This is a genomic window from Janthinobacterium sp. TB1-E2 (assembly GCF_036885605.1).
Taxonomy (GTDB): Bacteria; Pseudomonadota; Gammaproteobacteria; order Burkholderiales; family Burkholderiaceae_D; genus Janthinobacterium; species Janthinobacterium aestuarii.
In genome coordinates this window covers 4,467,358-4,524,231 of record NZ_CP142523.1, presented here as the reverse complement: position 1 = coordinate 4,524,231, position 56,874 = coordinate 4,467,358, and the positions used below count along the sequence as shown (strand labels likewise).

The following is a 56,874-nucleotide window of genomic DNA, read 5'->3' as shown; positions in this document are numbered from 1 at the left end:
GTGGGCACGGAAGATATCAAGGGCAATGAAGTGGTGAAACTCACCTCGAAGCTGCTGCAGGCCGACCATGAGCGTGGCGCGCTGAACTTCTACGGTAACGTGGAAGGCAATGATATCTTCAAGGGCACGACCGATATCGTCGTCTGCGACGGTTTTGTCGGTAATGTGACCCTGAAAGCCATCGAAGGTCTGGCGCGCTTCATGAAAGACGTGCTCACTTCCGAATTCAAGCGTAATCCGATCACCATGCTGGGCGCACTGATCGCCCGCGGGGCCCTGAAAGCCATCGGCAACCGTTTGAATCCTTCACGTTACAACGGCGCTAGCCTGCTGGGCTTGCGTGGCCTCGTCTTCAAGAGCCATGGCAGCGCCGATGCCTATTCGTTCGAATGGGCCTTGCGCCGCGCTTTTGATGCGGCAAAAAATGACGTGCAAGCGCACTTGGCCAGCATGATCGCCGAGCTGATGCCGCGCACGCCAGTTCCGGATGAACCTACATCAACAAGCTCTACCATTTAGTGGACGGGTACTTGCATGACTGTTTTTAGCAAAACTTACAGCAAAATTATCGGTACCGGCAGCTACTTGCCGGAGAGGCGCGTCACCAACCAAGACTTGACCGAACAGCTCGCCGCCAAGGGCATCGAGACGTCGGATGAATGGATCGTCTCGCGCAGCGGCATCTCGGCGCGCCATTACGCGGCGCCAACGCAAAATTCCTCGGACCTGGGCGTGGAAGCGGCCAAGAAGGCCCTGGAAATGGCTGGCCTGAACGGCAACGACCTCGACCTGATCATCGTCGCCAGCTCGACTCCCGATTTCTTCGGCAGCTTCCCCAGCACGGCCTGCATCGTGCAAAACAAACTGGGCATCACGAACAACTGCGCCGCCGTCGACGTGCAAGCCGTCTGCAGCGGTTTCGTGTATGCAGTGGCCACGGCCGACAGCTTCATCCAGTCGGGCATGCACAAGAACGTGCTGGTGATCGGCGCCGAAGTGTTTTCGCGCATCCTCAATTTCGACGACCGCGGCACCTGCGTGCTGTTCGGCGACGGCGCCGGCGCCATCGTCATGACGGCGTCAAAAGAGCCGGGCATCCTGGCCACCAAGCTGCACGCGGACGGCCGCCACTCGAACATTCTCAGCGTGCCGGGCAGCCTGGCTGGCGGCGCGCTCGACGGTAGCGCCTTCCTGTACATGGATGGCCCGGCCGTCTTCAAGCTGGCCGTGTCCGTGCTGGAAAAAGTCGCGCATGAAGCCCTGGAACACGCCAACATGACGTCGGACCAGATCGACTGGCTGATCCCGCACCAGGCGAACATCCGCATCATGAACAGCACGGCCAAGAAACTAGGCTTGCCTCTGGAAAAGATGGTGGTCACCGTCGACCAGCATGGCAACACCTCGGCCGCTTCGATCCCGCTGGCGCTCGATATCGCCGTGCGCGATGGCCGTGTCAAGAAGGGCGACAACGTCATGATGGAAGGCGTGGGCGGCGGCTTTACCTGGGGCGCCGTGCTGGCAAAGATGTGATGGCCGAAGGCTGATTTCGGGGTCCGACCCGTTGGGGGAATGCATTCCAATGGAGTGAATTCCGATCCCGGAGGGTCGTACCCCAGCAGTTGCATTTGGTTCTCTGAGTAAATAGTAAAAAAAAACGGAGTCGACATGACACAATTTGCATTTGTTTTCCCAGGCCAAGGCTCGCAAGCGATTGCGATGCTCGACGGTTTCGCCGGCAACCCCGTGGTTGCGCAAACCGTGGCCGAAGCGTCGGATGCCCTGCAATTCGACCTGGGCAAGCTGATCGCCGAAGGTCCGAAGGAAGAACTGGACCTGACTACCAATACGCAGCCGGTAATGCTGACGGCGGCCGTGGCCTTCTACCGCGCCTGGCTGGCGGCCGGCGGCCCCGTGCCGACGGTCGTGGCCGGTCACAGCCTCGGTGAATACTCGGCGCTGGTCGCCGCCGGCGTCATCTCGTTCAAGGATGCCGTGCCGCTCGTGCGTTTCCGCGCGCAAGCCATGCAGGAAGCCGTGCCGGTGGGGCAGGGCACGATGGCTGTTGTGCTGGGCCTGTCGGATGACGACGTGCGCGCCGCCTGTGCGGAAGCGGCGGCGGAAAACCCGGCCCTGGTGGTCGAGCCCGTCAATTTCAATGCGCCAGCACAAGTCGTCATCGCCGGCCATACGGCGGCAGTCGAGCGCGCCTGCGAACTGGCCAAGGCCAAGGGCGCCAAGCGCGCCATGAAGCTGCCCGTTTCCGCGCCGTTCCACTCGTCGCTGCTGAAACCGGCATCGGACCGCTTGCGCGAGTACATGGCCGGCTTGACGTTCTCGGCGCCGCAGATCGCCCTGATCAACAACGTCGACGTGGCCATCGTCAACGATGTTGCCGGCATCAAGGATGCGCTCGTGCGCCAGGCGGCCAGCCCCGTGCGCTGGGTGGAAACCATGCAAAAAGTGGCGGCCGACGGCATCACGCAAGTGATCGAATGCGGTCCGGGCAAGGTCCTGATGGGCCTGGCCAAGCGCATCGATCCCGTGCTCGTGGGCGACGCCATCGTCGACCAGGCATCGCTGGAACGCATTTTGACCCAGCTCAAATAAACATCAGATCGCGGCAGTTTGCCTGCCGCGCTTGCTTTTAAGGATACTCATGAATTTAGCAAATCAAGTCGTGCTGGTCACGGGCGCCTCGCGCGGCATCGGCCGCGCCATCGCCACCGAACTGGGCAAACAGGGCGCCACCGTCGTCGGCACCGCCACCTCGGAAAGCGGCGCGCAAGCGATCACCGATTACCTGGCCGCCGAGGGCGTGACGGGCAAGGGCCTGGTTCTGAACGTGACCGACGCGGCGCGCTGCGCGGCCGTCGTCGATGAAGTGCAGAAAACCTACGGCAGCCTGTCGATCCTGGTCAACAATGCGGGCATCACGCAAGACCAGCTGGCCATGCGCATGAAGGATGAAGAGTGGGACAGCGTCATTTCCACCAACCTGTCGGCCGTCGGCCGCCTGTCGCGCGCCGTACTGCGTGGCATGATGAAAGCCAAAACTGGGCGTATCATTAATATCACGTCGGTGGTGGCTTCGTCGGGCAATCCGGGGCAAATGAATTACGCGGCGGCCAAGGCCGGCGTGGAAGGCATGAGCCGCGCCCTGGCGCGCGAAATCGGCAGCCGCAACATTACCGTGAATTGCATCGCCCCGGGCTTCATCGATACCGACATGACCAAGGCCCTGAGTGAAGAGCAGCACGCGGCCCTGTTGACGCAAATTCCCCTGTCCCGTCTGGGTAAACCGGAAGACGTGGCAGCAGCGGTAGCCTTTTTGGCCTCGCCGCAAGCGGCATATATCACGGGCACGACCCTGCACGTGAACGGTGGAATGTACATGAATTGATGTGAAAGCTAGACGGGGCGGGCGTTTGTGGCATGATTCAACGGTCGTTTTTGTCTATAATCGCATCTTTTAGCAGCAGCTTCGGTCGAATTAGCAGCAGACACCGAAATTAGTATTCGGACGCGCAAACCTGATAAAATGCGCGCACTTTCCGTAACACACACTTTGGAGCCATAACATGTCGGATATCGAACAACGCGTTAAGAAAATCGTCGCTGAGCAACTGGGCGTTGCAGAAGCAGACATCAAAATCGAATCCTCCTTCGTCGACGATCTCGGCGCCGATTCCCTGGACACCGTGGAACTGGTCATGGCCCTGGAAGACGAATTCGAAATGGAAATCCCTGACGAACAAGCTGAAAAAATCACCACCGTGCAACAGGCGATCGACTACGCCACCGCACACGTCAAGGCCTAAGCCTGTCTGACCGACTTCAGGAGAATCGCTTGAGCCGTTCTAAAAACCGTCGTGTTGTTGTCACCGGCCTGGGCTGCGTTTCACCTGTCGGCAATACTATTGCCGAGGCGTGGGGCGCAATCATTGAAGGTAAATCCGGTATTGCCACGATTACCAAGTTTGATGCACAGCCATTCACCACGCATTTTGCTGGTGAAGTCAAAGGCTTCAATATCGAAGAGTACATCTCCGGTAAGGAAGCCCGCCACATGGATACCTTTATCCATTACGGCATGGCTGCGGGCATCCAGGCGATGCAGGACTCCGGCCTGGAAGTAACCGAAGAAAACGCCGAGCGCATCGGCGTGATCATCGGTTCCGGTATCGGCGGCTTGCCGCTGATCGAGGAAACCAAGTCCGAGTACGAAAAGCGCGGTCCGCGCCGTATCTCGCCATTTTTCGTGCCTGCCTCGATCATTAACATGATCTCTGGCAACCTTTCGATCAAATATGGTCTGAAGGGCCCGAACCTGGCGATCGTTACAGCGTGTACCACCGGTTTGCACAGCATCGGTGCCGCAGCGCGCATGATCGAGTACGGCGATGCCGACGTCATGATCGCCGGCGGTGCTGAATCGACCGTGTCGCCACTGGGCCTGGGCGGTTTCGCTTCGGCGCGTGCCTTGTCGACCCGCAACGACGATCCGGCGACGGCATCGCGTCCGTGGGATACCGACCGCGACGGCTTCGTGCTGGGCGAGGGCGCTGGCGTCATGGTGCTGGAAGAGTACGAGCACGCGGTGGCCCGTGGTGCCAAGATCTATGCCGAAGTGCATGGTTTCGGGATGAGCGCAGATGCTTATCACATGACCTCGCCGCTGGAAGATGGTAGCGGCGGCAGCAAATCGGTGATCGCGGCCCTCAACAACGCTGGCTTGAACGCGGATCAGATTCAGTACCTGAACGCGCACGGCACGTCGACCCCGCAAGGCGACGTGGCGGAAGTGATGGGCATCAAACGCACCTTCGGCGAGCACGCCAAGAATCTGGTTGTCAACTCGACCAAGTCGATGACGGGCCATTTGCTGGGCGGCGCGGGCGGTCTGGAAGCGGTGTTTACGGTCCTGGCATTGCACCATCAGGTGTCGCCACCGACCATCAACATCTTCAACCAGGATCCGGCTTGCGATCTCGATTTCTGTGCCAACACGGCGCGGGATATGAAGATCGATTATGCAGTGAAGAATTCGTTCGGCTTCGGCGGAACGAATGGCACGCTGATTTTCGGTAAAGCGAAATAAGCAGGAACTTTCAAGCGCTCGCTACGGTCAAACTGTAGTGAGCGCTGATTCGGCGCCAACGTTCGTTGGCGCCTGAATTTGCCCGGCATGTTGCCGGCGCGCCTTTTTTTCCCATGAAGTATGTCAATCGCGGTAGTGGCTGTCATTCGCACGCCTGTCTGTTTGCGCCTGTTGCAAGCGGCGCTGGGACTGTGTGCCTTGCTGGCTGCCTGGCCCTTGAGCGGTGCGTGGCGCGTTGCGGCCGTGCCCGGCCCTGGTCCCGGCCAGTTGGTGGGCGCTTATGCGCTGGGCTGGGGCGGTGCACTGCTGAGTGCGGCTGGCGGCGTGTTGTTGCTCGCTTTGCTGCGCAGGCGCAGAAAGCCGCACACGCTTGATATTTCGCCGGTTGGCCAGTTGCGGCTGGCGGTATATCTGGAGCATGGCGGAGCGCCAGGGGTGGATGCCAGCGGCGTGGCGGGGAAGGTCGGCTGGGGGCCGTTGGTGCCGCCAAGGCTGCGCCTGTTACCGGGTTCGACCCTGTGGCCGTCGCTGCTGGTGCTGTGCCTGGCAGATGCTGCCGGGCGGCGTACGGATGTGCTGGTGCAGCGCGGCGGCAGCTGCGCCGCCTTCCGCCCGCTGGCCGTGGCGTGCCGGGCCATCGCGGCGCGGAATGGGGAAGAATAAAAGTGGGGCGAACACTGAACTTCTTGCAGCGGGCCAACTCTATATCCATACAGGCGCCCACGCTGCATGACTACAGGGACATTGGGCGTGAGGACAGAGCGCGAGTATGATCAGTTACTGGTCGAGCGGGTGCAGGCCGGCGACAAACGGGCATTCGATGTGCTGGTATCGAAATACCAGCGCCGCTTGATGCGCCTCGTGTCGCGCCTTGTGCATGACCCGGCGGAGGCCGAAGATGTGGTGCAGGAAACCTTTATCAAGGCATACCGGGCGCTGCGCCATTTTCGCGGTGAGGCCGCCTTTTATACCTGGCTGTACCGCATCGGCATCAATACGGCCAAGAATTATCTTGTCACACAGGGGCGCCGCGCCGCCACGTCCAGCGATACCGACGCCGAGCAGGCGGAGTCCTTCGATGATGGCAATAAATTGCGCGACAACAATACACCCGAATCGGTGCTGGCCAGCAAGCAGATTGCGGCCACCGTCAATGCGGCCATGGATGTACTGCCCATCGAATTGCGCACGGCCATCGTGCTGCGCGAGATCGAGGGCCTGAGCTATGAAGAAATATCGGAGATCATGGCGTGCCCCATCGGCACCGTGCGCAGCCGGATTTTTCGCGCGCGCGAAGTGATTGCGGAGAAATTGAAACCGTTGCTGGACATGCCAATTGACAAGCGCTGGTAATCTGGGAGTATGAGGTTGGCATGGCTGTGTCCGGTTTCCGCACCGATCCCTTTGAAATGGCAGGACCCATCATGGATACGCATACACGATTGCACGAGACTATTTCCGCCCTGGCCGATGGCGAGCTGGCGGCGAGCGAACTCGAACTGGCTTTTGCCGCCCTTGACACGGATGAGGGGCGGCAGATATGGGATGCCTATCGCCATATCGGTGACGTGCTGCGGTCGGAGCAGTGCGGCCATGCACTGAGCGCCCAGTTCGATGCGCGCCTGGCCAGCCGCCTGGCCGCCGAGGCGGCGCCTGAGGGGCCGGCTGCCCATGCCGAGACGCTGCTGCCGCTGTCCGCCGCCATCGTGCCGCCGGGCACTGCCGAGCCGCTGGAGGCGGGGCCGCTGGCGCAGCGCTAAGAACTGTTTGCCATCTTATGCCAGGCTTAACGTTCCTGTCGCCCTCTTGACACTGGCCTTCGGTACGATTGACACTGTGCGCAGGCAATATCTTGCTTTTGCGATATATTGTTGCTGCCATGCGCGCTGCCGGGTGTGTTTACCCCCGGGATTCCGTCGTGACGGCCAATCATGCGCGCAGGCAATCGCTTGATCCGTTTTGATCCGTTTACATATTCGAGAAGATCATTTCCATGAAAAAAAACATGTGTGCTGCCAGCAAGTCGTTTTCAGTGAAGACGCTTTCCGCTTTATTGTTCGGTACGGCTGGCGTTTTTTTTGCCCCGTCCATGCTGGGACTGGCGCCACAGGCGCAGGCCGCCGTGCCGGCCGTGAAACTGCCTGATTTCTCGGACCTGGTCGACGCCGTCGGCCCGGCCGTCGTGAATATCCGCACCACCGAGCGCCTGAAAATGGGCGGCGCCGGCAACCAGGATGAGCAGGAAATGCAGGAATTCCTGCGCCGCTTCTTTGGCGGCGCCATGCCGACGCCGCGCCAGCAGGCACCACGGGGCGGCCGCCGCGCCGTGCCGCAGGAGCAGGAAGTGCAGCGCGGTGTCGGTTCCGGCTTCATCATTTCGGCCGATGGCTATGTGCTGAGCAATGCCCACGTGGTCGATGGCGCCGATGAAGTCTACGTGACTCTCACGGACAAGCGCGAATTCAAGGCCAAGGTAATCGGCGCCGATGGCAGCACCGACGTGGCCCTGCTGAAAATCGAAGGCAGCAACTTGCCGCGCCTGACCATCGGCGACTCCAACAAGATACGCGTGGGCGAGTGGGTCATCGCCATCGGTTCGCCGTTCAACCTGGATAACACGGTGACGGCTGGCATTATTTCCGCGAAGTCACGCGACACGGGCGACTATTTGCCGCTGATCCAGAGCGACGTTGCCGTCAATCCCGGCAACTCGGGTGGTCCGCTGATCAATATGCGCGGCGAAGTGATCGGCATCAATTCGCAGATCGCCACCTTGTCCGGCGCCTACAATGGCATTTCGTTTGCCGTGCCCATCGATGAAGCCATGCGCGTGGGCGAGCAGCTGAAAAAGACGGGCAAGGTGGCGCGTGGTCGCATCGGCGTGCAGATCGGCGCACTCAGCAAGGACGTGGCGGAATCGCTGGGCTTGCCGAATGCGAATGGAGCGCAAGTATCGATGGTGGAACCGGGCGGCCCGGCCGACAAGGCGGGCATCAAGCCGGGCGACATCATCCTGAAATTCAATGGCGCGACCGTCGAGCGTGCTTCCGACCTGTCGCGTCTGGTCGGTGGTTCCGCCGTCAATGGTAAGGCCAACATCACCATCTGGCGCAATGGTGCGCAGCAGACCCTGCCCATTACGGTGATTGAGCTGGAGAGCGGCAAGATGGCGAAGAAGGGCACCAAGGAGCCGGAAGTGCAAACCGCCAACGCGCTGGGCTTGAAAGTCAGCGACGTGCCGGCCGCGAAAAAGCAGGAACTGAAGATCGACGCGGGCGTGCTGGTCGACGAGGCCGATGGCGTGGCGGCCCTGGCCGGGCTGCAGCCTGGCGATGTGATCTTGCAACTGAATAACGTTGCCGTGAAAGACGCCAGGCAGTTCAATGCCCTGGTCGCCAAGCTCGATCCGAAGAAGACGTCGGCCTTGCTGGTGCGCCGTGGCGACGTGGCGCAATTCGTTTCGCTGCGCCCGTCGGCGAAGTAACTATGTGATCATCCCGCATTCCGGCCGCGGCCGGGATGCGGTATCCTGCCCGCCATGCACTTCACCCTCTATTCCCGCAGTTATTGCCACCTTTGCCAGGACATGCTCGACGCCTTGCTCCTGCTGCAGCCGCCCGGAAAACCGTTCACGGTGGACGTGATCGACATCGATGCATCGCCCGACGCCTCGCTGCTGGCCCGTTTCGATGAGCTGGTGCCGGTGCTGTTCGGCGACCTGGCCCAGCCCGAGCTCTGCCATTATTTCCTTGACGAGGCGGCCGTGCGCCGCTGCTTGGTGTAGTTTGATTGTCAATATTAACACTGCATTGCACCATTCTGGTGCTGAAAACAGCCGAAAATGTCGGCTTGCCCCGGTGTCGGCCTCATAAGACGGGCTTTCTACTCTGAAATCCGGTAAAATGGGGAGGTCGAAAAAGCTACTGTCCGAGGCAGCAGCTTCTGTCGCTTCAAAAGCGCTCGCCTGGGCATGCAGATGTCCTGCTCGGAGCGCTTTTTTCATCATGAGTGGGGTGCCCGGTTTTGGCCCGGCTTGGCCCGAGCATGATCCCCATGATTCCTGTTAAAGCAGTGTCGTCAACTTCGCACTTATATTAGTTAATGAACAACATACGCAATTTCTCCATCATCGCCCATATTGACCACGGTAAATCGACCCTGGCTGACCGCATCATTCAATTGTGCGGCGGCTTGTCCGACCGCGAGATGGAGGCGCAGGTGCTCGATTCGATGGATCTGGAGCGCGAGCGCGGCATTACCATCAAGGCGCAAACGGCGGCCCTGCACTACAAGGCGCGCGATGGCCAGATCTATAACCTGAACCTGATCGATACGCCGGGCCACGTCGACTTCAGCTATGAAGTGTCGCGCTCGCTGTCGGCGTGCGAAGGCGCGCTGCTGGTCGTGGATGCGTCGCAAGGCGTGGAAGCGCAAACGGTCGCCAACTGCTACACGGCACTGGACCTGGGCGTGGAAGTGGTACCCGTGCTGAACAAGATCGACTTGCCGAACGCGGATCCGCCGAGCGCGATTGCCGAGATCGAAGACGTGATCGGCATCGATGCGGGCGACGCCGTGCATTGCTCGGCCAAGACGGGCTTTGGCGTGCTGGACGTGCTCGAGCAACTGATCGTCAAGGTGCCGCCACCGAAGGGCGACCCCGATGCGCCGCTGCAGGCGCTGATCGTCGACTCCTGGTATGACGCCTATGTGGGCGTGGTCATGCTGGTGCGCGTCATCAACGGCACCCTGAAACCGAAAGACAAGATTCGCCTGATGGCCACCGATTCGGTGCAGCTGGTGGAAGACATCGGCGTGTTTTCGCCACGTTCGCAATCCTTGCCACAATTGTCGGCAGGCCAGGTGGGCTTCATCATCGCCGGCATCAAGGAATTGAAAGCGGCGAAAGTGGGCGACACAGTCACCCTGGCCAACCGTCCTGCCGCCGCGCCATTGCCTGGCTTCAAGGAAGTGCAGCCGCAAGTGTTCGCCGGCCTGTTCCCCGTGGAAGCGAACCAGTACGACGCGCTGCGCGACTCGCTGGAAAAGCTGAAACTGAACGACGCGGCCCTGATGTACGAGCCGGAAGTGTCGCAGGCGCTGGGCTTCGGCTTCCGCTGCGGCTTCCTGGGCTTGCTGCACATGGAAATCGTGCAGGAGCGCCTCGAGCGCGAATTCGACATGGACCTGATCACCACGGCGCCAACCGTGGTGTACGAAGTGATCCAGCGCGACGGCACCATGATCAACGTCGACAATCCATCGAAGATGCCCGATCCGTCGCGCATCGAGGAAGTGCGCGAGCCTATCGTCACGGTCAATCTGTACATGCCGCAGGAATATGTGGGCTCCGTGATCACCTTGTGTATCGGCAAGCGCGGCATCCAGATGGACATGAGCTACCACGGCCGCCAGGTCAAGCTCGTGTATGAAATGCCGATGGCCGAGATCGTGCTGGACTTCTTCGACCGCCTGAAATCGACGTCGCGCGGCTATGCCTCGATGGATTACGAGTTCAAGGAATACCGCGCGGCCGACGTGGTCAAGGTCGACATGCTGATCAACAGCGAAAAAGTCGATGCGCTGGCCATCATCGTCCACCGTTCGAACAGCCAGTACCGTGGCCGCCAGGTGGCCGCCAAGATGCGCGAACTGATCCCGCGCCAGATGTTCGACGTGGCGATTCAAGCGACCATCGGCGCGAACATCATTTCGCGCGAGAACGTAAAAGCCTTGCGCAAGAACGTCTTGGCCAAGTGCTATGGCGGCGACATCAGCCGCAAGAAGAAATTGCTGGAAAAACAAAAAGCGGGTAAGAAACGCATGAAGCAAGTGGGTTCCGTGGAGATCCCGCAAGAAGCATTCCTGGCAATTTTACAAGTGGATGGTTAATCAATGAACCTGCAAGTGATTTTAGGAAATTTCGCTTTAATCCTGTTCGTGCTGATGGTGTTGACGGGCCTGGTCTGGTGCCTCGATGTGTTTTATCTGTCCAAGCAGCGCCGCAAGGCGGCCGACCGCGCCCTGGCTGAATTCGATGCGCGCCAGTCCAAGCTGGCCGCCGAGGGCATCAAGTCCGATGCGGGCGGCAGCCGCGCGAGCATCGAGGCGGCCCTGTTGCGCCAGCCGACCTGGGTCGAGTATTCGGGCAGCTTCTTCCCCGTCATCGCGCTCGTGTTCTGCCTGCGCTCGTTCTTGTACGAGCCGTTCAAGATCCCGTCGAGCTCGATGGTGCCGACCTTGCTGGTGGGCGATCTGATACTGGTGAACAAGTTCACCTATGGCATTCGTTTGCCGATCGTCAACAAGCGCATCATTGAAGTCAATGATCCGCAGCGCGGCGACGTGATGGTGTTCAAGTATCCGAAAGACATGTCGCAAGACTATATCAAGCGCGTGATCGGTGTGCCCGGTGATAAAATCACCTATGAAAACAAGCGCTTGACGGTCAACGGCAAGGAAGTGGCGTACACGCCGCTGGACGACTATCTGGACGATGAAAGCACGGTCTACCACAAGCAGCTGGAAGAAAACCTGACGGGCGTGAGCCACCGCATCCTCAACGACGAGCCTGCTCCAACGTTGAACTTGCGCGAAGTGAAGGATTTCCCGCATAAGGATGCGTGCAACTACAACGAAGACGGTTTTACGTGTGTAGTGCCACAAGGCAATTACTTCATGATGGGCGACAACCGCGACAATAGCGCGGACAGCCGCTACTGGGGCTTCGTGCCGAACGAGAACATCGTCGGCAAGGCTTTCCTGGTGTGGATGAACTTCAGCAATCCGAAACGAGTGGGCGGCATACACTAGGCCGTCCCTATGGCTGCCGCGCCGATTCCCCGCGCGGCGGCCAGCCGAATTACTCAGATAACACAGAAACAACAATGAATCTTCAGCTATTGCAAACCCGTTTAGGCTATACGTTCCAGGATGCTGGCCTGTTGCAGCAAGCCTTGACGCATCGTAGCCACAGCAGTTTGCATAACGAGCGGCTGGAATTCCTCGGCGACTCCATCCTCAACTGCGTGGTCGCTTCCATCCTGTACGAACGCTTCAAGTCCATCGACGAGGGCGATTTGTCGCGCCTGCGCGCCAACCTGGTGAAACAGCAGTCGCTGTATGAAATCGCGCAAAAGCTGGAATTGTCGCAATTCTTGCGCCTGGGCGAAGGCGAACTGAAATCGGGCGGCTTCCGCCGTCCATCGATCCTTGCCGACACCCTGGAAGCCTTGCTGGGCGCTATCTTCCTCGACACGGGCTTCGATGCGGCCAGCACGGTGATCCGCGCGTTCTACATCCCCATCCTCGACTCGGTCGATCCGCAAACCCTGGGCAAGGATGCCAAGACCCTGCTGCAGGAGTTTTTGCAAAGCAAGAAAATTTCGCTGCCACAGTACAACGTGGTGGCTACCCACGGCGCCGCCCACAGCCAGGAATTCGAGATCGAATGCCTGGTGCCGAAATTGAACATCCAGGTTTACGGCCGTGGCGGAAGCCGCCGCGCCGGTGAGCAAGCCGCCGCCAAACTGGCGCTGGACGTGGCCGAGCAGGCGCTGCTGAAGTCGCCTGCCGCCAGCCGCAAGCCCAAACCGCGCGCCGCCCAGCTCAAGCTGGCCGGCATTGCCACCATCCAGAGCGACGACGCGCAAGCCCCGGCTGCACCGGCGATCGCCGCTCACACTAAACAGAATCGACACTAGCATGACAGCCACCAAAATGCCCGACAACTTCCGCTGCGGCTATATCGCCATCGTGGGCCGCCCGAACGTGGGCAAATCGACCCTGATGAACGTGCTGATCGGCGCGAAGGTCAGCATCACTTCGCGCAAGGCGCAAACTACTCGCCACCGCATCACGGGCATCCAGACGGTGCCGGACGCGCAGTTCATCTACGTCGACACGCCTGGCTTCCAGACGCGCCACTCGAATGCGCTGAACAAGACGCTGAACAAGACCGTCACCAACACCCTGATTTCCTCGGACGTGATTTTGTACGTGATCGAGGCGGGCACGTTTGGCCCGGCCGACCAGCAAGTGATGGACCTGCTGCCGAAGGAAGTGCCGTGCATTCTCGTCATCAATAAATCGGACCGCGTGAAAGACAAGGCCGTGCTGCTGCCGTTCGCGCAAAAGATCGCCGCCATGCGTGACTTCGCCGCCATCGTGCCCGTCTCGGCCAAACTGCACTTCCAGCTGGAAGGCTTGCAGAACGAAATCAAACGCTTCCTGCCGGAAAACCAGCCGATCTTTGGCCCGGATGACATCACGGACCGCAGCGAAAAATTCCTCGCCTCGGAAATCGTGCGCGAAAAACTGTTCCGCTTTGTCGGCGACGAACTGCCGTACACGAGCACCGTCTTGATCGAGAAATTCGAGCAGGAAGGCGATCTGCGCCGCGTGTTCGCCGCCATCCTGGTCGAGCGCGATACGCACAAGTCCATGATCATCGGCAACAAGGGCGCGCGCCTGAAGGAAGTGTCCACCCAGGCCCGACTGGATATGGAAAAGCTGTTCGGCGGCCCCGTGTACCTGGAAATCTGGGTCAAGGTCAAGTCGGGCTGGGCCGACAACGAGGCGGGCTTGCGCGCCTACGGCTACGAGTAATCCGCAACCCGGGGGCGACGCCACACGCATGAGCACCACCACGCCAGCGCTGCACGATCCTGCGCCAGCCTCCCTCGTTGTCCCCGCGCCGGCGGCCATTGCGCCGCCGGCCGCAACTCCCGCATCCGCCGCGCCCCGGCGCAGCCGTCCGCCCGCGCGCGATGGCAAGGTCACGGGCCAGCCCGCTTTCGTGCTGCACAGCTATCCGCATAAAGAAACCAGCCTCATCGTCGACGTGTTTACGCGCGAGTACGGCCGCATCGCGCTCGTCGCCAAGGGCGCCAAGCGGCCCCATTCGCAGTTGCGCGGTGTGCTGCAGACGTTCCAGCCGCTGCAGGCGGGCTGGACGGGCAAGTCCGAACTGCGCATCCTCACGGGCGCCGAGTGGGTGGGTGGCATGCTGCCGCTGGAAAAGACCGCCTTGCTGTGCGGCTTTTATCTGAACGAATTGCTGGTGAAACTGCTGGCGCGCGACGACCCGCATCCCGTCCTGTTCGACCACTACGTTGCCACCTTGAATCAACTGGCGCACAATGAGCCGCCGCCCATCGTGCTGCGCAAGTTCGAGCGTGCCCTGCTCAAGGAAACGGGCGTGGCGGCCGACTTGACGCGCTGCACGGGCACGCGCCAGGCCGTCGATGCGGGGCAGGTGTACGTGGTCGATCCGGAACGGGGACCGCGTCCGGCGCGCGCCGCCGACGCCTGGCCCAAGATCACGGGCAAGACCCTGCTCGACATGGAGCGCGAAGATTATCTTGACGTGGCCACGCAAGCGCAAAGCAAGCTGCTGATGCGTTTTTTGCTGGCCCATCAACTGGGTGGCGCCACCTTGAATACGCGCCAGATACTGATCGATTTAATGCAGCTGTAATAGATTTCAGCACTTTACGGACACCATCATATGAGCTTTTTGCAGCCTTCCGGCCCCGTCATCGACCTGGGCGTCAATATCGACCACGTGGCCACCTTGCGCAATGCGCGCGGCACCGCGTATCCGGACCCGATCCGCGCGGCTCTGCTGGCCGAACAGGCGGGCGCCGACGCCATCACCCTGCATTTGCGCGAAGACCGCCGCCACATCAAGGATGCGGACGTCATCGCCATCGCGCCGCAATTGCTTACGCGCATGAACCTGGAAGCGGCCGTGACGCAGGAGATGATCGACTTCGCCTGCCGCATCCGTCCCGCCGACGTGTGTCTGGTGCCGGAAAAGCGCACGGAAGTGACGACGGAAGGGGGGCTGGACGTGGTGCGCTACTTCAAGGAAGTGCAGGCGGCCGTGCAGCAATTGCAAGGCGAGGGCATTCGCGTGAGCCTGTTCATCGATGCGGACGAGCAGCAGATCGCCGCCGCCGCCGAGCTCGGCGCACCCGTGATCGAGTTGCACACGGGCCGCTACGCGGATACGCAAGGCGCCGAGCAGCTGGTCGAGCTGGAGCGTATCAAGGCGGGCGTGCTGTTCGGCGTGGGCTGCGGCTTGAAGGTCAACGCGGGCCACGGCTTGCATTACACCAATGTGCAGGCGATTGCCGCCATTCCCGATATTGCGGAACTGAACATCGGCCACGCCATCGTCGCGCATGCCGTGTTTGTCGGCTGGGAAAACGCCGTGCGCGAAATGAAGGCCATCATGGTGGCCACGCGCATCGCCAGCAAAGCATAAGCGCGCACAAAGGAGGCAGCATGATCTACGGCATCGGTACCGATATCTGCAAGATCCCCCGCATCGAGGCGGCACTGGCGCGCCACGGCGAGCGTTTCGCGAAAAAGATACTGGGGCCGCAGGAGCTGGAAAAGTTCCGCGCCCGCAGCGCCAAGAACGCCGTGCGCGGCGTGCGCTTCCTCGCCACGCGCTTCGCGGCCAAGGAGGCGTTTTCCAAGGCCATCGGCCTGGGCTTGCGCATGCCGATGACCTGGCCCGCCGCGCAGATGCTGAACCACCCGAGCGGCAAGCCGATGATCGTCTGCAGCGGCGTGCTGGCGGAGTTCATGGAGAAAAACCGCCTGAGCGCGCAAGTGACGATCAGCGATGAAGAAGAGTATGCGGTCGCGTTCGTGATCGTGGAGCAAGCAGATGCCGGGGTCAGACCCGGCGGGTCTGACCCCAAACCGAGCCAGCAATGACCGAAGCAAGCCCAGAATCTACCTTGGCGGAGACGCCGCCCGACCCACGCGCGCAGGTGCTGGCCACCGTCGCCAAGCTGCCGAACCTGCCCGGCGTGTACCGCTATTTCGACGCCGCCGACAAGGTGCTGTACGTCGGCAAGGCGCGCGACCTGAAAAAGCGCGTCTCCAGTTACTTCCAGAAAAACCTGGCCAGCCCCCGCATCGCCATGATGGTTGAGCGCATCGCGCGCCTGGAAACGACCGTCACGCACAGCGAGGCGGAAGCGCTGATCCTGGAAAACAACCTGATCAAGGCGCTGCAGCCGCGCTACAACATCCTGTTCCGCGATGATAAATCGTATCCGTATCTGAAAATCACGAATGGCGATGCGCCGCGCATGGTGTATTACCGGGGCGCGGTGGACAAGAAAAACCAGTATTTCGGGCCGTTTCCCAGTTCCTGGGCCGTCAAGGAATCGATGCAGATCCTGCAAAAGGTGTTTCTCATCCGCACCTGCGAGGACAGTGTCTACGCGAACCGTACGCGGCCCTGCCTGCTGCACCAGATCGGCCGCTGCAGCGCGCCGTGCGTGGACCTGATCAGCAAGGAAGACTACAAGAACGACGTGGAAAACGCGGCGCGCTTCCTGCGCGGACGCCAGAGCGAAGTGCTGGCCGACCTGGAAAAGAAGATGCATGCGTTTGCCGCCGAGCTGAAATTCGAGCAGGCCGTGGTGGTGCGCAACCAGATCGCTTCGCTGTCGCGCGTGCTGCACCAGCAAAGCATGGAAACGACGGGCGACGCCGACGTCGACATTATCGCCGTGCTGGTGCAGGGCGGACGCGCCTGCGTCAACCTGGCCATGGTGCGCGGTGGGCGCCACCTGGGCGACCGCGCGTATTTCCCCAGCCAGCTCAGCGATGCGGCGGCGATTGCCGAGGAAGCCATCGAGGTGGAAGTGCTGGCCGCCTTTCTGGCCCAGCACTACACGGAAAAATTCATTCCCGGCACCCTGATCCTGAATATCGAATTCGACCAGCCGGCCCTGATGGTGGCGCTGATGGAGCAGTGCGGCCACCGCATCAACCTGATTTTCCAGCCGCAGGGACAGCGCCGCCAATGGCTGGAGATGGCGCAGAAGGGCGCCGAGATTTCGCTGGCGCGCTTGTTGTCCGAGCAGGGGTCGCAGCAGTCGCGCACGCGCGCGCTGGCCGAAGCGTTGCGCCTGGAAACGGAAGATCTCGACAGCCTGCGCGTCGAGTGCTTCGACATCAGCCACACGCAGGGCGAGGCGACGCAGGCCTCGTGCGTCGTGTTCCATCACCACGCCATGCAGAACGGCGAGTACCGGCGCTACAACATCAACGACATCACGCCCGGCGACGATTACGCGGCCATGCGCCAGGTCCTCATGCGCCGTTATGAAAAGGTGGCGAATGGCGACGGCGTCATGCCCGACGTGGTCTTGATCGACGGCGGCAAGGGACAGATCGAGATGGCGCGCCAGGTGTTTGCCGAGCTGGGACTCGATATCAGCTTGATTGTCGGCGTGGCCAAGGGGGAGGGGCGCAAGGTGGGCCTGGAAACCCTGCTGTTCGTCGATGGCCGCGCGGCGCAGGAACTGGGCAAGGAATCGGCGGCCCTGATGCTGATCGCGCAAATCCGCGACGAGGCGCACCGCTTTGCCATTACCGGCATGCGCGCCAAGCGGGCGAAGACGCGCCAGACCTCGCGCCTGGAAGAGATCGAAGGCATCGGCGCCAAGCGCCGCCAGAAACTGTTGTCGCGCTTTGGCGGCTTGCGCGGCGTGGTTGATGCCAGCGTCGAGGATCTGATGTCGGTGGAGGGGATTTCGACTCAACTTGCGGAAGAGATATATAAGCAGTTGCATTAATGCTCGAACGGGCGCGCCAGACCTCGCGGCTGGAAGAGATCGAAAGGGGCACAATGCGGCGCCAAGCGCCGCCAGAAACTGCTGTCGCGCTTTGGCGGCTTGCGCGGCGTGGTCGACGCCAGCGTCGAGGACCTGATGTCAGTGGAGGGGATTTCCACGCAACTCGCGGAAGAGATCTACAAGCAATTACATTGATGGATCGATGGCCTGGTCCGGTGTTGCGGCAAGCGGACTAGGCTAATACCCCTGGGCCATGTAGACTAGTGGCGCTTTCTTCATACTTTCTTCATATTCAATTTACCCGTCGGCCGATTGCTCTCTTATGCCTTTTAATATTCCCATCCTTCTGACCTGGCTGCGCGTGGCCCTGATTCCGCTTGTCGTCGGCGTTTTTTACCTGCCGCCGTCGATGCTGCTGCATGGCGACCAGAACCTGGTTGCCACCTTGGTCTTCATCGTTGCGGCCGTGACCGACTGGTTTGACGGCTTCCTCGCGCGCCGCTGGAACCAGACGTCGGCCTTCGGCGCCTTCCTCGACCCGGTCGCAGACAAGCTGATGGTGGCAGGCGCCTTGCTGGTGCTGGTGCAGCTGGACCGTGTCAATGCCGTGCTGGCCTTCATCATCATCGGCCGCGAAATCACGATTTCCGCGTTGCGCGAATGGATGGCGCAGATCGGCGCATCGAAATCGGTGGCCGTCAGCTCGATCGGCAAGATCAAGACGGCCGCGCAAATGACGGCCATTCCCTTGCTGCTGTACCACGAAGTGATCTTTGGCGCGATCGACACCCATGTGTGGGGCGAAAAGCTGCTGTGGATCGCCTGCGTGTTGACCGTGTGGTCGATGTTCTATTACTTGCGCCTGGCATGGCCGCTCATCAAGGAAAAGGCCGGTAGCCTGCATTAAGGCCGCTCCGCCTGGCTACTGCGCAGCGCACTCTTGCGTCTCCGTTGCTCGCTGTACCTTCGTACAGCTCCGCTACTCAACACGATATTGCGCTTGCTCGCTACGCTATTCGGAGGACCTTAAGACGGTATTGGCTACTTTCTGCGGAATATTTTGCAAAAGACCAGATATTGCCCGTTGACAGCCCCTGTAATCCCTCTATAATGCTGGCCTGTTGTTGATGACGCGGGAGTAGCTCAGTTGGTAGAGCGCAACCTTGCCAAGGTTGAGGTCGAGAGTTCGAGACTCTTCTCCCGCTCCAGTTTTCTGGATCGTGTCATAGGTAAAAACAGCGAATGCAGTAAAAAGTAGTACTGGCGATGTAGTAGAGCTTCTGATACAATGTTGTCCACTGCGGGAGTAGCTCAGTTGGTAGAGCGCAACCTTGCCAAGGTTGAGGTCGAGAGTTCGAGACTCTTCTCCCGCTCCAGTGAACACTGGATCAGCAGTAAAGCAGCACTGGTAAACGGTAGTAAAAAGCAGTAAAATAGCGGTTCGTATGCGGGAGTAGCTCAGTTGGTAGAGCGCAACCTTGCCAAGGTTGAGGTCGAGAGTTCGAGACTCTTCTCCCGCTCCAGCGATAGCTGAAGCAGTACAGCAAAATGGCAGTAGCAGAAAATAGAAGCTCCAATGCGGGAGTAGCTCAGTTGGTAGAGCGCAACCTTGCCAAGGTTGAGGTCGAGAGTTCGAGACTCTTCTCCCGCTCCAGAATTCTAAAGGGAAGCTAAGCTGGCTTCCTTTTTTTATCCGCCGCGGTACGCGGCGCGATTAGGCGGTAACCAAGCTCCAATGCGGGAGTAGCTCAGTTGGTAGAGCGCAACCTTGCCAAGGTTGAGGTCGAGAGTTCGAGACTCTTCTCCCGCTCCAGTTTTCAAGGTGGGCCGCAAGGCGCATCCAAGCAGTTCCTCTGGCGAGGTAGCAAAGAGGTTATGCAGCGGCCTGCAAAGCCGTTTAGACGGGTTCGATTCCCGTCCTCGCCTCCAGATAAGTGCATGTGATACATGCGCAAATAAAAAAGCCCACTTCGGTGGGCTTTTTTTCGTTTGTGGCGACGTCGCTGCGTATCTCTGCGCCGGCAGCAGTCGGCGGTAATCAAATAAATGGTTTATATTTATTTGGTTTCCGGGAAATGACTAACCGACAGTAATCTGTGGATCCCAATAAAAATAACCATACAGGCTTTGCGTCTGGCCATCGTCATTCAGGCTATATACGGCAATATAGACGTAGAAATTTTCCGTGCCCGATTTGGATACCTGCGCCGTGAAATTGGAGAAATTGCGCGATTGCTGTACGGCCGGCAAACCATTCGACGAATCCGTATTCGGCACGGCCGCATTTCTTCGTGTAATGGTATTGGAAACAAAGGTATTGAAGACCTTGTCGCCATTCCAGTAATTGATGCCGTAGACAATGACGGCCGAATCGGCATTGTCATAGATGGAAGCGCCGGTGAACGAGACGAAGTCGCCCACATTGGCCTTGAAGCTCAGGTCGGCGGTACCTTGCCCGCTATTGATGCCGCGCAGGTCGGTGGCAATCATGTACTGGCTGGTATGCACCAGGCCGACAGGCTTGGTCTGGTCGGGACTCGTCTGACGTGGATGCTGGGCCATGATCAGATCGGTGTCTATTACAACGAGAATGTTGATTGTAATATTACTGGCATATAATTGCGCGTCGGTCATGATTCCTCCTGAGTTTCCCTACTCGTCTGGCTTTTCGGATACGCCCCGTTTTTTAATGTGGTCAACAGTCTCCACCACTGCTGAGTAGAATAGTGGAGAAAATTGAATAGATACTCTCCAATTGAAACGGCGGAGATTATTTAAAATATTCCCATTAAATTGTTTTTATTTTGAAAATAAAACTATTGGAAACATTATTTGCCTGCCAGTGTCCGCTCCCGCTGCGCGCCGCCGCGCCGTCCATCGGGCCCGGCTGCATCTTGTATAATGTGTGCAGGCTCGGCAGCGCCGCCTGGCGCTGCTGAATCTTCCTCTGTCCGCCAATCCCATGTAGTCACCGACGATTTTCCTCTACGTGCGACCTCGGCATGGCTTCGTTTTGACGACCGCTGGCATGGCTGCGCCCGATGACTGTGCATCGCGCGCGCATTTCTCTGTTCCGACCCTGGATGTGTATCAATGATCAACGCAACTTTTCGGGACGAGTGGTTCTCGAACATACAAAAAAACGTCCTGGCGGGGCTGACCACCTCATTCGCGCTGGTGCCCGAATGCATCGCCTTTGCTCTCGTGGCGCAACTGAATCCCCTGATGGGCCTGTACGGCGCCTTCATCATTTGCGCATTCACGGCCATCTTTGGCGGGCGCCCCGGCATGATTTCGGGCGCCGCCGGTTCCATGGCCGTCGTCATCGTCGCGCTCGTGGCCCAGCATGGCGTGCAATATCTGCTGGCGACCGTGGTGCTGAGCGGCATCATCATGGCGCTGTTCGGCATCTTGCGTCTTGGAAAACTGATCCGTATGGTGCCATATCCGGTGATGCTGGGCTTCGTGAATGGCCTGGCCATCGTCATCGCCATGGCCCAGCTAGAACATTTTCGTCAGGCCACGCCGCAAGGCGAAACCTGGCTGCAAGGCAGCCCTTTGTATGTGATGAGCGCGCTGGTGCTGCTCACCATGGCCATCGTCTACGTGCTGCCGCGCATCACGAAGGCGGTGCCGCCGGCGCTGGTGGCCATCCTGGGCGTGGGCGTGCTCAGCCATTTCTTGCAGCTGCCCACGCGCACCCTGGGCGATCTTGCGCATATCGCCGGCGGCTTGCCGGCATTCCACTGGCCCACGGTGCCGCTGGACATGGCTACCTTGCACATCATCTTTCCGTACGCGGCGCTGATGGCCATGGTGGGCTTGCTGGAGACCTTGCTCACTTTTAATCTTACCGATGAGATGACTGAAACGCGGGGCCAGCCGAACCGCGAATGCATCGCACTCGGTGCGTCGAACGTCGTTTCGGGCCTGTTTGGCGGCATGGGCGGCTGCGCCATGATCGGGCAGACGATGATCAACCTGAGTTCTAGCGGCCGCTCGCGCCTGTCGGGCGTGACGGCCGGCGTGATGATCCTGCTATTCATCCTGTTCCTGTCGCCGCTGATCGAGCGCATCCCGCTGGCCGCTTTGGTCGGCGTGATGTTCGTCGTGGCGCAGCAGACGTTTGCCTGGGGCTCGCTGCGCGTGCTGGGCAAGGTGCCGTTGCAGGATGCGCTGGTGATCGTCGCCGTGACGGTGATCACGGTGTTGACGGACCTGGCGCTGGCCGTGCTGTGCGGCATCGTGATTGCCGCCTTGAATTTTGCCTGGCAACATGCGCGCGACATGCGTGCCGATATCGATGACACTGGCGCGGGCGTGCGCGTGTACCTGCCGCACGGCACCCTGTTTTTTGCCTCGACCACGCATTTCCTTGAACTGTTCCAGGCGGCGACCGACCCGGCCCGCGTCATCCTCGACTGCCGATATCTGCACATGGCCGATCACTCGGCCATCGCCGCCATCGAAGCCTTGTATGAGCGTTATGAAAAGGCGGGCAAGCACCTGCAGGTGACGCATTTGTCCCCCCGCAACCAGGCCTTGCTGCAGCGGGCTGGTGTCGATGTGAGCGTGGCGTAAAATATGGGATTGTTGAATGTCTGTGGAGTGTGAATGCTGTCGTACGAACAAGAGCAATTATTGCAGCAAAGCCAAACGGCTTTTGATGCCTACTATGACGCGCTGGGCGCATCGCTGGTGAACTTTGTCGAACGCCTGGGCATCCAGCCTGCGCACGAAGTGCTGACCAATGCGGCCGAATACCTGCCGTACATCGACGCGGCCATGCGCACCATCGTCATCCGCGACGAAAGCTGGCAGTGGGTGAAAACCATGCTCGGCTACTTTATCGGCGAATACTTCGTGCAAGGCCATGCGGGTTGCTGGTATGTGGAAACGCGGGCGGAATCGCCGCATTTTTGCCGCACCATGGTGGGCGGCTTCGAGCACGGCTTGCCAGCGGACGCCGCCATCGATCCGGAAGCGCTGGCGCTGGAATTCCTGGGACAATCCGTGCCGCGCGAACTGGCGGCACTGATCGCCCAAGCGCAAGCCCGCGCGGCTTGATGCCGCAGGGCTTGCTGAAGAAAATTTAGAACTCTTCCCACTCGCCTTCGGCCGGTGCCGTTGCCTTGCTGCTGGTGCGTGTCACGGGCAGGCGCAGGGCAGGGGCCGAGGCCTTGCGGGCTGGTGCGGCCGCAGTTGTCGGAGTGGCCGGCGCGCTGCGTTGTGCCGCTTTCACGCTGAAACGGTCGGTCGCCGCCGCGTTGGCATCGAGGCGGAAGACGCTGACCACCTGCGCCAGTTCGCTCGCCTGTTCCTGCATCGCTTCGGCCGCTGCCGACGCTTCTTCCACCAGCGCCGCATTTTGCTGGGTCACTTGATCCATTTCGGAAATGGCCTGGTTGACTTGCTCGATGCCCGCGCTCTGCTCTTCGCTGGCGTTGCTGATCTCGCTCATGATGGACGTGACGAAGCCGATGCTTTGCACGATTTCTTCCATCGTCTTGCCGGCCTTGTCGACCAGGTCCGTGCCCACATCGACTTTTTGCACGGAGTCGTCGATCAATCCCTTGATTTCTTTTGCCGCCGCTGCCGAGCGTTGCGCCAGGTTGCGCACCTCGGTTGCCACGACGGCGAAGCCGCGGCCCTGTTCGCCGGCGCGCGCCGCTTCCACGGCTGCGTTCAGTGCCAGGATGTTGGTCTGGAAGGCGATGCCGTCGATGACGGAAATGATGTCGACGATTTTCTTCGACGAGGTATTGATCTCGCCCATGGTGGCGACCACTTCGGCCACCACGGCGCCGCCGCGGCTGGCGATGCCGGCCGCGTCGCCGGCCAGTTTATTTGCCTGGCGCGCATTGTCGGCGTTTTGCTTGACGGTCGAGGTCAGTTCTTCCATCGACGAGGCCGTTTCTTCCAGCGAGCTGGCTTGCTGTTCTGTGCGCGACGACAAGTCCTGGTTGCCGGCGGCGATTTCGGCCGATGCCGTGGCGATGGTGTCGGTACCGCTGCGCACTTGTCCCACGATGCCGACGAGGCTGTCGTTCATGGTTTTCAAGGCGTGCATCAGCTGGCCCGTTTCATCGCGGCCTTGCGCCGTGATGGTGCTGGTCAGGTCGCCCGCTGCCACGGTTTCCGCCACTTTCACGGCAGCGCGGATGGGGCCAGTGATCGAGCGCGTGATCCACCACGCGAAGCCGATGCCCATCAGCACGGCCAGCACGCCCATGGTGATCAGGAAGACGCGGGTGCCGCTGTAGGCTTCGATGATGCTGTTGCCGACGCCGTCGGCCGCCTTGATCTGCATGGTGGCAAAGCGCTTGACTTCGGCCAGATAGGCCACGGTGATCGGCGCGACTTCCTTGTCGAACACGACTTTGGCACCCGCCATATCGCCGTCGGCCTTCATCTTGAAGGCGCGTGCGCGCGTCGTCACATAGTCGGTGCGCACCTTGCGCACGACCTTGAATTGCTCGATCACGGCCGGGTTGAGCAGGGAGGCGACGATGTCGTCCTGCAGCTTGCTGGAACGCTCCGCATCGACTTTCAAGTCTTCCTCGATCTTGGCGCGCACGACGGGATCGGTGATCTCGAACGAGGCGACGCCGCGCACGCTGTTGAGTTCAATGATCTTCGACCATTCGGCCACCATGCGCTGGTTCTTGATGCTGGTATTGATGAGACGGTAAGTCAGGTCGCTGGCCGTTTGCATGCGCACGAGGGCGGTGATGGTCAAGGCGGCAAGCAACAGCAATACGACAGCAAAGCCGACGCCAAGGCGGCTGCCGATGTTCAGGTTTTTCATGTAATTCCTAACAGTTTAATAGTCATGATCGCCGCCGCCAGCAGGGGCGGACAGGCGCCGCAAGGCGCAGGGGATCGGGGTCTTCGGGTGCCGCGTGATGGCTGTGCGGCGCGCCGCGCTGAGCGTGGCGTTGGAGGTGAAGCAAGGGGCATGTCGGTCAGGCTGACCGCTGTCCAGCAAGCCGCAAGTATAGCATTGACGCAGAGAAATAGTTTTTCAAAGCAATTTTAATTATTTTTTGATATTGATTTCCTGTTGTGTTTTTACATCAAGTACCTAGTCCATAAGTACTATCACTTACAGAAGTGCTTACTTTACGCAGGCTTGCCTGATAAAATACTAATGATAATCATTCGTATTAAAACATCGACCAGGGAATTGTATGCAGCAACGTCGCAAGCCAGGATTCAAACCGATCACCATCGCCGTACTGGGCGCCTTGACCTTCGGCGCCACGCCATTGGCGGCCTGGGCGCAGGAAAGTTTGCCAGCCGTCACCGTGACGGCATCGAAGGACAAGGATGGCTATGTCGCCGCCACCTCGGCCAGCGGCACCAAGACGGAAATGGCCCTGCGCGACGTGCCGCAGACGATCAACGTGGTGCCGGCCGCCGTCATCCGCGACCAGAACGCCATGTCGATCCAGGACATCATGAAGAACATCCCCGGCGTGGGTCTGTCCACAGGCGACGGCCAGCGCGACCAGATATTCATCCGCGGCTTCACGGCCATTGGCGACCAGTTCGTCGACGGCTTCCGCGATGACGCCCTGTATTTTCGCGACCTGTCGAATGTGGAGCGCCTGGAAGTGATCAAGGGACCGGCCGCCGTGCTGTACGGCCGCGGTTCCTCGGGTGGTCTGGTGAACCGCATCACCAAAAAGCCGGGCGTGGACATCACGGACGTGGCCCTGAGCCTGACCAACACGGCAGGGCGCCGCGGCGAAGTCGACGTGGGCCGCGTCGGCGAGACGGTGGACTGGCGCTTCACGGGCGCGCGCGAATTGTCGGACAGCTACCGCGACCAGCAATTCATCAACCGCACGGCGCTGTCGCCTTCCGTGGCCATCCGCCTGTCCGGCGCCACCAAATTGCTGCTGCAGGGCGATTACCTGGAAGACCGTCGCCTGACGGACTTCGGCATCCCGTCCTACCAAGGCCGTCCCGTCGCCGTCGATGCGGGCACCTATTTTGGCGCCGCGAATGCCCGCGATGCGGACTTCAGCCAGTCGCGCGTGGTCTCCACGGCCGCCACCCTGACGCACAAGTTCAGCGATAGCTTGTCGTTGCGCAATGCCTTCCGTTATTACGATTACCACCTGGACCGCAACAACACGAATATTTCCGGCAACGTCAACGAAGTCAAGGGCACGATGAGCCTCGGTCACGCCAAGCTGAACCGTGACGAAAGCGGCTGGTTCAACCAGACGGAACTGACGCAAAAGCTGGTCACGGGCACCTTGCGCCATGAAGTGCTGTACGGCGCCGAATTCGGCAAGCAAAACAAGGATGCCAACAGTTGGGCCGCCATCGCTGTATTGCCACCTGCGAAGCCCGTGTCGATCTTCAATCCCGTGCTACCCGTTGTCGACCGGACCAAGCTGGGCGCGCGCGGCGATACCTTTGGTACCTATGACACGGCCGCTGCCTATGTGCAGGACGCCATCAGTATCAACGACGAGTGGAAGGCGCTGGCCGGCCTGCGCTACGACCGCTACAAGCAGCAGTCGCGCCTGGCCAATGCGCTTGGTGTGACGACGGCCAATCTGTCGCGCACGGATTCGGCTTACAGCCCCCGCGCCGGCCTCGTCTGGCAACCGGGCGCGACGCAGTCGTACTATGCGTCGTGGAGCCGCTCGTTTCAGCCGAGCGGCGAGAACTTCGCCCTGGCCGCCAATAATGCCGACCTGGCGCCGGAAACCACGCGCAACACGGAAGTGGGCGCCAAGTACGACCTGTGGGGCGGCCGCGCCAACGCCACCGTGTCCCTGTTCCGCCTGGAACGCGACAATATCAAGACCAGCGACCCGATCACGAACCGCATCGTGCCGGTCGGCACGCAGCGCACGGATGGCCTGGAGCTGACCTTCAACGCGGACTTGCACGATGGCTGGAAAATGATGGCCGGCTACGCCTACCTGGACGCCACCATCACCGATTCCATCGCCGTCGACCGCAGCGTGAATGCGCCGGGCACGACGACGCCGAGCGCCGTCGCCATCAAGGGCAAGCGCGCTACTTTGACGGCGCGCAACATGGCCAACTTGTGGGTGACGAAAGACCTGGGCCACGGCTTCACGGTGGGCGGTGGCGCGAATGCCGTCGGCAGCCGCTTCGCCAATCAGGGCAACACGGTGGTGCTGCCAGGCTACGTGACGGCCGACGTCATGGCCGCGTACCGCACGGGCCGCTATGAAGTGCAGCTGAACGTCAACAATATCGGCGACACGCGCTACATCGTGTCGGGTCACGGTTCCAGCCCGAACCTGAGCTTGCCAGGCGCGCCACGCAATGTGGCGCTGACCTTGCGCTACAGCCTGTAACTTTTTCTGCCCCCGAAAACCCGCTTGCGAGCGGGTTTTTTTGCATGGGTGGGTAGCGATGTGCAAGCGCGCGGGGCAGGCTGGCATTGTTTAGAGGGAACGTTCGGTATCGCCAAATTAACGTTGACTAAAGGAAACCTTCTCCGGCGAACTGAGCCTTGATCGGGATTGAGGGGTAAAATGATGTCATACGGCACAGGCATGGTGCTTATATCTTGGTGATATGACACGACCACGACGCCGTATGACTTTTATTTACTCACATCATAGAGGCCTGAATATGGTTCAGATGTCCAGGCGCCAGTTCCTTCGGGTAACTGGCGCGACCATTGCTGGTTCCAGCCTCGCCCTGCTCGGTTTCGCACCGGGCCAGGCGATGGCGGAAGTGCGGCAATACAAGCTGTCTCGCACGACCGAGACACGCAATACCTGTCCCTACTGTTCGGTAGGATGCGGCGTCCTGCTGTATGGGCTGGGCGACGGCGCGAAAAATGCCGTCTCCAGCATCATCCACGTGGAAGGCGATGCCGATCACCCGGTGAACCGCGGCACCCTGTGCCCGAAAGGCGCCAGCCTGGTCGACTTCATCCACAGCCCGAACCGCCTGAAAGTGCCCGAATACCGCGCACCGGGCGGCACGGAATGGCAACCGATCTCCTGGGATGTGGCGCTCGACAAGATCGCGCGCCTGATGAAGGATGACCGCGACGCCAATCTGATCGAAAAGAATGCCGACGGCAAGACCGTCAACCGCTGGCTCTCCACCGGCATGCTTGCCGCGTCCGCCGGCAGCAATGAGGTCGGGTATTTGACCCACAAGACAGTGCGCAGCATGGGGATGCTGACCTTTGATAATCAGGCGCGTGTATGACACGGACCGACGGTGGCAGGTCTTGCCCCGACGTTTGGCCGTGGCGCGATGACGAATCATTGGGTCGATATCAAGAATGCCGACGTGATCCTGGTCATGGGCGGCAATGCAGCAGAAGCACATCCTTGCGGATTCAAATGGGTAACGGAAGCGAAGGCGCATAACAAGGCCAAGCTGATCGTTGTCGATCCGCGTTTTACCCGTACCGCATCCGTGGCAGATTACTACTGCGCCACGCGTACCGGCACGGACATCGTCTTCCTCGGCGCGATCATCAATTATCTGCTGACGAACGACAAGATCCAGCATGAGTACGTGCGCAACTACACGGACATGCCCTTCATCGTGCGCGAAGACTATGCGTTCGAGGACGGCCTGTTCTCGGGTTTCGACAAGGAAAAAGGCAAGTACACCGACAAGGCCACCTGGGATTACGAGATCGGCGAAGACGGCTATGCCAAGGTCGACCCGACCCTGGAACACCCGCGCTGCGTCTACCAGATGATGAAGAAGCACTACGCACGCTACACGACCGAGATGGTCGAACGTACGTGCGGCGTGTCGGCCGACAAGTTCCACAAGGTGGCGGAAGCCCTGGCTTCGACCGCCGTGCCGGGACGCGCCGGTACCATCCTGTACGCGCTGGGCTGGACGCACCACTCGACCGGTGCGCAAACCATCCGCACGGGCGCCATGGTGCAGCTGTTGCTGGGCAATATGGGCATCGCCGGCGGCGGCATGAACGCCTTGCGCGGCCACTCGAACATCCAGGGTCTGACCGATCTGGGCCTGATGTCGAACCTGTTGCCGGGTTACATGACCTTGCCGAACGAGTCCGAGCAGGATTTCGATGGCTATATCGCCGCGCGCGCCACCAAGCCGCTGCGGCCTAACCAGCTCAGCTACTGGAGCAATTACCGCAAATTCCACGTCAGCTTCATGAAGACGTGGTGGGGCGACTTTGCCACCGCGGACAATAACTACGCCTTCGACTACCTGCCAAAGCTCGACAAGCCGTATGACTTGATGCAAGCGATCGAGAACATGCATCAAGGCAAGATGACGGGCTATATCTGCCAGGGCTTCAATGTGCTGGCGTCCGCGCCGAACAAGCAGAAGGTCACGGAAGCGCTGTCGAAGCTGAAGTTCCTCGTCATCATGGATCCGCTGGCCGTGGAAACGGGCGAATTCTGGAAGGCGCACGGGCAGTACCACGAAGTCGATCCGACCAAGATCATGACGGAAGTGTTCCGCCTGCCGACCAGCTGCTTCGCCGAGGAACGCGGTTCGCTCGTGAGTTCCTCGCGCGTCTTGCAGTGGCACTGGCAGGCGGCCGAACCGCCGGGCCAGGCGCGCAGCGACCTCGAGATCATGTCGGGCCTGTTCCTGCGCATGCGCAGCATGTACCAGAAAGAGGGCGGCAAGTTCCCCGATCCTATCGTCAACCTGACGTGGAATTATGCGCAGCCGCATAACCCGCAGCCCGAAGAAATCGCCCGCGAATTTAACGGCAAGGCGCTGGCCGACTTGTACGATCCCAAGGATCCGACCAAGCTGCTGGTGAAGAAGGGTGAGCAGCTGGCCTCGTTTGCGCAATTGCGCGACGATGGCAGCACCACCAGCGGTTGCTGGATCTTCGCCGGCAGCTGGACGCAGGCGGGCAACCAGATGGGACGGCGCGACAATAGCGACCCGACCGGCATCGGCCAGACCTTGGGCTGGGCCTGGGCGTGGCCGGCGAACCGCCGCGTGCTGTACAACCGCGCTTCGTGCGACTTGAAGGGCAAGCCTTTCGACCCGACCCGTAAACTCATCGAGTGGAATGGCACGAACTGGAGCGGGGCCGATATTCCCGACTTCAAGGTCGATGAACCGCCGGAAAATGGCATGGGTCCGTTCATCATGCTGGGCGAGGGTGTGGCGCGTTTCTTTGCGCGTGGCGCCATGGCCGAAGGTCCGTTCCCCGAGCATTACGAGCCGTTTGAAAATCCGCTGGGCTACAACCCCATGCATCCGAAAAACCCGCAAGCGACCAGCAATCCGGCCGCGCGCGTGTTCGCCGATGACCGGAAAATGTTCGGCACGCATGAGGAATATCCGCATGTGGCCACCAGCTACCGCCTGACCGAGCATTTTCATTACTGGACCAAGCATGCACGCCTGAATGCCATCATCCAGCCGCAGCAATTCGTTGAAATCGGCGAAGAGCTGGCGAAAAGCATCGGTGTCGTTGCCGGCGGTGAAGTGCGCGTCAGTTCCAAGCGGGGCCACATCATCGCCAAGGCCGTCGTCACCAAGCGCATCAAGGCTTTGATGATCGAAGGCAAGCCGGTGCATACCGTGGGCCTGCCGCTGCACTGGGGCTTTACGGGTGTGGCCAAGCCGGGGTATCTGATCAATACCCTGACGCCGGGCGTGGGGGATGCGAATTCGCAAACGCCGGAATTCAAGTCCTTCCTCGTGAAGGTGGAAAAAGCATGATGGGAGCTCAATAATGGCACTGCAATCCTTAGATATCCGGCGCCTGTCGGCTACCACGGTGACCCCGCCGCAAGCACGCAGCCCGGTGACGGGCACCGTGGCCAAGCTGATCGATGTGTCGAAGTGCATCGGCTGCAAGGCTTGCCAGACGGCGTGCATGGAATGGAACGACTTGCGTGACGAAGTCGGCGAAAACCATGGCACCTATGACAATCCGACGGACCTGACGCCGCAATCGTGGACGGTGATGCGTTTTGCCGAACACGAAAATAATGACGGCAACCTCGAGTGGCTGATCCGCAAGGACGGCTGCATGCACTGCGAGGACCCGGGCTGCCTGAAGGCCTGTCCGGCGCCGGGCGCCATCGTGCAGTACACGAATGGCATCGTGGACTTCCACCAGGAAAACTGCATCGGCTGCGGCTACTGCGTGGCCGGCTGTCCTTTCGACGTGCCCCGCATTTCGAAAAAGGACGACCGCGCCTACAAGTGCACCTTGTGCTCGGACCGCGTGGCCGTGGGCCAGGAACCGGCCTGCGTGAAAACATGTCCGACGGGCGCCATCGTGTTCGGCACCAAGGAAGACATGAAGGTGCATGCGGAAGAACGCATCGTCGACCTGAAGTCGCGCGGTTTCGAGAACGCGGGCCTGTACGATCCGCTGGGCGTGGGCGGCACGCACGTGATGTACGTGCTGCACCATGCCGACAAGCCGAAGCTGTATTCGAACTTGCCGGAACGCCCGCGCATCAGCCCGATGGTGGGCTTCTGGAAGGGCTGGTCCAAACCGCTGGCGGTGGCTGGCATGGCCGCCACGGCCCTGGCAGGCCTGTTCCATTACACGCGTGTCGGTCCGAACGAAGTGAGCAAGGACGAAGAGCACGAAGCGCTGGAAGAGGCCAAGCGTATACGGGAGGAAGACCATGAGCCACAGTGATCTGCATGATGGAAAGCTGCGCGACAAGGATGGCAATCCCTTGATCGAACGCTACAACCCGAACGAGCGCACGAATCACTGGGTCACGGCCATCACCTTCGTCATGTTGGCCCTGTCCGGGCTGGCCATGTTCCATCCGTCGATGGCGTGGCTGGCGAATCTGTTCGGCGGCGGGCAATGGACGCGCATTCTGCATCCGTTCGCCGGCCTGGTGATGTTCGTCTCGTTCGCGATCCTCGTGGTGCGCTTCTGGCACCACAACAAGTTCGAGGACGGCGACAAGCAGTGGCTGAAGCAGATGGACGACGTGCTCAACAACCGCGAAGACAAGCTTCCGAAGATCGGCAAATACAATGCCGGCCAGAAGATCCTGTTCTTCGTGCTGCTGGCCAGCATGATCGGCTTGCTGTTGTCGGGCATCGTGATCTGGCGCGCGTATTTCGCGTTCTATTTCCCGATCGACGTGGTGCGCTTTGCCGCCTTGCTGCATGCCGGTTGCGCGTTCGCCATCATCTGCGCCATCATCGTGCACATCTACGCGGCCCTGTGGGTCAAGGGCTCGATCGGCGCCATGGTGCGCGGCACCGTCACCTACGGCTGGGCGCGCAAGCACCATCCGAAGTGGTTTGAATCGGTGATCCGCAATACGAGAAAGTAGGCAGTTAGGGTACGTTTTGCCCCAAGTGCAAAAGCTGGAGTCAGACCCGCCGGGGGAATGCGTTCCAATGGAACGCATTCCGATCCCGAAGGGACTGACCCCGGTTTTCCTTTGCGGCTTGCGCTGCACTATATCGATTAGAATACTTTACAGCCCCCTTTTTTGATGGGAAAACTCCATTGGTACAACGCATACTCCAGCCAGGCGAAATCGAAGGCCTGGACCACAACGCGATTCCGCGCCTGCTGCTGCCGCAGCCTGGCAGCCTGTTTACGGCGCGCGCCTTGCGCCTGCGCGAACTGGCGCAAGGTAACATCAAGGGCATCCCCGTCGATGCCGGCATGCAGGGCTACCTGGTGCTGATGGCCGCGCTGGCCGATGCGCAGGCGGCCGTGGTGGGAAAACTGGCGCCCGGCGCCGTGCCTGCCGCCGATCCCGACGCGCTGCGCCGCGCCATCCAGCACCGCATGCCGGTGCTGCCCGTCAGCGGCGCCCGTCCGCCCGTCTGGCGCGACATTTTCGCCAGCCTGCTCGATGAACTGGCCGCCACGGCGGCAAGCCAGCCGGCCTTGTCCGGCGGCCTGACCCAGGTGCTGGCCCAGCTGCGCGCGCTCGATGCGCCAGCGCTGGACGCCTGCGCCGATGCCGTGCTCGATGAAAACGGCGACAACCTCAATCCCATGCATGCGCCATTCGTCGCGGCCGCCCTGCAAATTCTATGGTCGGTGTCGGCCAGCGAACTGCGCGCCGCGCGCGTGCCGGATCTGGAAACGGGCACCCTGTGTCCCGTCTGCGGCTCGCATCCGGTCGCCAGCGTGATCCGCATCGGCGGCCAGTCGCAGGGCTACCGCTACCTGCACTGCGGCATTTGCGAAAGCGAATGGCATATGGTGCGCGTCAAGTGCTCGACCTGCGAACAGAATGGCAAGATCGCCTACCAGGGCCTGGACGCGGCCGACGCCAAGCCGTTCGACCCCGTGACGGCCAAGGACGACAAGCTGCCCAACAAGGCGAACGATCCGAAGAAGGTGGCGCGCGCGGAAACCTGCGACGACTGCCATACCTATCGAAAAGTCTTCAACCAGGAACACGATTACAACGTCGAGCCGCTGGCCGACGATCTGGCCAGCCTGATGCTCGACCTGCTGGTGGGCGAAGCGGGCTACCAGCGCGCCAGCGGCAATCCGCTGCTGTGGCTGGGTAAAAGCTCGGATCAGCCGTCATGACGACGGGGCAAACCGTGCGCCTGCCGTCGGTCGACCGCATCCTGGGCGACGCGGCTTGCCTGGACCTGATCGCGCGCTATGGCCGCGTGCAGACCCTGGCCTGCGCGCGCGCCGTGCTGGCCGAACTGCGCACGGCCATGCTGGCGGGCGCAGTGTGCGAAGAGGGCGCATCGATTGCCGCCATCGCCGCGCAAATGGATGAGCGGCTGCTAGCGCAAGCGCGCCCGCAGCTGCGCGCCGTCTTCAACCTGACGGGCACCGTGCTGCACACGAACCTGGGCCGCGCACTGCTGCCCGATACGGCCGTGCAAGCCGTGGTGGAAGCGTTGCAGTGGCCGATGAACCTGGAATTCGACCTGGAGACGGGCAAGCGCGGCGACCGCGACGACCTGGTCGAGGAATTGCTGCGCGAACTGACGGGCGCCGAAGCGGCCACCATCGTCAACAACAACGCGGCCGCCGTGCTGCTGATGCTCAATACCCTGGCGCAGAACAAGGAGGTCGTCGTCTCGCGCGGCGAGCTGGTGGAAATCGGCGGCGCCTTCCGCATCCCCGACGTCATGACGCGCGCGGGCGCCGTGCTGCGCGAAGTGGGCAGCACCAATCGCACGCACCTGGCCGATTACGCGCATGGCGTGAACGAGAACACGGCCTTGCTGATGAAGGTCCATTGCAGCAATTACGCGATTACCGGTTTCACGAAAAGCGTGGAGCTCGACGAACTCGTGCCGCTGGCCGTAAAACATGGCGTGCCGACGGCCGTGGACCTGGGCAGCGGCACCCTGGTCGACCTGGCGCAATATGGCTTGCCGCATGAAACGACGGTGCGCGAAACGATAGCAGCGGGCGCCGACCTGGTGACCTTCAGCGGCGACAAATTGCTGGGTGGCCCGCAGTGCGGCGTCATCGTCGGGCGGGCAGACTTGATCGCGAAGATCAAGCGCAACCCATTGAAACGTGCACTGCGCGTCGGCAAGCTGACCCTGGCCGCGCTGGCCCCCGTGCTGCAGCTGTACCGCGCGCCGGACTTGCTGGCCGAACGGCTGACCACCTTGCGTTTGCTGACGCGTCCCGCCGCCGCCATGCGCACGCAGGCGGAAACCGTGCTGCCGCTGCTGCAAAGCGTACTCGGTGCCGACTATGTGGTCACCGCCGAAGCCATGAAAAGCCAGATCGGCAGCGGCGCCTTGCCCGTCGACCAGCTGCCCAGTTTTGGCTTGTGCGTCCGCAGCGCGCCCGGCTCGCGCCTGAGCAATCCCCTGGGTGTGCTGGAACTGCGTTTGCGCGCCTTGCCGTGCCCCGTGATCGGGCGCATCGGCCAGGACACTCTGTGGCTGGACCTGCGCTGCCTGGAAGCGGCGCACGAGACGGCCTTCATCGCGCAACTCGCCGAGTTGTCCGCATGATCGTCGGCACCGCAGGCCATATCGACCATGGCAAGACCACCCTCACGCGCGCGCTGACGGGCGTGCACACGGACCGCCTGAAGGAAGAGCAGGCGCGCGGCATTTCGATTGAACTCGGCTACGCCTACCTGCCGCTGGCGGACGGCACGGTGCTGGGCGTGATCGACGTGCCGGGCCACGAAAAATTCATCCGCACCATGGCTTCCGGCGTGACGGGCATCGACTTCGCCCTGCTCGTGGTGGCGGCCGACGATGGCGTCATGCCGCAGACGCACGAGCACCTGGCCATCTTGCAGCTGCTCGGTGTGACGCGCGGCGCCGTGGCGCTGACCAAAATCGACCGCGCCGACAGCGCCCGCGTGGCGCAGGTGGAGCTTGACATCGAAGCGCTGCTGGCGGGCACGCCGCTGGCGGGCAGCCCGATCTTTCCCACTGCCGCCCATCGCGACGACGATGCCGGCGTGGCCGCCTTGCTGGCGCACCTGACGCAGGTGGCGCGCGGCTTGCCGCAACGCGACGAGCGGCGTTTGTTCCGCCTGGGCGTGGACCGCGTGTTCACCTTGTCGGGCCAGGGCACGATCGTTACCGGCACGGCGCTGGCGGGCCGCGCCCAGGTGGGCGACATGCTGCAGCTGGCGCCCGGTGGCGCGCAGGCCCGGGTGCGCAGCATCCATGCGCAGAACCGCGCGGCCGAGACGGGCATGGCGGGCCAGCGCCTGGCGCTGAACCTGGCCGGCATTGACCGCGAGCGCATTGAGCGGGGCAACTGGATCGTCGCGCCCGAGCTGGCGCAGTGCTCCGAGCGCCTCGACGTGGAACTGACGCTCTTGCCCGACGCCGGCGTGCAGCTGAAAGCCTGGTCGCCGCTGCACGTGCACCTGGGCGCGGCGCACCAGCTGGCGCGCGCCGTGATGCTCGATGGCGAGACGCTCTCGCCGGGGCAGACGGGCAGAGTACAGCTGGTGTTCGAGTCGCCCATGCACGGCGTGCCGGGCGACCGCTTCGTCGTGCGCAACGCGCAAGCCACGCAGACGGTGGGCGGCGGCATGGTGCTCGACCCGTTCGGCCCCGCGCGCAAGCGCCGCAGCCCGGCCAGGCTGGCATGGCTCGATGCCCTGGCCGCCTTCATCGCGCACGGCGACTATGCGGCCCTGCTGGCGCAAAGCCCGCTGGGGCTGCGCGAGTCGCTGCTCGTGCGCCTGTCCCTGCTGCCGGCGGCGGCCATCGCGCTGCCGCCCGACACGCGGCGCATCGCCCTGCGCGGCGGCGACGCTTTGCTGGTGGCGCCGCCGGCGTTGCTGGCGCTGCAGGAGCGGGTGCTGGCCGCACTGGAAAATTTCCACGCGCGCGCACCCGACGAGGCGGGGCCGGAACTGTGGCGGCTGAAACGCATCGTCGACGCGGAGATGGAAGACGCCTTGTGGAGCCATCTGGTCGAAGGCTTGCTGGCGCGCGGCGAGATCCTGGCGCGCGGCGCCAGCCTGCACTTGCCGACGCACAGCGTGGAATTGACGCCGCAGGAGCAATCGGTGGCCGAACCCTTGCTGGCCGCGCTGGAGCAGGGGCGGGCCGATCCGCCATGGACGCGCGACCTGGCGCGCAGCTTCGGCCTGGCCGAGGACGAGACGCGCAGGCTGTTGCGCAAACTTGCCAAGGCAGGCCAGATCAGCCAGGTCGTGCACGACCTGTTTTATCACCAGGCGGCGTTGGCCGAGCTGGCGCAACTGGTACGCACCCTGACCGAAAAAGCGGAGACCGACGAGAGCCTGTCGCCCGGTGCGGGCGCCGTCGGCGCGGCCACCTTCCGCGACGCCAGCGGCCTGGGCCGCAAGCGGGCGATCCAGGTCTTGGAATTCTTTGACCGCGTCGGTTATACTCGCCGTGTTGGCAATGGGCATCTATTGCGCCCGCAAGCGCTGTGGTCCTATACGGCAGCCTCGCCCAACAGCTAGCTCAGGCACCGCGGAAAGCACACTCATCCGGTGATGTGGCCGGGCTTCAAACCCGGTGGAGGGCGTCAGACGTTCTCCCGTAGGTTCGACTCCTACTGTTTTCCGCCAGTTACTTTCCTTCCATCCCCTCCCGCATGGCGTTCTGCTGGCGTTGGCTTGTTGCCACGCTGCCGAAAATAGTTGATTGAATTGCCCATATGCGGCGATGCCGCTGCGGGCCGATGGTAACATCGGCTTGAATCCCCTGTAGCAGAAGAAAGCAAGCATGAAACAAGCAAGCATGGCACGGCTGCTGGCAGCAGCGCTGCTGATGCCGGCGCTGGCCGCGGCGGCCGGCCTGCGCATCGTCGGCGAGCATTTGCCGCCATCGAGCATGATGGAAGGCAATGTCGTCGTGGGACGTGAAACGCTCAAGGTGCGCGGCATCATGGCGCGCGCCGGTATCGCCTACAGCATCGAATTGCTGCCGTGGAAGCGCGCGTATGCGCAGGCGCTGCGCGAAGCCGACACCTGCATCTTTTCCACCAGCCGCACGCAGGAACGCGAAGCGCAATTTCGCTGGATCGGTCCCCTCAACGAAGCGGAATGGATACTGTATGGACTGGCCGAGCGGCACCTCACCTTGCGCACGCTGGCCGATGCGCGCGGCCTGGTGATCGGCACGGTGCTCGGCGACGCGCGCGACGATTACCTGCGCCAGCGCGGCATGAACGTGGCGCCCGTGACGCAAGAGTGGCTCAATCCGCAAAAGCTGCTGCTGGGGCGTATCGACCTGTGGGCCGTCGGCATGGCGGTGGGCAGCAAGCCTTTCGTCGGCAAGGAGTGGGAGGGCAAGGTGGTGCCGCTGCTGACCTTCAACCGCGTGCAGACTTACCTCGCCTGCAACAAGCAATTGCCCGAGGCGCAGGTAGCGGCCATGCAGCGCGCGGCGGCCGCCATGCGCCGCGACGGCAGCATGGCGCGCGAACAGCTGCACTGATTCAGCTCTCCAGCCATTGGCGCACGCAGTTGCGTCCTTCGCGCTTGGCCTGGTACAGGGCCTGATCCGCATGGCTGTAGGCCGTCTCGAACGGCGTGCCGGCACGGTTCCAGCTCAGGCCCACGCTGACGGTGATGGCGCGCGTGATGGGCGCCGCATGGCGCTGGCGGCCGACCGTCTCGCAGATGCGCTGCGCCACTTGCGCCGCGTCGTCGCGCGAAGAGGTGGGCCAGACGACGGAAAACTCTTCGCCGCCAACCCGGCCGATGGCCGTTTCCTGTCCCAATAGCCCCTTCAGGCAGTCGACCACGGCCTGGATCACGCCGTCGCCGGCCGGGTGGCCGAAGTCGTCGTTGACCTGCTTGAACAGGTCGATATCGAGCACGATCAGCGCCATGTCGCCCTGCGCCAGGCAGCGCGACGCGTGGTCGATGACGGCGCCGCGGTTCAGGGCGCCCGTCAGCGGGTCGTGCGTGGCACGGTATTCTAGCTGGCCGGCCAGGGTTTGCAATTGACGGTTCAGCAGATGCATGTCGCGCTCGGCGCGGTCGCTGCGGCCGATCAGGCGCCGCGTCTCGCGCATCAGCCGCTCGTAGTGGACGATCAGTTCACCGAGCACGCGCCGCTGTTCCGCGCCCGAGGCATTGGCGTCGGCGTGCATGCGGCGCGCGGCAGCCAGCGCCGCCGCTTCCACGGTGAACAGGTCGGGCTCCAGGCCGGACTCGGAGAGGGCGGCGCGCATGCCCTAGCTGCCCTGCACGGGATGGTCGTGGAAGTCCAGCGCCGTGAAGTCCTGCTGCAGCTCCTGGCCGAATTCCAGGATGGTGTCGTCGTCCTCGTCGTGGTACCAGTTCAGGCGTACCTGGTTGCCATCGACGGCCGCCTGGTTCAGGGTGTCGAACAGGGTAAACAGCATCTTCGTGCTCGAGCTGTTGAAGTAGGCCAGCGAGACGTTGACGGTGATGGCAGCATCGCGGCAGCCTTCCAGGTAGGCGCGCACGGCGGCGATCAGCGGGCCATAGAAGGCGGCCGCGTTTTCCGGATACGACTCGCCCTTGATCGACAGGGTGTGCTGCTCGAAACGGAAGTCGATTTCGGGCGAACTCGGGGTCGCGGCGATGAACAGTGGTGACGGTAATTGCATATGCTTTCCTGAGTCGGCTCTTTCAAATGATGGCTTTGATGCAGAAGATGGTGTGGCCCGGCTCCTGGGGATCCTGGACGAATTCGAATTCCAGCGGCTCGCTGGCGTCGCGCGCCATGGTGAGAAACCCCAGGCCCGCGCCCTTGCTGTCGGCCGGCGCTTCCTCGCGCAAGGCCTTTTTGTAGGCCAGGCGGATTTCTTCCATCGTCATGGTGTGCAGCGGCTCCAGGCGGGCGCGGATCTGCGCCACGTTGTCCGTCGAGACGGGGTTGGCGCACAGCAGAAAAAAGCTGTCGCCGCGCGTGCCGATGCAAAACGAGCCGCGCCGCATCTGCTGGTCCAGCTGCGCATCGGGCGTCAGGCTGTCGGCGGAATAATGCATGATGTTTTGCGACATCTCGATGAACGAGGAAAAGATGCGCCGCCGCGTGGGCCCGGCCGCGCCGGCCGTGTCGAGGCGTGCCTTGATGGTTTCGGAAATGGCGTTCACCACGTGCTGCGAGAAATAGCCCACGTAAAAAAAGATGATGTTGCGCTTGCGTGCCACATCCCAAAACTCGTTGAATTCTTCGTACAGCACGTCCGTGCTCCTGGCTAGCCGGTGTCCCGGTTTCTTGTTGATAAGGTGGCTCGATGGCGCCAAAACTACAGGCGGAAACAGAAAAAAGTCAGGTCGTCGCGGCGCGGCTGCGCTCCCTGCCACGCGGCGCTGTCCTGCAGCAGGGCCGCCGCCACGTCGCCGGCGGGAGCGTGGCGTCGCGCCAGCAGCTGCTCGCGCATGCGGCGCTTGCCGTAGGCGATGTCGCGCGCGCCGCCGATCTGGTCGAGCAAGCCGTCGGTGGTGAGGAACAGCAGGCTGCCGGCGGGTATGGCCAGCGTCTCGTTGTGCCAGCAGTAGCCGGCCGGCGTGTCGACATAGCCCACGCCCATGCGCGCGCCGTCGATGGCGCGCACGCTGTCCTCGCCCGGCGCGACCACGTGCAGCGCCAGTTTCGCCCCCGCGAAACGCAGGCTGGCGCTGGCCGTGTCGTAGCACAAAAAGGCACAATCCATGCCGTCATTCGAGCCGGCGTGGTGGCCGGTGCTGGCGCCATCCTGGCCCAGCAAGGTCTTGATGGCGCGGCTGACGGCGCCGATCAGGGCGGCCGGATCGTGCGGCCCCAGTTCGCGCAGGGCCTGGCTCAGGGCCGACGAGGCGATCAGGGTCATGAAGGCGCCTGGCACGCCGTGGCCCGTGCAGTCGGCGATGGCGGCGAACCAGCCGCCCGTGTGGCGTTCGAAAAAGTAGAAGTCGCCGCCGACGACGTCGCGCGGCTGCCATTCCAGGTGCGCGTCGGGCAGGGTGGCGCGCAGTTCCGCATCGGAGGTGCGCAGCAGGGCGCGCTGGATCACGCTGGCGTAATCGATGCTGTGCATGATCTGCCGGTTCTTTTCCGCCTGCATGGTAGCGACCACGTTCATCAGCTGCAAGCCGAAGCCCACGCCGGCCAGCGCGCCATCTTCGGTGATGATGAAGCCGTCGGCCAGCGCCTTCTCGCCCGCTTCGACGGCGCGGAAGGTGAGGTCTTCGATGCTCATGGCGCCGTCGACGATCAGCGGTTCCTTGTCCATGAAGGCGATGCAGCTCTTCTTGCCGTACACCTCGTGATAGAAGGGCTTGGACATCTGCGACATGAAGATGTTGCGGCTGATCAAGCCGATGGGCTTGTGCTGTTCCGTGACGGGCAGGCTCATCATGTCGCGCCGTTCCGTGAACAGTTCCAGCACGGCGAAATTGCTGGCGTCGGCCTGCACGGATTCCGTGGCGATGCACAGGTCGGACGCCACGGACGTGCGATAACGGGGAAGATGCAATCGAGAAGCGTTAAACTCCACAGCGGCTACCTTTAGATGACGGTCGGACCCTTGTTGTCGCGAGAGCAAGGCGACTGACAAACAGGCAATATCATCATGGTAGCCTTTGAATGTGACGGCTTGATTACCAGCTTGTCAAAACCGTATGCAAGATGGCTGCATGGCAAGCAACTTACAGGCGCCGGGCCAGCGCCTTCGCCTGTTCCAGCCAGCGCGCGCGCTGCGGCTCGGTGGCGTTCAAAATGGGACCGAAGCTGGCCACCCTGACGGGCTTGATGCCGCAAAATTCCAGCGTCGTCTTGCGCAGCTGGTGGATGCCGGGCATGTGGTAGACCCAGCGGAAATACCAGGGCGGCGTATCCATCGTCACCAGCAGCTGGGCCGTGCGGCCCAACAGCAGCTGCGCCGGGAAAGCCTTGCCTGGGCGATATTTGAAGGCGTAGCCGGGCAGGAAGACGCGGTCGATGAAGCCCTTCAGCAGGGCCGGCGCGCCGCCCCACCAGATCGGGTAGGCGAACACCAGGTGTTCGGCCCAGCTGATGGCTTCCTGCACGGCCAGCAAGTCCGCTTCCAGCGGCTGCACCTGGCGGTAGCCTTCGTGCAGGATGGGATCGAAGTCGAGCTGGCCCAGGCGCAGCTCGCGCACGGTGTGGCCTTCGCTGCGGGCCGTGGCGGCGTAGGCATCGGCCAGGGCGGCGCAAAAGCTGTCGCTGGACGGGTGGCCGAGGAGTATCAAAATGCGCTTGGGTGTCGTCTTGGTCATGATGCAAGCTGTCCGTTAAAGAAGAGCTTGCATGCTAAAGCCTGCCCCTAGTGGCAGAGTCAAGCGGCCTTTTGCAGACGCTGGCGCGCCAGGCAGTCGCCGATTTCCGTGTCGATGTCGGCCAATTGCGCGTCGAGCTGGCGCAGGCGGGCGATATCCTGCCGCACCTGCGCGCGCTTGGCGGCGATGTGCTGCGACAGGGCGGCCCAGTCCGTGTCGTCGCCGGCCAGGACGGGCAGCAGTTCGGCCAGGCGGAAGCCCAGGACCTGCGCCTGGCGTATCAATTTGACTTGCGCCAGGTCTTGCTGCGTGTAGACGCGATAGACGCCCGAGCGGCGCACGTCCCCCAGCAAGCCCAGCGCTTCATAGTGGCGCAAGGCCTTGGGCGAGGTGCCCGCCAGGCGGGCGATTTCTCCGATGTACATGCTTGTCCTTGTCCTTTTATCGAGCTGCGGCGTACGCAGTGTAGCGCAGCTGGCTTGCCAGGCGCTAGCTTGCGCGCAGCCTCAGGAGGGCTTGCGCGGCGGGACTTTCTTCGCCGTACATTCGGCGCAGGTGCCGTACAGCGACAGCGCATGCTCATGCAGCACGAAGCCCCGTTCGGCGGCGATTTCGTTCTGGCGCAGCTCGATGCCTTCATCGACGAATTCATCGACCTTGCCGCAACCGGTGCAGACCAGGTGGTCGTGGTGCTGGCCTTCGTTCAGTTCGAAGACGGCGTGGCCCGATTCGAAGTGGCGGCGAAACAGAATGCCCGCTTCGGCAAACTGCATCAGCACGCGGTAGATGGTGGCCAGGCCCACGTCGATTTTTTCGGCCAGCAAGAGTTTGTAGACATCGTCCGCACTCAGGTGCTTGATCGTGCCTTCTTGAAACAGCTGCAGAATCCGCAAGCGGGGGATGGTCACTTTCAAGCCCGATTCACGCAGTTCCCTCAATATATCCATGTCTCCCATTCCTTTTTTGTAGTCGCCTAGCGAGGTCATTCATTATATCGCAAATGATAATCATTACTATTCTCATTTGTATCGTGTGAGCTGGAATAGTATGCTGCGCGGGCAGGCGGCAATCCAGTGATATCGGCGCAAGTGGCGATTGCGTGGCGGGCAACTTGTGCCGGCAGTTATCATGAAGAATCGAAAAATACCCGTTGAATCGCTACACTGTGCACCAGGGAATAACAATGGAGCACGGCATGGACCGATTTGATGCGATGCGGATATTTACGCGCATCGTCGAGTTACGCAGTTTCACGCAGGCGGCGCATGACCTCGGCTACCCGAAAGCGACGGTCACGCATGCGATCAAGCAGCTCGAAGCGCGGCTGCGCGTGCGCCTGCTGCAGCGAACCACGCGGCAAGTCACGCCCACGCCCGATGGCGAAGCGTATTACCAGCGCTGCGTGCGCTTGCTGGCGGACCTGGAAGAAACGGAAGCCGTGTTTTCCTCGGCGGCGCAGCAGCCGGCCGGCAAGCTGCGCATCGACTTGCACGCGACCCTGGCCATGCATTTCGTCATGCCCGTGCTGGACCAGTTCTGCGCCCGCTATCCCTTGATCGAACTGGAAATCGGCATGGGCGACCGCCTCGTCGACCTGGTGCGCGAAGGCGTCGATTGCGTGCTGCGCGTGGGCGAACTGGGCGACTCGTCGATGGTGGCGCGCAGGGTGGCGTTGCTCGAACAGCTTACCTGCGCCAGTCCCGCCTACCTGGCCGCGCACGGCACGCCGGAAAATTTGGCGCAACTGGCGGGCCACCGCGCCGTCAATTTCTTTTCCGCCCAAACGGGCAAGGTCTGGCCCTTCGATTTCAAGGTGGATGGGCAGCGGCACAGCGTGGCCTTGCCGGGCACGGTGTCCGTCAACAATGCGGACGCGTACCACGCCTGCTGCCGCGCGGGCATGGGCCTGATTCAGGCGCCCCGGTATCACCTTGAATCGGCGCTAGCTGCGGGCGACCTGGTGGAAGTGCTGCGGGACTTGCGTCCCGACCCGCTGCCCGTGTCCGTGCTGTATCCCCATCACCGGCAATTGTCGCGACGCGTACGCGTGTTTGCCGACTGGGTCGCCAGCGTGTTTGCCGAGGCGAATTGACGCGCTGCGGCATTTTCTTGACCTGGGTAAAGGAAAAAATCCCTCTAGTGATGCCATCTAGCACTATTTGATGTGGATCAAAGTTTTTGTTGCACTGCAATCTTAGACTTCGCAGCGTTACTTAACGACAAAAAGAGGGAACTAGAATGAAAAAGTCCGCAACTGCAGCAGCAATCGTCCTGACCGCCATCGGCGCATTCGCCAGCAACGCAATGGCACAGGAAGGCCCATGGCTGGTCCGTGCGCGCGCCGTGCACCTCGATCCGGCCGATAAATCTGCTCCTGTTGGTGGCGTCGGCGCATCCGACCGTTTGACGGTCAGCAGCAAGACGATTCCTGAAATCGATATTTCGTACTTCTTCACCCCGAATATCGCTGCCGAGCTGATCCTGACTTACCCGCAAAAGCATGACGTCAAGCTCGATGGTAACAATATCGGTACCTTCAAGCATTTGCCACCGACCCTGTCGCTGCAATACCACTTCATGCCTGAAAAACAGTTCAGCCCTTACGTGGGTGCCGGCATCAACTACACGAATATTTCGGACGTGAAATTGCTGAACGGCGCCGGCCGCCTGGAGCACGACAGCTGGGGCTACTCGCTGCAAGCCGGTGTCGACTACAAACTGGATAAAAACTGGTCCCTGAACTTCGACATCAAGAAAGTGCAGATCCGCAGCGACGTCTTCATCGGTGGCGCCAAGGCCAGCGAAGTCAAGGTCGATCCTCTCCTGATCGGTGTCGGTGTCGGTTACCGCTTCTAAGCAGTGACCGGCTGCGCCCATGCGGCGCGGACAATAAAAAAGACGGCCAGGTGTGAACCTGGCCGTCTTTTTGCATGGCATGTGCCGCTTTATTTTTTCAGCGTTTTTTCCAGCGCCAGCTGGTAGTCCGTCTTTTCGTAGCCGGCCAAATACTTGTTCGTCGCGTCGAGGAAGGCGCGCGAGCGGTAGGCCGCTTCCAGGTCCTTGACCCATGGCTTGGCCTTGTCGGCCGTGCGGATGGCAACCAGGTTGATGTAGCTGTCCGAGATCTTTTCCACGGCGAGGGCCGACGTCAGCTTCATGCCGGCGGCCAGGGCGAAGTTACCGTTGACGAAAGCGTAGTCGGCGTCCGCCAGCGAGCGTGGCAGCTGCGCCGCTTCCAGCGGCACCAGTTTCAGCTTCTTCGGATTTTCCAGCACGTCGCGTTCGGACGCGCGCAGCGGGTCGACGTTCGGTTTCAGTTTGATCCAGCCCATCTTGGCCAGCATCACCAGCGCGCGCGCCTGGTTGGTCGGGTCGTTCGGCATGGTGATGGTGGCGCCGTTCTTCACGTCGGCCAGGGACTTCTGCTTGCCGCCGTACAGGCCGATCGGCATGGTCGGCACGGTGATCAAGGGGCTCAATGGCAGCTTGTTATCGGTGGCGAACTTGGTCAGATACACGATGTGCTGGAACACGTTGGCGTCGAGCGAACCTTCGGCCAGCGCGTAGTTCGGCTGCACGTAGTCGTTGAATTCCACGATCTTGACCTTGTAGCCCTGTTTTTCCAGGATAGGCTTGATGCCCAGTTTCAGCTGGTCCGAGTAGGGGCCGGAACTGGTGCCGATGACGAGTTCTTTCGGGTCCTTGGCGTGTGCGGCGGTGGCGAAGGCCAGGCTGGTGGCGGCGACGAGCAGGGTGCGGCGAATGTGGTTCATGCTTTTCCTTGTACTGAAATACTGAATATGAATTAACGTTTGTCGAGGCGCTTGGCGATGCGCGTGCCGGCGAACTGGATGGTTTGCACCAGCACGATCAGGATGGCCACGGTGGCGACCATGATGTCCGTCTCGAAGCGGTAGTAGCCGTAGCGGATGGCCAGGTCGCCGATGCCGCCGCCGCCCACCACGCCGGCCACGGCCGAATACGACAGGAAGCTGATCGACAGCACGGTCAGCGCCAGCACGAGGCCGGAACGCGCTTCGACCAGCAGTACGCGGAAGATGATCTGCATTTCCGACGCGCCCATGGCGTGCGCCGCTTCGATCACGCCGCGCGGCACTTCGCGCAGGTTCTGTTCCACCAGGCGCGCCAGGTAGGGGATGGCGGCAAACGACAGCGGCACGGCAGCTGCCAGCGGGCCGATCGAGGTGCCCGCGATGATGCGTGTAAACGGCGTCAGGGCGACCAGCAGAATGATGAATGGGAAGCTGCGCACGGTATTCACCAGCCAGCCGAGGATCATCGACAGCGGACGGTTTTCCAGCGACTGGCCTTCCGACACGAGGAACAGCAAGATGCCCAGCGGGCCGCCGACCAGGATGGCGGCCGTGAGGCCAATGCCCAGCATGGTCATGGTCTGGCCCAGCGCCACCCAGATTTCCGGCAGCAGGTTGATGACGTTATTGATCGATTCTTCAAACATGTGTTGCATCCTTCCATGCGGTGGCTTCAAACGCCTCGGTGCCGTAATAAGCGAGCTCGCGTCCCAGCGCCGTCTTGCGCGGGGTGGCCGTGTCGCTCAGATCGAATTGTTCGGCGATGGCGCCTTTTTCCACGACGGCGACGCGGTTGCAGATGGCGCCCAGCACCGACAGCTCATGGCTGACGATGACGATGGTCACGCCCAGGCGCGCATTGATGTCGCGCAGGGTGTCGAGCAGGGCGCGCGTCGTTTCCGCATCCAGCGCGGACGTCGGCTCGTCGCACAGCAGCACGTCGGGGTGGCTGGCCAGCGCACGGGCGATGGCCACGCGCTGCTTCTGCCCGCCGGACAATTGCGCCGGATAGCTGTGCAGCTTGTCGGACAGGCCGACCAGCGCCAGGCATTCCTCGACCCTGGCGGCGATCTGCTCGCCCTTGGTCGTGCCATGGATTTTCAGGGGGAAGGCGACGTTGTCGAAGACGCTGGCGTTTTGCAGCAGATTGAATTGCTGGAAAATCATGCCGATATTCTGGCGCGCGTCGCGCAATTCGCTCTTGCCCAGGCGTGTCAGTTCGCGCCCGGCCACGGTAATGGTGCCGCTGTCAGGGCGCTCGAGCAGGTTAATCAGGCGCAGCAGGGTCGATTTGCCGGCGCCGCTTTTGCCGATCAGGCCGAAAATATCACCGGGATAGACTTCCAGCGTGACCGATTTGACCGCGTGGAATTGTTCGCCTTTGGGCAGCGCGAAGGTCTTGTTCGCGCCATCGATGCGAATCACCGGCGTACGGTGTGGTGTGGTCATGCAGTGTTTCCTTTTTTATTGGACCGTGACAGGCGCGCTTGCAGGGGCCAAATCGCCCAGCCTGTTACGTCGGTTGCGTAGTATACCTCCGATCGTGTTATTACTCCTACGACAGAATCTTGCTTTGAATATGCAAATAATGTCTATGCGCGTGTTTGTTGGTTGAAAAAGCGGGAAAGCGGCGTTCTTGCCGAATTTAATCACGTGTAGGGGTCTACAGGAGCTGCATCTTGGTGAAAAGTTCGCCGCGCCCTGCGGATGCATCGCAGTGCTTTTATGTGCAGTTCGGCTCACTTGCCGTTTTTTGGAGGCGGGCAGGGCGGTTTACTGCCCGCCATTGCCCTCTTCTCGGGCAGATTCTGCCCCGCTGGCGGCAGGGCCTTCGGGACGCCGCAGCAGGTAGACGAGGACGGCGATTTCCATGGCGCCCACCATGGCGATGACCCACCACGGCGGGTGGCCCAGGCACATGGCGACAAAGCCGATGGCCATGCCCAGGCAAGCCATGGCCTTGCCGCGCCGCGAAACGGCACGGTGTTCGCGCCACTGGCGCAGCGGCGGACCGAAGCGGGGATGGTGCAGCAGCCAGTGCTCGAGGCGCGGCGAAGCGCGGCTGAAGCAGGCCAGGGCGAGGATCAGGAAAATCGTCGTCGGCATGACGGGCAGCATGGCGCCGATGATCCCCAGCAGCACCATCAGGGCGCCGGCGGCGGTCCAGGCCCAGCGGCGCAGGCGTACGCCGTGCGCTTCGCGCAGTGGCGGCTGGGCGTGCGGCTCCCGCATCAGGCGAGGGCGCCGGCGGTCAGGCCCTGGCTGCGGGGCGTGGAGGCGGTGGGAAGTGCGTTCAAGGTGCGCGTATCGTGGCGGGTGTGGCGGGTGGCCGTCATGTTTTTTCTGTGCTGTATTCTGCTCTATTATGGATGAATCAAGGCGCCGTTGCATACGCGCCAGGGCCGTGATGATAACCATTGCACAGAATAATAACAAGAATCATTCTCATCTATGAATTTGATAACGCTGGATATTTTTGGCAATGCAGACAATAATCGGCAGCAGAAGACGCTGTCATGGACATCATTGTTCTTATTATCGATTTTTTCGATGCTAACTAGGTATATTTTCCGTTTTACATCGATCTTCATGCCATGCATAATCTGTTGCAACTGAAGCCAGACAATCAGCCGCAGCGTTTCCCGCCTGCAGCTGCTTGCGGTTTTGACATCCTCCACTCCTATCAGGAATCCATTATGAAAAAACTGCTCGCTTTTATCGCCGCCGCCGGCTTCTCGCTGTCCGCTTTTGCCGCTCCAGAAGTCTATGTCATCGATGGCAGCCACACTTTCCCCCGTTTCGAGTACACCCACATGGGCTTCTCGACGCAGCAAAGCCGTTTCAATAACACCACCGGCAAGGTCACCTTGGACCGCGCAGCCAAGACGGGCGCCGTCGAAGTGCTGATCGACACCAAGTCCGTCGATACGGGTTCGACCCTGTTCAACTCGCACATCCAGGGCGAAGACTTCCTCGACACGGCCAAGTATCCTGTCGCCACCTACAAATCGACCAAGTTCAACTTCGACGGCGACAAGCTGGCCTCGGTTGAAGGCAACCTGACCCTGAAAGGCGTGACCAAGCCAGTCACCCTGACCGTCACCTCGTTCGCCTGCGCACCGCACCCGATGCTGAAAAAAGACGCCTGCGGCGCCAACGCCACGGCCAAGATCAAGCGCTCGGAATTCAACGCCGGCAAATATGCGCCAGCTGTCAGCGATGATGTCACCCTGACTTTCGCCATCGAAGCCATCAAACAGTAATCGTTGGCTGTATGACGTAAAAATGGCGGCGGACTTCGGTCCGCCGCCATTTTTTCGTGTGTAATCCGGCATGCGCCAACATTGTGTCGGATTACGCGCTTGCGCGCTAATCCGACCTACGTGGTTTTGCAGGTGCAGCAAGAAGCGGCGGGCCAAAATCCACCGCTTTTTTGACAGTAGGTCGGATTAGCGCGGCAAAGCCGCGCGTAATCCGACATAAGCCGACATGCGCCGGCATGCAAGACGATCACGCCAGGTGATGCACCTCCTGCTGCCCATACACGGGCGTGTTCAACCCTTCCATGCGCGCCTTCAACTGCAGCGACAGGTACTGGGAATAGTGGCGCGACTGGTGCAGGTTACCGCCATGGAACCACAGCGCCTGCTGCTGCGTGGGTTTCCACATATTGCGTTGTTCGCCTTCCCATGGGCCAGGGTCCTTCGTCGTGGCCGAACCGAGGCCCCACACCTTGCCCACCTTGTTCGCCACCTCGGGCGAGATCAGGTCCGCCGCCCAGCCATTCATGGAGCCGTAGCCGGTGGCGTACACCACCAGGTCGGCCGGCAGTTCCGTGCCGTCCGACAGCACGATGGAATGGGCTTTCAGTTCCTGCACGCCGACGCCGCTTTTCAGCTTGATCTTGCCCTCGGCGACCAGCTCCGAGGCGCCCACGTCGATGTAGTAGCCGGAACCGCGGCGCAGGTATTTCATGAACAGGCCGGAATCGTCATCGCCAAAGTCCAGCATGAAGCCGCGTTCTTCCAGGCGCTGGTAAAAATCCGCGTCGCGTTCGCGGATGGCCTTGAAGACGGGCTTCTGGAAGTCGGCCAGGATCTTGTACGGAATCGAGGCGAACGTCAGGTCTGCCTTGGCCGTCGTCATGCCGGCGGCCAGCGCCCGTTCCGAGTACAGGTCGCCCAGCGCCAGGTCCATCAGGGAATCGGACTTGACGATGTGCGTCGACGAGCGCTGCACCATCGTCACGTCCACGCCCGCTTCCCACAGGGCGGCGCAGATATCGTGCGCGGAATTGTTCGCGCCGATGACGACCACCTTCTTGCCGGCATACGCGTCCGGTCCCGGATGCTGCGACGAGTGCTGCTGCTCGCCCTGGAATACGTCCATGCCCTTGAACTTCGGCATGTTCGCCTTGCCCGACATGCCGGTGGCCAGCACCAGCTGCTTGGGCTTGAGGGTAACGGGCTGGCCGTCGCGCAGCACCTGCACCGTCCACTCGCCGGTGGCTTCGTCGAAGCTGGCCGATTCGCAGGACGTCGAACCCCAGTAATTGAGTTCCATCACCTTGGTGTACATCTCCAGCCAGTCGCCGACCTTGTCCTTCGGCGTGAAGACGGGCCAGTTGTCGGGAAACGGGATATACGGCATGTGGTCGTACCAGACGGGGTCATGCAGGCACAGAGACTTGTAGCGCTTGCGCCAGCTGTCGCCGGGACGCGCGTTTTTCTCGATGATGATGGTGGGGACGTTCAGCTGGCGCAGCCGCGCGCCGAGCGCGATGCCGCCCTGGCCGCCGCCGATGATGACGCAATAAGGCTGGCGCGCGTAGCCCAGTTCCGCCGCCTCCTGCTCGCGGTTTTCCAGCCAGCTGCTGCGGTTGGTGCGCGCGCCGTGTTCGGCGCCCATGGGCCGCCGGCCGCCCTTGGCTTCCTCAAAACCCTTCAATTCGCTCATGGTGGTGAGCAGGGTCCAGATCTTGCCGTCGCGGATGCGGATGAAGCCCACGCCGCGCGCCACGTTCGTTTCCACCGTGATCCAGCTTTGCAGCACGCCGCCGGCTTCCACCGCATGTTCGCCGTCGGCGATGCGGACGGAGACTGGCTGTACGGCGCCCAGTTGGGCGGCCAGCATGGCGGCGATCTGTTCGCGGCCCTCCAGGGTTTTCAGGTTCCAGGTAAACAGTACCAGGTCACGCCAGTAGCCGTCCTGTTCGAACAGTTGCGCGGCGCCCGTGCTGTCGCCGGCGCGCAGCGCGCCTTCGAGCTGCTCCAGGATGCCGGCCACGGCCAGGTCGTGCGGGTTGATATCGGTTTGCATCGTGTCTCCTCCAAGTCTGCTGACTTTATGATGGGATGCGGCTGTGTTGCCGCTGACGATGTTGTAACACTGGCGTTCCGGCGCCGCATTGCGCAGCGCAGCATGGCGGCGATTGAGACGGAAGTCTCAGCGCGTTTGCCGCATCATTGCCGGTGCGGCGCCACGATGTGCAGCTGCTTGAGGCGCCGGTACAGGGTGGCGCGCGAGATGCCCAGCATGGCGGCCGCCTGCAGCGGGCGCCATTTGGCGGCGTTCATGGCGTGGACGATGCGCGTGCGTTCGGCCAGTTCCGGCGCCGTGTAGGCCACCACGTCTTGCGCGGCGGGCGCCTCGCGCATGGCGCGCGGACGCGCCTTGGCCGGTCGCAGCGGCGCGCGCACGCGGGCATGCAGCCAGGTGCTGCCGCCGGCCAGGCGCAAGGACAGCAGACTGCGTCCCGCGCGCGCATCGAACAGCCGTTCGGCGCGCACTTCCAGCACCTCGGCGACGGGACGCGGCAGGCTGCCGAGGCCCGCGATGACGTCGCGCGCGCAGCGGTTGGCGGCGACGATGTCGCCATGTTCGTCGATGGCGAGCAGCATTTCCGGCTGCACTTCCACGAAGTGGCGGTTGCGGTGCGCCAGCAGGATGCAGCAATGGCTGTAGGACTTGAGAAAAAAGCCGTCCTCGATCAGGGTCGCGCCTTGCCGCACCAGCTGCTTGACGAGGCGCTGGCTGTCGCGCGCGTCGGGCGAACGCAGGGCCGACGCATCGAGCACGCCGATCAAGTCGCCGTGCGGCGAAAAAATCGGCGCCGCGCTGCAGGTCAGGCCCGTGAACGCGGCGCGGAAATGGTCGGTCTTGTGCACGGTGATGGCTTCGTGGTCGAGCAGCACGGAGGCGATGCCGCACGTGCCTTCCTCTTCTTCCGACCAGCACGAACCCGGGTACAGGCCCGCCTTCTTGAAGTCCTTGCGCTGGTCCGTGTCGACCACATAGTCGATCGTCACGCCGCGCGCATTGGCGAGGATGACGCAGTAGCCCGCTTCGCGCACCATGGCGTGCAGGCGGGGCAGGCACTGGCCCGTGGAGCGCAGAAAATCTTCTTCCGACTGCTGGATGGCGCGCAGTTCGGCCCCCGTCAGTATGCGCGGCCCCGTGGTGGATGCGGGATCGAGCCGGTAGTCGTCGAGCGAACGCCGGTACGACGACGCCAGCCTGGCCGTATCGGCGCCTGGATTGACGATGCGGCCGGCGATCAGGTCGCGCACGCGGTCGATATGGCTGGTCTGGCGGACGTAGGGCATGGCGCTCTCCAGTGTCTCGTGTCTGTTTTTTTATGGTGTTTTCGTTTTTAGCACGAAGCGCGGGGCCGCGCATCCTGCGCTGCAGCATGGCGCGCGCGTGAGACGTTCGTCTCAGCGCGTGGCCCGCACAATAGGATGCCGTAGAACAAGATAAAAAGTTTCTCTGTTAGCATGCATCGCATGAAGCGAGCGCCGCCGCGGGTGCCAGCCATGACAGGAGAAATGCATGACGACACTGCCACCAATCCGCCGCCTGGCTCTGGCCGCAGCCTGCCTGGCGCTGGCCGCCGGCGCCCATGCGGCAGAGACGACGGCGCCGCTGTCGGCCGCCGCCAGCGATCCGGCTGCATTGCAATGGATGGTGGGCGCGCCGCCGCCGGCCGATAAAATCATCCGCTTCGACGATGGCAGCTATTTCAATTTCCCGCAGCTGCGCTGGAGCGTGTCGCACTTCCGCCAGCTGATGCCGACGGTGGCAGTGGCGCGCGGCTTGAAGGCGCCCGTGCCCTTGCCGCGCGCGCTGCGCAACGATATCGACAGCCTGCGCTTCACGCCGCTTGGCGCCAAGGATACGATGACGTGGGAGCAGTCGCTGGGCGCCAATTACACGGACGGCATCGTCGTGCTGCACCGGGGCCGCATCGTGTACGAACGCTATTTCGGCGTATTGAAGGAGGGCGGCCAGCATGGCGCCATGTCGGTGACGAAGTCCGTGATGGGCACCATCGGCGCGGCCCTGGTGGCCGAAGGCAAGCTCGATCCGGTCAAGAAGGTGGCCGAGTACGTGCCGGAACTGGCCAAATCCGCGTTTGGCGACGCTACCGTGCGCCAGGTGCTCGACATGACCACGGGCCTGAAATTCAGCGAAGATTACGCCGACCCGAACGCGGAAGTGTGGCAGCACGCGGCGGCCGGCAATCCGCTGCCCAAGCCCAAGGATTACACGGGGCCGCGCAGCTATTTCGAATACCTGCAAACGGTGCGGCATGAGGGAAAACACGGCGAGGGCTTCGGCTACCGCACGGTCAACTCGGATGTGCTGGGATGGATCATCGCCAGGGTCACGGGGCAGAGCGTCAACGACTACCTGTCCGAGCATGTCTGGCAAAAGCTGGGCGCCGAGCAGGATGGCTACATGTCGGTCGATTCGACGGGCACGCCGTTTGCCGGCGGCGGCTTGAGCGCGGGCCTGCGCGACCTGGCCCGCTTTGGCGAGATGCTGCGCAACGATGGCCGCCACAACGGCCAGCAAATCATTCCGAAGGCGGCCGTCGACGATATCCGCCGTGGCGGCGACAAGCAGCTGTTCGCCAAGGGCGGCTACGATTTGCTTAAGGGCTGGAGCTACCGCGACATGTGGTGGGTCACGCATAACGACCATGGCGCCTACATGGCGCGCGGCGTGTACGGCCAGCGCATCTACATCGATCCGAAGGCGGAAATGGTGATCGTGCGTTTCGCCTCGACGCCGACGGCGGCCAATGCGGCCAACGATCCGACCACCACGCCGGCCTTCGAAGCGCTGGGCAAGCTGCTGCTGGCCAGGCCGAAGTAGGCTGCCGGATTGGCCCGTGCCAGCCGTGCGGCGAAACGGACACAACTGCAATACACTATCCTTTCGTCATCATTTATTGCTTGAATGATATTCAGGCATCGCACGCAAGGGAGCGCACCGTGGAAAGCAGCCAGCCGGATCAACCGCGCCCGCCACTCTGGCGGCGCCTGCTATGGCCGGCCGTTCAGCTGGGCTCGGCCTTCAAGCTGACGGGCACGCATCTGCTGCACCATGTGATCGGCGCCAGCCTGATCGCCGCGCTGATGCTGGCGCTCGAGGGTTTTCACGTGCTCGAATGGCTCGATGCGGCCATGCTGCGCGCCAGCGCGGCGCAGGAGCAGTTGCTGGACCGGGGCAAGGACCCGGGTGCCGCCTACCGGCCCGGCATCATCGAAATCGACCAGCCCGCGTTCGAACAGGTCTTCGACGAGCGCGCACCGCTGGAGCGTTCTCGCCTGGAGCAATTGATCGCCAGCGCCGCCGCGCGCGGCAGCAAGGTGCTGGCCATCGACCTGGACCTGGCGCCGGCCGTGTACGAACAGCACAAGGCGGGCGAGCGGCCGCTGGACAGCCTGCTCGACCGGCTGGCCGCCGATGGTCGGCAGCTTGTGCTGATCCTGCCCGAACAGTCGGACCGCAACGAGAACCTGCCGTGGATACGCGCGCGCTGCGCGGCCGGCATCCACTTTGCCAGCCCGCGTATCCGCGAACGCATGGGCGCCGTCACGCGCATCGAGCTGAAAAGCCCCGTGCTGGCGGCCGTGGCCTTCGAGCTGGCGCATGGCGCCGACGAGCAGGAGCAGAAGCAGCCCATGCCAGCCGCCCTGTCCGAGCAAAAGGAAGTGGTGGCGCTGGCCGGCCGCGTGTGCCAGCTGGCGCGGCGCACGGGTAGCGAAAAGGAGCTGGCGCGCTGGGCGTTCGAACCCGTCATCCGCGGCGACGCCAAGGCGGCGGCCGAACAGAATGCCGTCACCGCGCCGTTTCATCCTGCCGCCGTGGCGCCGGCATTCCTGAACCCTACGCGCACGCGCGTCAAGCTGATCGATGGCCAGGCCGGCGTGGATGCCGGGGCGCCGCGCAAGAACGTCGTATATATCGGCAGCACCCATGACGTGCGCGACCGCTATACGACGGCCGAAGGCGAGCAGGCCGGCTTGCACCTGCATGCGGCCGCCCACACGTCGCTGGGTATCGGCACGGCCGACGTCAATAAATATGCGGTGTTCGTGGCCGACATCGTCATCGGCGTGCTGCTGGGCTGCCTGTTCGGCGGCCTGTGGACCCTGTACGGCCGCGCCGAGCTGGCCATCGACCGGCGCATGGAAAACCACGATGTCAGCCGCTTGCACCGCATGGGGACACTGGCCGAATTCTATGGCATCCGTTTGATGCTGGCGCTCGTGTGGGCCTCGCCGTTTGCCATCGGCGCGCTGGCCATCTATTTGTCGCGCGGCTTGCTCGAGCAGGGCTGGTGGGTCAATCCCGGCCCCTTGATCGCCGGCATGTTCCTGCACGCGATGTCGCTGCGCGACGAAGCCCACCATCCGCATGAGGAAGTGCCGGGCCTGTCCGTGTGGGCCCAGCTGCGCCGCACGCATCCGGGCATCGTGCTGGTGCAGGCGCCGCTGGCGGTGCTGCTGTTGATCGTCGCCGTGATCTAGCGCAAAACGTGGCGCGGCAGCGGCGCTACACTGGGCGCCTTTTTCATTTGCAGGAGGATGCCATGCTGAGCGGAGGATGTTTATGCGGCGACGTGCGCTACGAAGCGGGCACGGGCGCCTTTCATGAAACGGCCTGCCATTGCTCGATGTGCCGCCGCGCCTCAGGTGCGCCGTTTGTCGCCTGGTTCAGCGTGCCGAGGGCGAATTTTCGCTGGCTGCAGGGGCAGGCCACACCGTATGCGTCCAGCGAACACTGCACCCGCAGTTTTTGCCCCCGCTGCGGCACGCAGCTGACGTTCGAGGATGAGCGCGACCCGGACGAGGTCGGGCTGACCACTGGCAGTCTCGATGAGCCAGGGCGCTTGCCGCCGCACAGCCATATCTATACGGACACGCAAGTGGAATGGGTAAAGCTGGCAGATGGTTTGCCGCGGTATTCGGGCTCGCGCGTTGATGTTGAGGGAGATCAGGGGCTCAGTCCCTAGTAAGACGGGGTCTCGACGTGTTTTGCGCCACGTGCTTCTAAGTCCAGCATATGGATGTGGTTGATCAGTGCTGCTCCATGGTTTGGGATGCCCGAACCGTCCACTGTGTGTTCGGGCCTTGACTATCTCTAGAGATCCAATTGGCATTGGTGGTATACCTGACTGCTTTGGCAACGCAACCTCCATGGCTACGCGCTCATCTTTGATATATATACTCCCAGGCACCGTAATATTTAGAAACTGCCTGCGCTTCAGTATTTTTCACTATTTCAAGTGATTCTCTTTTATTCACCGTTAAATCCTGAGTAAATTTTAAGGGTTGTGACAATTTGTGGCATTTCTCCTTCTGTAGTTTGATACTCTCAGGAATTGCTGCCCTCTGATGGTGGTAGGCATTGCCCACGAGATGGGTGGATAACTCTAAGGAGCTACATGAAAATCAAGAAGGTCGAGATCCGTAATTTTCGCCTGCTTCGGAACGCTGATTTGTACCTCGAGGACGGGACCACCATGGTCGTCGGCAGGAACAACAGCGGAAAGACCTCGCTTGCAGAACTTTTTCGTCGGCTCCTCCTCGAAAGTTCGGCTGCATTTCGGCTTGAAGACTTTTCCCTCGGTGCACACTCCTGCTTTTGGTCTGCGTATGAGCTATTCTCAGCTGGCAAGGAAGAAATAGAAGTTCGTGCTTTACTTCCTGAAATCGAGATTTGGCTAACCTTGAGATACGAGAAGGACGAGATGAACCTTGGTCCGCTTGGTGACTTTGTCGTTGATCTTGATCCGGACTGTACCGAGGCACGAATCCATGTGTGCTATCAACTTGGAGACGGAAAGGTGAAAGCGCTGCTCGGAGAAATTGAATTCGTCGACGGTGCTGGCGAGGAAGCGAAAAAGGTAGCGCTCTTCGAGGTCTTAAGAGAGCGTCTACCAAAACTATACAAGTGCAGTCTTGCGGGTGTCGATCCGAACGATCCGACAAATCGAAAGCCCATGGAGTGGGCACAGTTAAAGGCGACGATCCAAGGTGACCTCATCACAGCGCACCGTGGCCTGGACGACACGACACATAAGGATAATGATTCGTTAGGGAAGATCCTTAGTACTCTCTTTGCGACGGCAGGTTCGGACTCTGCTGATGCTGCTGATCGTAAAACTGTCGCTGAACTGAAAGCTGCAGTCAAGGACGTACAAGGGAACATAGACAAGAGCTTTAATGGCCAGCTCACAAATCTGCTTCCCGCCCTTGATCTGTTTGGTTACCGACTGCCAGATCCCAAGTTGCGTACCGAAACCACGCTTGACGTCGAGTTGCTGTTGAAGAACCACACGAAGATAAAGTATTCGGGGAGTGGTGGGATCCATCTACCCGAGGCTTATAACGGACTTGGTACACGTAACCTTATTT

The 56,874-nt window shown here is 61.7% G+C and carries 52 protein-coding genes, 7 tRNA genes and 1 pseudogene (2 of these 60 cut by a window edge); 45 read left to right on the top strand and 15 right to left on the bottom strand.

Annotated elements, in window-relative coordinates; translation table 11 throughout:
- From plsX to OPV09_RS20190, 27 genes and pseudogenes are all read left to right on the top strand, one after another.
- Positions 1–519: the 3' end of a phosphate acyltransferase PlsX gene (gene plsX, locus OPV09_RS20315; RefSeq protein WP_034749647.1), read on the top strand. It extends 549 nt beyond the left edge of the window; only the last 519 of its 1,068 coding nucleotides appear in the window; its start codon lies off the left edge, out of view; it ends in the stop codon at positions 517–519.
- Between the two features lie 15 nt (positions 520–534).
- On the top strand, positions 535–1,533 hold the full coding sequence (locus OPV09_RS20310) for a beta-ketoacyl-ACP synthase III (protein WP_338679228.1): 999 nt from the start codon (positions 535–537) through the stop codon (positions 1,531–1,533).
- Between the two features lie 135 nt (positions 1,534–1,668).
- Positions 1,669–2,610, top strand: coding sequence for an ACP S-malonyltransferase (fabD, locus tag OPV09_RS20305; RefSeq protein WP_035820249.1), 942 nt, complete (start codon positions 1,669–1,671; stop codon positions 2,608–2,610).
- 49 nt (positions 2,611–2,659) lie between these two features.
- Entirely contained in the window at positions 2,660–3,403 is a 744-nt protein-coding gene (fabG, locus tag OPV09_RS20300) for a 3-oxoacyl-ACP reductase FabG (RefSeq protein WP_034749638.1), read from the top strand.
- A 178-nt stretch (positions 3,404–3,581) separates the two neighbouring features.
- On the top strand, positions 3,582–3,821 hold the full coding sequence (gene acpP, locus OPV09_RS20295; protein WP_008449912.1) for an acyl carrier protein: 240 nt from the start codon (positions 3,582–3,584) through the stop codon (positions 3,819–3,821).
- 29 nt (positions 3,822–3,850) lie between these two features.
- Positions 3,851–5,101 (top strand): beta-ketoacyl-ACP synthase II, encoded by a 1,251-nt coding sequence (gene fabF, locus OPV09_RS20290; RefSeq protein ID WP_034749634.1) that lies wholly within the window; start codon positions 3,851–3,853, stop codon positions 5,099–5,101.
- A 135-nt stretch (positions 5,102–5,236) separates the two neighbouring features.
- Complete coding sequence (locus tag OPV09_RS20285; RefSeq protein WP_338679227.1) at positions 5,237–5,764, top strand: hypothetical protein; 528 nt, start codon at positions 5,237–5,239, stop codon at positions 5,762–5,764.
- Between the two features lie 66 nt (positions 5,765–5,830).
- On the top strand, positions 5,831–6,454 hold the full coding sequence (rpoE, locus tag OPV09_RS20280; protein WP_034749631.1) for an RNA polymerase sigma factor RpoE: 624 nt from the start codon (positions 5,831–5,833) through the stop codon (positions 6,452–6,454).
- A gap of 71 nt (positions 6,455–6,525) precedes the next feature.
- A complete protein-coding gene (locus OPV09_RS20275; protein WP_338679226.1) occupies positions 6,526–6,861 on the top strand; it encodes a sigma-E factor negative regulatory protein in 336 nt (111 codons plus the stop codon).
- Between the two features lie 233 nt (positions 6,862–7,094).
- Complete coding sequence (locus OPV09_RS20270; RefSeq protein ID WP_425323999.1) at positions 7,095–8,585, top strand: DegQ family serine endoprotease; 1,491 nt, start codon at positions 7,095–7,097, stop codon at positions 8,583–8,585.
- A gap of 54 nt (positions 8,586–8,639) precedes the next feature.
- Positions 8,640–8,885 (top strand): glutaredoxin family protein, encoded by a 246-nt coding sequence (locus tag OPV09_RS20265; RefSeq protein ID WP_046683970.1) that lies wholly within the window; start codon positions 8,640–8,642, stop codon positions 8,883–8,885.
- A gap of 317 nt (positions 8,886–9,202) precedes the next feature.
- A complete protein-coding gene (lepA, locus tag OPV09_RS20260) occupies positions 9,203–10,993 on the top strand; it encodes a translation elongation factor 4 (protein ID WP_034749621.1) in 1,791 nt (596 codons plus the stop codon).
- A gap of 3 nt (positions 10,994–10,996) precedes the next feature.
- Positions 10,997–11,914 (top strand): signal peptidase I, encoded by a 918-nt coding sequence (lepB, locus tag OPV09_RS20255; protein ID WP_034749618.1) that lies wholly within the window; start codon positions 10,997–10,999, stop codon positions 11,912–11,914.
- A gap of 74 nt (positions 11,915–11,988) precedes the next feature.
- Complete coding sequence (rnc, locus tag OPV09_RS20250) at positions 11,989–12,804, top strand: ribonuclease III (protein ID WP_034749615.1); 816 nt, start codon at positions 11,989–11,991, stop codon at positions 12,802–12,804.
- A 1-nt stretch (position 12,805) separates the two neighbouring features.
- Complete coding sequence (era, locus tag OPV09_RS20245) at positions 12,806–13,708, top strand: GTPase Era (protein ID WP_034749612.1); 903 nt, start codon at positions 12,806–12,808, stop codon at positions 13,706–13,708.
- Positions 13,709–13,736: 28 nt separating this feature from the next.
- On the top strand, positions 13,737–14,579 hold the full coding sequence (recO, locus tag OPV09_RS20240; RefSeq protein WP_046683973.1) for a DNA repair protein RecO: 843 nt from the start codon (positions 13,737–13,739) through the stop codon (positions 14,577–14,579).
- A 30-nt stretch (positions 14,580–14,609) separates the two neighbouring features.
- Positions 14,610–15,371 carry a pyridoxine 5'-phosphate synthase gene (pdxJ, locus tag OPV09_RS20235; protein ID WP_338679225.1) on the top strand — a complete coding sequence of 254 codons (762 nt, stop codon included), beginning with the start codon at positions 14,610–14,612 and terminating at the stop codon, positions 15,369–15,371.
- Between the two features lie 20 nt (positions 15,372–15,391).
- Positions 15,392–15,832: a holo-ACP synthase gene (acpS, locus tag OPV09_RS20230; RefSeq protein ID WP_051991009.1), complete on the top strand. Its 441-nt coding sequence runs from the start codon at positions 15,392–15,394 to the stop codon at positions 15,830–15,832.
- Positions 15,829–17,709 carry an excinuclease ABC subunit UvrC gene (uvrC, locus tag OPV09_RS20225; RefSeq protein WP_034749604.1) on the top strand — a complete coding sequence of 627 codons (1,881 nt, stop codon included), beginning with the start codon at positions 15,829–15,831 and terminating at the stop codon, positions 17,707–17,709. The genes acpS and uvrC overlap by 4 nt, the downstream gene beginning before the upstream one ends.
- An 8-nt stretch (positions 17,710–17,717) precedes the next feature.
- Positions 17,718–17,904 (top strand): annotated as a pseudogene (locus OPV09_RS28425) (helix-hairpin-helix domain-containing protein); the annotation flags it as partial.
- A gap of 127 nt (positions 17,905–18,031) precedes the next feature.
- On the top strand, positions 18,032–18,616 hold the full coding sequence (gene pgsA / locus OPV09_RS20220; protein ID WP_070302029.1) for a CDP-diacylglycerol--glycerol-3-phosphate 3-phosphatidyltransferase: 585 nt from the start codon (positions 18,032–18,034) through the stop codon (positions 18,614–18,616).
- A 225-nt stretch (positions 18,617–18,841) separates the two neighbouring features.
- Positions 18,842–18,917, top strand: a tRNA-Gly gene (locus OPV09_RS20215).
- A 92-nt stretch (positions 18,918–19,009) separates the two neighbouring features.
- Positions 19,010–19,085 (top strand) — tRNA-Gly (locus tag OPV09_RS20210).
- A gap of 71 nt (positions 19,086–19,156) precedes the next feature.
- A tRNA-Gly gene (locus OPV09_RS20205) sits at positions 19,157–19,232 on the top strand.
- A 55-nt stretch (positions 19,233–19,287) separates the two neighbouring features.
- Positions 19,288–19,363: transfer RNA gene (locus OPV09_RS20200), tRNA-Gly, on the top strand.
- A gap of 83 nt (positions 19,364–19,446) precedes the next feature.
- Positions 19,447–19,522 (top strand) — tRNA-Gly (locus tag OPV09_RS20195).
- Between the two features lie 42 nt (positions 19,523–19,564).
- Positions 19,565–19,638, top strand: a tRNA-Cys gene (locus OPV09_RS20190).
- A gap of 150 nt (positions 19,639–19,788) precedes the next feature.
- Here the strand turns inward: OPV09_RS20190 and OPV09_RS20185 are convergent.
- A complete protein-coding gene (locus tag OPV09_RS20185) occupies positions 19,789–20,343 on the bottom strand; it encodes an inclusion body family protein (protein WP_034756648.1) in 555 nt (184 codons plus the stop codon).
- Between the two features lie 459 nt (positions 20,344–20,802).
- Here OPV09_RS20185 and OPV09_RS20180 point away from each other — a divergent pair, with 459 nt between their 5' ends.
- Positions 20,803–22,290, top strand: a complete 1,488-nt coding sequence (locus OPV09_RS20180) for a SulP family inorganic anion transporter (protein ID WP_338679224.1) — start codon at positions 20,803–20,805, stop codon at positions 22,288–22,290.
- A gap of 33 nt (positions 22,291–22,323) precedes the next feature.
- Positions 22,324–22,776, top strand: a complete 453-nt coding sequence (locus OPV09_RS20175) for a hypothetical protein (RefSeq protein WP_051991793.1) — start codon at positions 22,324–22,326, stop codon at positions 22,774–22,776.
- Between the two features lie 25 nt (positions 22,777–22,801).
- Here OPV09_RS20175 and OPV09_RS20170 read toward each other — a convergent pair whose 3' ends face one another.
- On the bottom strand, positions 22,802–24,517 hold the full coding sequence (locus OPV09_RS20170) for a methyl-accepting chemotaxis protein (RefSeq protein WP_338679223.1): 1,716 nt from the start codon (positions 24,515–24,517) through the stop codon (positions 22,802–22,804).
- 382 nt (positions 24,518–24,899) lie between these two features.
- On the opposite strand from OPV09_RS20170, the gene OPV09_RS20165 reads away from it, so the two are divergent.
- The 9 genes from OPV09_RS20165 to OPV09_RS20125 all read left to right on the top strand — a co-directional run bounded on the left by OPV09_RS20165 (position 24,900) and on the right by OPV09_RS20125 (position 37,569).
- Positions 24,900–27,059 (top strand): TonB-dependent siderophore receptor, encoded by a 2,160-nt coding sequence (locus OPV09_RS20165; protein ID WP_338679222.1) that lies wholly within the window; start codon positions 24,900–24,902, stop codon positions 27,057–27,059.
- 280 nt (positions 27,060–27,339) lie between these two features.
- A complete protein-coding gene (gene fdnG, locus OPV09_RS20160; protein WP_152546539.1) occupies positions 27,340–30,411 on the top strand; it encodes a formate dehydrogenase-N subunit alpha in 3,072 nt (1,023 codons plus the stop codon).
- A gap of 13 nt (positions 30,412–30,424) precedes the next feature.
- Positions 30,425–31,348, top strand: coding sequence for a formate dehydrogenase subunit beta (gene fdxH, locus OPV09_RS20155; protein ID WP_058051309.1), 924 nt, complete (start codon positions 30,425–30,427; stop codon positions 31,346–31,348).
- Positions 31,335–32,006 (top strand): formate dehydrogenase subunit gamma, encoded by a 672-nt coding sequence (locus OPV09_RS20150; protein WP_219327313.1) that lies wholly within the window; start codon positions 31,335–31,337, stop codon positions 32,004–32,006. Before fdxH ends, OPV09_RS20150 begins: the two co-directional genes overlap by 14 nt.
- A 179-nt stretch (positions 32,007–32,185) precedes the next feature.
- A complete protein-coding gene (gene fdhE, locus OPV09_RS20145) occupies positions 32,186–33,232 on the top strand; it encodes a formate dehydrogenase accessory protein FdhE (RefSeq protein WP_034756667.1) in 1,047 nt (348 codons plus the stop codon).
- Complete coding sequence (selA, locus tag OPV09_RS20140; protein ID WP_338679221.1) at positions 33,229–34,638, top strand: L-seryl-tRNA(Sec) selenium transferase; 1,410 nt, start codon at positions 33,229–33,231, stop codon at positions 34,636–34,638. The genes fdhE and selA overlap by 4 nt, the downstream gene beginning before the upstream one ends.
- A complete protein-coding gene (gene selB / locus OPV09_RS20135; protein ID WP_338679220.1) occupies positions 34,635–36,590 on the top strand; it encodes a selenocysteine-specific translation elongation factor in 1,956 nt (651 codons plus the stop codon). Before selA ends, selB begins: the two co-directional genes overlap by 4 nt.
- A gap of 12 nt (positions 36,591–36,602) precedes the next feature.
- Positions 36,603–36,698 (top strand) — tRNA-Sec (locus tag OPV09_RS20130).
- A 157-nt stretch (positions 36,699–36,855) separates the two neighbouring features.
- The gene (locus tag OPV09_RS20125) at positions 36,856–37,569 is read left to right on the top strand and encodes a substrate-binding periplasmic protein (protein WP_257620125.1); all 714 of its coding nucleotides are present in this window, start codon (positions 36,856–36,858) and stop codon (positions 37,567–37,569) included.
- A 1-nt stretch (position 37,570) separates the two neighbouring features.
- Here the strand turns inward: OPV09_RS20125 and OPV09_RS20120 are convergent, their stop codons facing one another.
- From OPV09_RS20120 to fur, 7 genes are all read right to left on the bottom strand, one after another.
- Entirely contained in the window at positions 37,571–38,311 is a 741-nt protein-coding gene (locus tag OPV09_RS20120; protein WP_070305132.1) for a GGDEF domain-containing protein, read from the bottom strand.
- Between the two features lie 3 nt (positions 38,312–38,314).
- The gene (locus OPV09_RS20115) at positions 38,315–38,713 is read right to left on the bottom strand and encodes a DUF1987 domain-containing protein (protein WP_338679219.1); all 399 of its coding nucleotides are present in this window, start codon (positions 38,711–38,713) and stop codon (positions 38,315–38,317) included.
- A gap of 22 nt (positions 38,714–38,735) precedes the next feature.
- On the bottom strand, positions 38,736–39,293 hold the full coding sequence (locus OPV09_RS20110; protein WP_034756676.1) for a SiaB family protein kinase: 558 nt from the start codon (positions 39,291–39,293) through the stop codon (positions 38,736–38,738).
- Positions 39,294–39,358: 65 nt separating this feature from the next.
- Positions 39,359–40,567: a SpoIIE family protein phosphatase gene (locus tag OPV09_RS20105; protein ID WP_338679218.1), complete on the bottom strand. Its 1,209-nt coding sequence runs from the start codon at positions 40,565–40,567 to the stop codon at positions 39,359–39,361.
- Between the two features lie 172 nt (positions 40,568–40,739).
- On the bottom strand, positions 40,740–41,330 hold the full coding sequence (locus OPV09_RS20100; protein ID WP_338679217.1) for an NAD(P)H-dependent oxidoreductase: 591 nt from the start codon (positions 41,328–41,330) through the stop codon (positions 40,740–40,742).
- Between the two features lie 59 nt (positions 41,331–41,389).
- Positions 41,390–41,755 carry a MerR family transcriptional regulator gene (locus OPV09_RS20095; RefSeq protein ID WP_338679216.1) on the bottom strand — a complete coding sequence of 122 codons (366 nt, stop codon included), beginning with the start codon at positions 41,753–41,755 and terminating at the stop codon, positions 41,390–41,392.
- 81 nt (positions 41,756–41,836) lie between these two features.
- Positions 41,837–42,277 (bottom strand): ferric iron uptake transcriptional regulator, encoded by a 441-nt coding sequence (fur, locus tag OPV09_RS20090; RefSeq protein WP_035820181.1) that lies wholly within the window; start codon positions 42,275–42,277, stop codon positions 41,837–41,839.
- A 248-nt stretch (positions 42,278–42,525) separates the two neighbouring features.
- On the opposite strand from fur, the gene OPV09_RS20085 reads away from it, so the two are divergent.
- Positions 42,526–43,422: a LysR family transcriptional regulator gene (locus tag OPV09_RS20085; RefSeq protein ID WP_338679215.1), complete on the top strand. Its 897-nt coding sequence runs from the start codon at positions 42,526–42,528 to the stop codon at positions 43,420–43,422.
- Positions 43,423–43,568: 146 nt separating this feature from the next.
- Entirely contained in the window at positions 43,569–44,186 is a 618-nt protein-coding gene (locus OPV09_RS20080) for an OmpW/AlkL family protein (RefSeq protein ID WP_331777903.1), read from the top strand.
- 89 nt (positions 44,187–44,275) lie between these two features.
- Here the strand turns inward: OPV09_RS20080 and OPV09_RS20075 are convergent, their stop codons facing one another.
- The 4 genes from OPV09_RS20075 to OPV09_RS20060 all read right to left on the bottom strand — a co-directional run bounded on the left by OPV09_RS20075 (position 44,276) and on the right by OPV09_RS20060 (position 47,395).
- Positions 44,276–45,103, bottom strand: coding sequence for a MetQ/NlpA family ABC transporter substrate-binding protein (locus OPV09_RS20075; protein WP_072452913.1), 828 nt, complete (start codon positions 45,101–45,103; stop codon positions 44,276–44,278).
- A gap of 32 nt (positions 45,104–45,135) precedes the next feature.
- Positions 45,136–45,810, bottom strand: a complete 675-nt coding sequence (locus OPV09_RS20070; RefSeq protein ID WP_034756701.1) for a methionine ABC transporter permease — start codon at positions 45,808–45,810, stop codon at positions 45,136–45,138.
- Positions 45,803–46,612, bottom strand: a complete 810-nt coding sequence (locus OPV09_RS20065) for a methionine ABC transporter ATP-binding protein (RefSeq protein WP_139089807.1) — start codon at positions 46,610–46,612, stop codon at positions 45,803–45,805. The genes OPV09_RS20070 and OPV09_RS20065 overlap by 8 nt, the downstream gene beginning before the upstream one ends.
- A gap of 324 nt (positions 46,613–46,936) precedes the next feature.
- Positions 46,937–47,395, bottom strand: a complete 459-nt coding sequence (locus tag OPV09_RS20060) for a YbaN family protein (RefSeq protein WP_081367963.1) — start codon at positions 47,393–47,395, stop codon at positions 46,937–46,939.
- Between the two features lie 464 nt (positions 47,396–47,859).
- On the opposite strand from OPV09_RS20060, the gene OPV09_RS20055 reads away from it, so the two are divergent.
- Entirely contained in the window at positions 47,860–48,426 is a 567-nt protein-coding gene (locus OPV09_RS20055) for a YceI family protein (protein ID WP_034756709.1), read from the top strand.
- A 247-nt stretch (positions 48,427–48,673) separates the two neighbouring features.
- Here OPV09_RS20055 and OPV09_RS20050 read toward each other — a convergent pair whose 3' ends face one another.
- Both OPV09_RS20050 and OPV09_RS20045 read right to left on the bottom strand, forming a co-directional pair.
- The gene (locus OPV09_RS20050) at positions 48,674–50,482 is read right to left on the bottom strand and encodes an NAD(P)/FAD-dependent oxidoreductase (protein WP_338679214.1); all 1,809 of its coding nucleotides are present in this window, start codon (positions 50,480–50,482) and stop codon (positions 48,674–48,676) included.
- Positions 50,483–50,625: 143 nt separating this feature from the next.
- On the bottom strand, positions 50,626–51,768 hold the full coding sequence (locus OPV09_RS20045; RefSeq protein ID WP_338679213.1) for a sigma-54-dependent Fis family transcriptional regulator: 1,143 nt from the start codon (positions 51,766–51,768) through the stop codon (positions 50,626–50,628).
- A gap of 226 nt (positions 51,769–51,994) precedes the next feature.
- On the opposite strand from OPV09_RS20045, the gene OPV09_RS20040 reads away from it, so the two are divergent.
- The 4 genes from OPV09_RS20040 to OPV09_RS20025 form a co-directional block, all read left to right on the top strand.
- A complete protein-coding gene (locus OPV09_RS20040) occupies positions 51,995–53,323 on the top strand; it encodes a serine hydrolase (RefSeq protein WP_338679212.1) in 1,329 nt (442 codons plus the stop codon).
- Positions 53,324–53,442: 119 nt separating this feature from the next.
- Complete coding sequence (locus tag OPV09_RS20035) at positions 53,443–54,984, top strand: CHASE2 domain-containing protein (RefSeq protein WP_338679211.1); 1,542 nt, start codon at positions 53,443–53,445, stop codon at positions 54,982–54,984.
- A gap of 62 nt (positions 54,985–55,046) precedes the next feature.
- Positions 55,047–55,469 carry a GFA family protein gene (locus OPV09_RS20030; RefSeq protein WP_338679210.1) on the top strand — a complete coding sequence of 141 codons (423 nt, stop codon included), beginning with the start codon at positions 55,047–55,049 and terminating at the stop codon, positions 55,467–55,469.
- A gap of 432 nt (positions 55,470–55,901) precedes the next feature.
- Positions 55,902–56,874: the 5' portion of an ATP-dependent endonuclease gene (locus tag OPV09_RS20025; protein WP_338679209.1), read on the top strand. Its footprint extends 1,073 nt past the window's final position; 973 of the gene's 2,046 nt are visible here — the first part of the coding sequence; its start codon is at positions 55,902–55,904; the stop codon falls past the right edge of the window.

What these genes read in the sequence shown, in the direction of transcription:
- lepA (WP_034749621.1), top strand. Translation starts at nt 9,203, where the DNA reads ATGAACAACATACGCAATTTCTCCATCATCGCCCATATTGACCACGGT.
- OPV09_RS20310 (WP_338679228.1), top strand. Translation starts at nt 535, where the DNA reads ATGACTGTTTTTAGCAAAACTTACAGCAAAATTATCGGTACCGGCAGC.
- OPV09_RS20150 (WP_219327313.1), top strand. Translation starts at nt 31,335, where the DNA reads ATGAGCCACAGTGATCTGCATGATGGAAAGCTGCGCGACAAGGATGGC.
- OPV09_RS20115 (WP_338679219.1), bottom strand. Translation starts at nt 38,713, where the DNA reads ATGCAATTACCGTCACCACTGTTCATCGCCGCGACCCCGAGTTCGCCC.
- OPV09_RS20060 (WP_081367963.1), bottom strand. Translation starts at nt 47,395, where the DNA reads ATGCGGGAGCCGCACGCCCAGCCGCCACTGCGCGAAGCGCACGGCGTA.
- rnc (WP_034749615.1), top strand. Translation starts at nt 11,989, where the DNA reads ATGAATCTTCAGCTATTGCAAACCCGTTTAGGCTATACGTTCCAGGAT.
- OPV09_RS20125 (WP_257620125.1), top strand. Translation starts at nt 36,856, where the DNA reads ATGAAACAAGCAAGCATGGCACGGCTGCTGGCAGCAGCGCTGCTGATG.
- fdxH (WP_058051309.1), top strand. Translation starts at nt 30,425, where the DNA reads ATGGCACTGCAATCCTTAGATATCCGGCGCCTGTCGGCTACCACGGTG.
- era (WP_034749612.1), top strand. Translation starts at nt 12,806, where the DNA reads ATGACAGCCACCAAAATGCCCGACAACTTCCGCTGCGGCTATATCGCC.
- OPV09_RS20075 (WP_072452913.1), bottom strand. Translation starts at nt 45,103, where the DNA reads ATGAACCACATTCGCCGCACCCTGCTCGTCGCCGCCACCAGCCTGGCC.
- OPV09_RS20180 (WP_338679224.1), top strand. Translation starts at nt 20,803, where the DNA reads ATGATCAACGCAACTTTTCGGGACGAGTGGTTCTCGAACATACAAAAA.
- OPV09_RS20185 (WP_034756648.1), bottom strand. Translation starts at nt 20,343, where the DNA reads ATGACCGACGCGCAATTATATGCCAGTAATATTACAATCAACATTCTC.
- OPV09_RS20070 (WP_034756701.1), bottom strand. Translation starts at nt 45,810, where the DNA reads ATGTTTGAAGAATCGATCAATAACGTCATCAACCTGCTGCCGGAAATC.
- OPV09_RS20080 (WP_331777903.1), top strand. Translation starts at nt 43,569, where the DNA reads ATGAAAAAGTCCGCAACTGCAGCAGCAATCGTCCTGACCGCCATCGGC.
- OPV09_RS20265 (WP_046683970.1), top strand. Translation starts at nt 8,640, where the DNA reads ATGCACTTCACCCTCTATTCCCGCAGTTATTGCCACCTTTGCCAGGAC.
- OPV09_RS20050 (WP_338679214.1), bottom strand. Translation starts at nt 50,482, where the DNA reads ATGCAAACCGATATCAACCCGCACGACCTGGCCGTGGCCGGCATCCTG.
- selB (WP_338679220.1), top strand. Translation starts at nt 34,635, where the DNA reads ATGATCGTCGGCACCGCAGGCCATATCGACCATGGCAAGACCACCCTC.
- fabD (WP_035820249.1), top strand. Translation starts at nt 1,669, where the DNA reads ATGACACAATTTGCATTTGTTTTCCCAGGCCAAGGCTCGCAAGCGATT.
- rpoE (WP_034749631.1), top strand. Translation starts at nt 5,831, where the DNA reads ATGACTACAGGGACATTGGGCGTGAGGACAGAGCGCGAGTATGATCAG.
- fur (WP_035820181.1), bottom strand. Translation starts at nt 42,277, where the DNA reads ATGGATATATTGAGGGAACTGCGTGAATCGGGCTTGAAAGTGACCATC.
- OPV09_RS20175 (WP_051991793.1), top strand. Translation starts at nt 22,324, where the DNA reads ATGCTGTCGTACGAACAAGAGCAATTATTGCAGCAAAGCCAAACGGCT.
- lepB (WP_034749618.1), top strand. Translation starts at nt 10,997, where the DNA reads ATGAACCTGCAAGTGATTTTAGGAAATTTCGCTTTAATCCTGTTCGTG.
- OPV09_RS20275 (WP_338679226.1), top strand. Translation starts at nt 6,526, where the DNA reads ATGGATACGCATACACGATTGCACGAGACTATTTCCGCCCTGGCCGAT.
- selA (WP_338679221.1), top strand. Translation starts at nt 33,229, where the DNA reads ATGACGACGGGGCAAACCGTGCGCCTGCCGTCGGTCGACCGCATCCTG.
- OPV09_RS20085 (WP_338679215.1), top strand. Translation starts at nt 42,526, where the DNA reads ATGGACCGATTTGATGCGATGCGGATATTTACGCGCATCGTCGAGTTA.
- pgsA (WP_070302029.1), top strand. Translation starts at nt 18,032, where the DNA reads ATGCCTTTTAATATTCCCATCCTTCTGACCTGGCTGCGCGTGGCCCTG.
- uvrC (WP_034749604.1), top strand. Translation starts at nt 15,829, where the DNA reads ATGACCGAAGCAAGCCCAGAATCTACCTTGGCGGAGACGCCGCCCGAC.
- fabG (WP_034749638.1), top strand. Translation starts at nt 2,660, where the DNA reads ATGAATTTAGCAAATCAAGTCGTGCTGGTCACGGGCGCCTCGCGCGGC.
- pdxJ (WP_338679225.1), top strand. Translation starts at nt 14,610, where the DNA reads ATGAGCTTTTTGCAGCCTTCCGGCCCCGTCATCGACCTGGGCGTCAAT.
- OPV09_RS20165 (WP_338679222.1), top strand. Translation starts at nt 24,900, where the DNA reads ATGCAGCAACGTCGCAAGCCAGGATTCAAACCGATCACCATCGCCGTA.
- OPV09_RS20065 (WP_139089807.1), bottom strand. Translation starts at nt 46,612, where the DNA reads ATGACCACACCACACCGTACGCCGGTGATTCGCATCGATGGCGCGAAC.
- OPV09_RS20045 (WP_338679213.1), bottom strand. Translation starts at nt 51,768, where the DNA reads ATGCCCTACGTCCGCCAGACCAGCCATATCGACCGCGTGCGCGACCTG.
- OPV09_RS20270 (WP_425323999.1), top strand. Translation starts at nt 7,095, where the DNA reads ATGAAAAAAAACATGTGTGCTGCCAGCAAGTCGTTTTCAGTGAAGACG.
- OPV09_RS20040 (WP_338679212.1), top strand. Translation starts at nt 51,995, where the DNA reads ATGACGACACTGCCACCAATCCGCCGCCTGGCTCTGGCCGCAGCCTGC.
- OPV09_RS20100 (WP_338679217.1), bottom strand. Translation starts at nt 41,330, where the DNA reads ATGACCAAGACGACACCCAAGCGCATTTTGATACTCCTCGGCCACCCG.
- OPV09_RS20055 (WP_034756709.1), top strand. Translation starts at nt 47,860, where the DNA reads ATGAAAAAACTGCTCGCTTTTATCGCCGCCGCCGGCTTCTCGCTGTCC.
- OPV09_RS20030 (WP_338679210.1), top strand. Translation starts at nt 55,047, where the DNA reads ATGCTGAGCGGAGGATGTTTATGCGGCGACGTGCGCTACGAAGCGGGC.
- OPV09_RS20120 (WP_070305132.1), bottom strand. Translation starts at nt 38,311, where the DNA reads ATGCGCGCCGCCCTCTCCGAGTCCGGCCTGGAGCCCGACCTGTTCACC.
- acpP (WP_008449912.1), top strand. Translation starts at nt 3,582, where the DNA reads ATGTCGGATATCGAACAACGCGTTAAGAAAATCGTCGCTGAGCAACTG.
- OPV09_RS20095 (WP_338679216.1), bottom strand. Translation starts at nt 41,755, where the DNA reads ATGTACATCGGAGAAATCGCCCGCCTGGCGGGCACCTCGCCCAAGGCC.
- OPV09_RS20170 (WP_338679223.1), bottom strand. Translation starts at nt 24,517, where the DNA reads ATGAAAAACCTGAACATCGGCAGCCGCCTTGGCGTCGGCTTTGCTGTC.
- recO (WP_046683973.1), top strand. Translation starts at nt 13,737, where the DNA reads ATGAGCACCACCACGCCAGCGCTGCACGATCCTGCGCCAGCCTCCCTC.
- acpS (WP_051991009.1), top strand. Translation starts at nt 15,392, where the DNA reads ATGATCTACGGCATCGGTACCGATATCTGCAAGATCCCCCGCATCGAG.